The following is a 57,671-nucleotide window of genomic DNA, read 5'->3' as shown; positions in this document are numbered from 1 at the left end:
GGAAATCCCAACAATAAAGAATTTGCGGGCAGAGCCTATGTAGTCTTTTGTAAAGAAGGCAACATAAGTGACAATTTTAACCTTTCCGATCTTAATGGCAGTAATGGGTTTACTATCAACGGTATTGCTGCCTTTGACAACGCTGGCTGGTCTGTCAGTAATTTAGGGGATATTAACGATGATGGAATTGATGACATCATTATTGGGGCGAATAATGCTAATAATAGTTATGGACAAAGCTATGTCATCTATGGTAATAGGGACGGCTTTAGTTCTACCTTTGAACTCTCCAATCTCGACGGTACAAATGGCTTTATCATTAGTGGTATTGCTGTAAATGGTAACTTAGGTCACTCAGTTAGCGGTGCAGGAGATGTCAACGGTGACGGTGTTAACGATTTCATTATTAGCGCTCCCTTTGCTAATTCTGGTGCTGGAGCAGCTTATGTCGTGTTTGGAACTCCTGTGAACGAAGCACCTACAGGTTTAAGTCTCAGTAATGACAGAGTGAATGAAAATGTCCCAGACAATACAGTTGTTGGTTCATTGATAACCACAGATCCAGATACGGAGGATAGTTTTACATATAGCCTAGTTACTGGTGAAGGTGATGATGATAATTCTGCTTTTACTATTGACGGAGATCAACTTAAAATTAATTTATCTCCAGACTTTGAAACTAAGTCCAGTTACAAGATTCGCGTCAAGACACAAGACGCGGCTGGGCTGACTTATGAAAAAGCTTTGACTGTGAATATTAATGATATCAATGAAACGGATTCAAACAGTTTCCTGACACTAATTAGTGGTGATGTCTTTAAGATTGAAGATAATAATAGTAATGGTAATGCGACACTAGAATTCACATTGACGGGAAGTAATTCTGATGGTGTCAATGAAATAGGAGTATTTACCGTTGATGATGCTAGTGGTAAAATAGATGGTATTGCGACCGGGGAACAGGGTTATACAGAAAAAGCCTTGGCCAGAGGTCAGGTAATTTTCTCTACCCTGACTAATTCTCCTTCTGGGTTTGATGATAATAGCCTGAAAAGATTATTATTATTTAACACTAATGACAATTTGAGATTTTATTTAGTAAAAGATGGTTCAACGGACTCTGTACTAAATAAAACCACTCCCATGGAAAATGTTCTCATTGCCAACTCTTCTAACCTCAAAATTACAGACTTAGGATCTAATAGTTTTTCCCTGGAGTGGGAAGATGGTTCTGGTGATCCGACTGGGTTTGAGGATTTGCGTGTGAATATTCAAGTAACTAATCAAGCGATCCCTCTAGGTACAAACCTGCAAAGCCAACCACAAGGGGAATCATTATATCTGCGGAATATCACAGGTGATGTAAAAGCTGATTTTACGGTTTACCGAGAAGCAAATTACAACAACTTCGTTGGTTTCTATCAAGTCACTGGTGAGAATGGCGGTATTGACACTAATGGTGATGGTCAGGCTGATATCCTACCAGGAGAAGCTGGTTATATTCAAGCAGCCATTAATAAACGGATTTCCGATATTAATTTATCGGTGAACGACGGTGGTACAGCCTCTTCTAGCGCAACTCTTCCCAGTGGTTCTATCGTGGTGCCATTTTTAATTGTTAATGGTACACCTGATGCCTTACTTGATAGTAATTCTAATAATGATCCAGATATTTACTTCACCTTCTTGGGTGCTAACTCAGATGGTGTTGACCACGTGCGGATGTTAGGTGATAATACCTTTGGTTTTGAAGATATGCGTGGTGGCGGTGACAAGGACTTTAATGATACAATTGTTAAAGTGAATTTGACACCCCTAGTTTAGCAGAAATTTCTCAGCCCCAGAAATTGTTTAATTTAATTCGGCTGAGATATTCAGATCCCCGACTTTTTAGAGAATTCAGGGATCTGGCGTAAATAATAATTGAGTCACTGCTGTTAAAGCCTTGAGTCCTTTCAATGAACCAGTAATTAATCGCCTAGCTGACTGTGGTTGACGGATTAATTCCCAAGCTAAGGGGAAAGGTCGCAAAGAACCGTTTTCACTAATCGCGGATGTGATATTGGGGATATCATGGTGAGAATCATCGCTGACTACTCGCAATATAGCCACTTGTTTGTCTGGGAATTGGCGGAAAAATTCTAGGCAGGGATATCCTTCCATATCCACAACATCAGCACCGTATTGTTGATGTAAGTGGTGTTTTTCTGCGGCTGTACATACAATGCGATCGCTTGTGAACCCCCTGACTAAAGATACATGATCACCCAGTCGGGTATATATATCTGTGGTAAAATAATTATTACATTCTTGTAGATTTCCTTGATAAAGGCAGTTTTGATATAAAACAATATCTCCAACCTGGTATTTTCCGCTTAAGCTACCACATAAACCCATCATCAAGATAGAATTTTCACGGATGTGGGTTAATTTTTGTAAATATTCCTGCATCTGTGCGATTCCCATGGGGGTGGTTAATACCTGGGGTGGAGGACTGGGGATACAACTTAATCCACGACAGACGGCTTGATATTCTGCCCCCTGGGGGACTAAAATCAGAGTTGGCATTTTGTGGGGTAATGGGTAAAAACTATTCCCGATTGCGAATGACTAATGAATAATGATTAAGATAATAATTTTATCAGATGGTACAGACCAAAACAACCCAAACATCCGCCCGTGAAAGCTTTAATATTTCCAAATTAGCAATTAAGTTTTCTTGGTTGACGGTGTGTTTTTGGATAGGTGTAACGGTAGCTGGGGTTCTGGCATTCAGTTCTCTCAAATATGCTTTATTTCCAGATATCACTTTTCCAGTGGTGGTGGTAACTGTCCAAGCGCCCCTAAGCAGTACCCTAGATACAGAGGAAAAACTGACTAAACCCATAGAGGAAGGTCTAAAATCATTGGTAGGACTTGAGGATATTCGTTCATCAACTTATCCGGGTCAAACTGCGGTGGTTTCCTCTTTTGTTGTCGGTACAAGTTTAGAAACTGCGACTAACAAAATTTCCCAAATAGTTAATCAGTTAAATCTACCCAAGGATACAAATAAAAAAATCATCCCTTTGAATCTGAACGAATCAGCGACTGTTAGCTATGCCGTTGAAAGTTCCGTCCGGGATATTGATAATTTACGACAACTGGCAAAAGATAAAATTGTTCCGGCGATCGCTAAATTACCAGGGGTGCTGAAAGTGTCTCTGTTAGGGGGTGGAACATTAAAACCCCAACTGACTACAGTAACCAATGGACTCCAGCCACCCACTGGAACTTTAGTTAGGTTTAATGGTCAAGATGCTTTGGCTTTTCAGGTGATTAAAAAAGGTGATGCTAATACCCTAGAAGTGGTCAGTGGAGTAGAAAAGGAAGTACAACAACTAAAGGCTACTTTAAAAGATGTCACTTTGACTTTAGCTGCTACCCAAGCGGAATATATCCGTAATGCTACCCATTCTACTATAGATGCCCTGATAGAAGCTATCATTCTCTCGGTGGTTGTAATTTTTCCTTTTTTATGGAATTGGCAAGCTACCCTGATTTCTGCTTTAGCTATTCCCATATCTTTGTTAGGGACATTTATCGTCATGGCGATATATGGCTTTAATTTAGAAACCATTACCCTGTTAGCATTAGCTTTGGTAATTGGCTCAATAGTGGATGATGCCATAGTTGATGTCGAAAACATCATGCGGCATATTGAAAACGGAAAAACCCCACGGGAAGCCGCCCTGATAGCTACTAATGAAATCGGTTTAACTGTCACCGCAGCCACTTTAACAGCGGTGGCGGTATTTTTACCTATCGGTTTGATGGGTGGAGTCATTGGGCAGTTTTTTAAACCCTTTGGGATTACTGTTTCTGCGGCTATGCTGACATCTTTATTAGTAGCCCGGACTTTATCACCAGTCTTAGCTATTTACTGGCTCAAGCCTAAATCATCTAGTTCTCCCCAGAAGCAAGGTAGGATTTGGCTGGGATTTGAGCAAGCTTACCGCAATTTGTTAGCTTGGTCTTTACAGCACCGTTTGATAGTTGTGGGGTTAGCTGTAGTTAGTTTAATTGCTGGCATTGCCCTAATTCCCCTAATTCCCAAAGGCTTTATTCCCAAACTTGACCGAGGAGAATTTAATATTGTCTATACTTCCCTAGTACCTAGTCTTCCTGCGGCTCTTGGACAAGAGGTGCCAGGAGGAGGAGGACAACCAGGAGGACGGGAAACACAAAGGGGACGAAAAGATAAATTAGGAAGTTCGTCTTTGTCTGTTGCTGTGGATTTATCTGCTGACCCATCTCCTATTTCCATTTCTAATCTTTTAAACGATTCCTTGGATGTTGCTAAGAAACTGGAAAAAGTGGTGAGAAATTCCCCGGCAGTGGCCACGGTTTTTACTACTGTCGGTTCTCGTGAAGGTGAACCAAACAAAGGGACGCTGTACGTTAAGCTAAAAGCAGAACGAAAAGTGAAAACGGCTCAAGTCCAAGACCAACTCCGTGCTACTTTGCCAAAATTGGCGGGTGTCACCACAAGTGTAGAAGATATTCAATTTGTAGACACCGGTGGACAAAAACCTCTACAAGTAGCTTTACAAGGTAAAGACCTCCAGGCTTTGACTACAGCAGCTAAAGCGGTGAAAGCACGAATTGAGAAAATATCTGGTTTTGCTGATGTAACTATTACAGGTGAATCTCATCAACAAGATACAATTTTGCAAATTGAAAGGTTAAATCATCAGCGAGTGGTTTATATTGGCGCTAACCTGGGACAAAATCTAACTTTAGGTAATGCAACGGATATTGTGGTATCTGAGGCTCAGGCTGTCATACCTGCGGGTGTTTCTTTAAATTTAGGTGGGGATTCTGCCCGTCAAAATCAGGTTTTTGGCAGTTTTGGCACAACTTTAGGATTATCGGCGCTTTGTATTATTGTGGTGCTGATTTGGCTGTTTAAAAGTTGGGTAGACCCCATAGTTATTGGTCTTTCTTTACCTTTAGCAATTGTGGGAGCGTTGTTGGCGCTACTTTTTACCAAAAGTGATTTTGGCATGATATCTCTGATTGGTTTTGTGTTTTTGCTGGGAATTACTAATAAAAATGCGATTTTAATTGTAGATTACATTAACCAATTACGAGATTCTGGAATAGAAAAAACTGAGGCAATTCTCAAAGCAGGTCCTGTACGTTTACGCCCCATTATGATGACTACGGCAGCGACTATTTTGGGGATGGTTCCCATTGCTTTGGGTTTGGGTGCGGGTTCAGAATTGCGGTCTCCCATGGCTGTATCTATTGCCGGTGGTTTGGTCAGTTCTACTATTCTGAGTTTATTTGTTGTGCCAGTATTCTACGCGATTTTAGATGATTGGTTTCCCAGAAGGAAGGTAAATTAATAAGTTAATAAACTAGAATTAGATCTGCGACTTCTCTGAGAAGTCGCGGATTTTGTTGTTGATAATTTTTTTTTTGAATATTGACTTATAGCCATGTAGGTTGGGTCAGGAACTAAACCCAAGCTACAGAATTTCCTAAATTAAATCGTTAATAGAAAATTGTCGCTGTTTCTCTAAGTCTTGTAAATGGATTTTTTCTATATACATGGCTTCAGCATAATATTTAGATTTTTCTGGTTCGGTTTGAGGATCTATTTTTTCCCATTGTTCCCTAAAGTAATAATAGCGTTTTTCTCGGAATACTCTTTCCATGCAAGCTAATGCTGCTTGGATAACGTGAGGAGTTCGTAATATTTCTGTTTTATTTTTTTCATTGAGATGAAATATATGGGAAACTATGTCTAATTCTTCTGATAATTCTAAATATCTATTTTGCACACTAGAAATTAAATCAAGTTCATCTAATGAAAATTCTAACATTTGTTGCCATAAAAAACGATGATGAGAAAGACTAAATTCTAAGTTGCGGGTTTCTAAATCTTCAATAATTATTTGTCTTTGTTCGCAAGAATGAAGATAAATGATTAATAATAATGCCTCAGCCCGTTCTAGTAAAGTGCGTTCTGTATTAACTAAAGATAATTTTGGTTTTTGAGGTTGCGGTTTATTTATACGCGGACTTAGAGATTTTAGACTATTAGGTTTAATCTGAGTTAGGAGATTTTCAACTCTTAAAGGTTTAAGTCTACTATCTCCTAAACTGAGAATTTCTGCACAGTAAGAGACATAATAATTTAGTGTATCACTATTAACGATATTTTGCAATAATTTAATAATTTGTTGGGTAACTTGTTGAAAGTCGGTAGCTTGTTTTAAATCTCGATTTTTAATAATATTTTGAATTTGCCAATCTAGCCAAAGTGGCGCATTTGTTAATAATTGTTGATAATCGGATGCTGTATGATCATGTAAATATTCATCAGCATCTTTACCATGAGGTAAATTGAGAATTTTTAATTGTACTTCTCCTGTATAAACTAAATTAGCAATCTCACCAATTGCTTTTTCCGTAGCATTTATTCCAGCTTTATCTGCATCAAAATTGAGAGTTAATTGCTTAGATTCTGTATAACGTAATAATAGCCGTACTTGTTCTATACTTAATGCTGTACCCAAGGAAGCAACAGCGTTATTAATTCCGGCTGCATGGAGAGAAATCACATCAAAATATCCCTCTACAACTACCGCTTGATCAACTTTAGAAATAGCGTCTTTTGCTTCATCTAAAGCAAATAAAGTTTTCCCTTTACTAAATAATTCTGTTTCCGGAGAATTGAGATATTTTGGTTGTTCTTCCGTTAAAGTTCTGCCTCCAAAAGCAATTACTCTCCCTTGAAGATCACGAATAGGAATCATTAACCTATCACGAAATACATCATAATATCCTCCTCCTTCTTTTCGGGGTTTAATTAATCCTGCTTGTTCTACCAATTGTAGGGGATAATGTTTACTTTCCACCAAATAACGGTAAAGAGTTTCCCAACCAGCAGGAGCATAACCTAAACCAAATTGTTGAATAGTTTCCTCTTTAAATTGACGAATTTTTGTTAAATATTCCCGTGCTTTTTGTCCTTGAGATTGTCTTAAAGTGTGTTGATAAAATTGAGCAGCGGAAGCGAGAACAGTATATAATTGGTCACGTAAAGATATTTGACGTTGTAATTCTTGTCTTTGTTCAGGTTCTAAAGTTTTAACCGGGACTTGATAACGTTTTGCTAAATCTAGTACCACTTCCGCAAATTGACGTTTTCCCAAATCCATAACAAACTTAATTGCATTTCCCGCAGCTTGACAGCCAAAACAATAATACATTTGTTTATAAGGACTAACCGTAAAGCTGGGAGTTCTTTCATCATGAAAAGGACACAAACCCACAAAATCTTTACCCCGTTTTCGCAAAACTACATACTCTGATATGACATCAACAATATCAGCGCGGAGTTTAACTTCTTCAATAGTATCTGGATGTAAGCGAGGAATTTGCATGAGGAATCAACGATCGTAATCTAGATTTATTATACTATAATATATTTTAATTGTGTTAGTGGCTAGTAGGGTGTGTTAGCGACAGTGTAACGCACCAAACCCTGAAACACAGCATACTATAATACCCTGTTATAAATATGTAAAAAAACTATTAGCTAAAATAGCAGCTTGAGTTCGGTCTCTGAGATTTAGACGATTTAAAATATTTGTAATATGATTTTTGACTGTTCCTTCGGAAAGGTACAATTTTTCGGCAATTTCTCGATTATTATCACCAATAGCAATTAATCGCAGAACTTCTTTTTCTCTAGGTGTGAGTTCTGCTAAACTTGCTGGTACAGATGTTAAGTTTTGGGGTGAATTTGCAGGAAATTGAGTTAAAATTTTTTTGACTATTCCTGGTCATAATTGGGAATATCCCTTATTAACCGCGCGAATGGCAACTGCTAACTCTTCTGAAGGTGTATCTTTGAGTAAATAACCCATTGCTCCATTTTTTATTCCTGCTTTTACATATTCATCATCATCAAAAGCTGTGAGAATTAAAACTTTACTATGAGGGAATTGATGATTAATTTCTTTAGTCGCAGCAACTCCATCTATAATGGGCATTCTGATATCCGTTAAAATTACATTTGGTTGCAGTTCTCTGACTAAATTAATGGCAATTTGACCATTTTCTACTTCTTTGACAATTTTTATATCTGATTCTAGTTATAATAACGCTCGTAAACCTTGACGAATTAAACCTTGGTCATCTACAATTAAAATTGTGATCATGGTAATTGGTAATTGGTAATTGGATTCCCGACTTTTCTAATAATTCGGGAATCTGAATCTTGGGGTATTTATATAATAGGAAACTGAGGGATTATATCATCTATCTCTGTCATTAATTTAATTGTTTCTATGACGACAATAATGATTTGTTGATAATGAGTAATTTCCGCATCAGATAAATCTATGTTAGCATTTTTTCGGTCTTTTAACCATTTATCTAATACTTGATAACCACCAATTTTAAATTCCCACACTATTGGAGAAACTCCCGAAAAATAACAGTTCTGATTAATCAAAATTTGCTGTTTATTTGTATTATATTTAACTTGATTTATTTCATTTTTACCATCACCTTGATAATGAATAGCGCCTCTTTCTTCTCCATTAAATAAAGGTAAATTAGCAGTAGTAGAAGTTTCTGATTTAGTAATGGGAGTTGGGGGCAGATTTTTCATCAAATGTAAATTAACTAACTTTTCTCCTTTGATAACTAATTGATTAAATAATTCATTATTGCTAGTTAAAGGAAGACGCGGAAAATCAATCTTTAAAAACTGGGAGTATCGTTGACGATATTGAGGAGAATGAAACACAGCATAAATATAATAAAAGATATTTTCTGCTGTGGGAATATAACCTAATTTGGACTTAATTACAGTCAGAAATTCTGGAGAGAAATTAGGTTTTCTGTCTTGGGTTGTTTCGTTCTCTGGATAAATATAAAGAGGGAATAAATAATTAATTTCCTTGGTCTTATTAGAAATAGCACAAGATTCTATCATATCTTGAGTAGTACCAACTAAAGACCATTCCCCAGACTGAGATTGTTGTCTAACGGTAATTAATCCTAAATTATCACCTAATAACATATTTTTCATCACATCATTTCGAGGCATACAAATAAATCCCCTTGATTTACCTGTATAGTAGGTGTATTTGATATCAAAAGGACGATATAAAATCCGTTTAATCGAATTTCTATTTATTGTATTATTTTTATTTTGTTTAACTCTGCTTTTTTTAATATCATCTTGCGCTAAAGCAACTTGCCAATCTCTTGTATCCTTTCCTAAATTATACTTTTCTCTTGCCTCTTCTGGTGGTAAAAATGCAAAATCATTAACAATTTTTTCCACGTCTTCACGAGTTTTCTGAATTGTTAAAGAATCTCGTGCTGTGACAATTCCCACAGAATTAACAAGCATGATATCAGTTATTTTCCAACCTCGATTATATTCTGCTAAAGCATAAACATCTTGAGGAGTCAACAAATAAAAAGGAGAAATAGGATTGATTTTTTCCCATGCTACGGTTTTCATCGTTAATTCTTTCAATAACTCATATTTATGTTCACGAGTTCCCCATAAATCAGCATAAAAAACGCCATTATCTAGTGCATTTTGTTGATTAAATATAAGCTGATTTTTAGGAATATCCTTAACAGCAATTAAAATCGCTACTCCCTGTTGAATATCAAAGACATTTTGATCTATACTTCCATCTGGAGAAACTTCTTTTTTCTTAGCATTACCATGTAAATTCAGAATATAAATCCGATTAAAACTTTGTAATAAACTTTGACGCATTCCTCTAAATGTCGGGTTATCTAAATAACCATGATTGGTAACAAAAGCTAAAATTCCTACTCCTGTTTTATCAATTCTCCATTGTCCAAAGCGAATAAATTTTACATAATCATCTTGTAACCATTTGGGATTTTTTTCATCTAAAGATAATCCATCTATGTGATAATAATCTTTAACTAATCCTTCTATCCATTCATTTTTATTTTCTGAATGTCCCGAATAGGGAGGATTTCCTAAAACTACATGACTAGGGATTTCTGTTTTAATTGCTGCTGCTTGGTTTGCTTCTGCTGAGATATACTGGCCTAAAATTAATTCTGATTTTTTCACTCCTTCATTTAAAGCATTAGTTAAAAAGATATTTAATCTTTCTTTTTCTTGAAATTCATAACCTAAGTTTTCTAATAATAATCCCAGTTTTAAATGTGCAATTGTATAAGGAGTCATTAATAACTCAAAACCATATAAACGTTTGAGAACTTGTTTATCTCTAAATAATTGATTCCAACGGTTAACTCCATATTTTTCAAAGTTAAAATAAATTTGTTTAATGACTTCATATAAAAAAGTTCCTGTTCCCGTAGCTGGGTCTAAAATTGTGACGTTTTTACTACCCAAACCATCATCTAAATTAAAATCATTTTCTAAAATATGATTAACTGCTTTAACAATGAAAGATACTACAGGTTCAGGAGTATAATAAACTCCTCTACTTTTTCTTAATGATGCTTCATAAGCTGCTAAAAATGTTTCATAAAAGTGGACTATGGGATCTTGTTTTCGCGTTTCTTGTCCAAAGTTTTCTAGAATATTATTCATATCAACTTTAGCTAAAAGTTCCACTAAACTATCAATTGTCCAATTAATTTTACTGATGATATCTGTGGAAATGACTGTACTAAATAATCCTTGTAAAAAGGGAATTTTGTCACTAATATAAATACCCGCATTTTGACGATTAAATTGATATGTTGTTTGTCCATGACAATGGCCTACCCTAGCGGTAAATAAACCATAAGCTATGGTTTGAGCATACATATCAGCAAAATTATAATTATCTAAATCTGGTAATAGTAACTCTTGGAATAATAATTTTAATTGAGTTAATTCTCCTGTTTGTTCTTCGGTTTTCAAGGCTTCATTAATACTATAACGAATAGCTTTAGTTGCTGCGGCCATTTCCTTAGCTAAATCATAGTAGTTATTAATAGTTTTTTCTTGTTTGCTGAGAAATGATCTAATTAATTGTTCTGTTTCTAATATATTAGAAACAGGAATTATTTGATTGTTTTCAATTGTAGCTAAGGTGGTTTTTAATTGCAGTTTACCATCAAGATACCAATGAAACTGAAGATAATTAGTCAGGATAAGATTTTCACCAATGGATGATTCTAAATAACGTTGTAATTGTTCAGTTTTTTGAATTTTATCTAAGTTTTCTCCGATTTTTTTGGCTTCAATATAACCGAGTAATTGATTATTCTTTCTCACCGTAAAATCAGGAATACCTGCTTGATTTCCCAATTCTTCAACGGTGGATTTTATTCCTAAAATAACACTATTAATCAGATTTTATAATGTGGAGTATTGAGTGCGTTCACTGCCTTTTTCTAGTTTTGATTGCAGTTGTTGTAAGTAGTGTCTAAAGTCCATATATTTTCTGTGTTTTTCAAATAAATATGTGATGTTATCAATGATAAGTTACTATTGAAATACATCGTCATAATCAGGATATCCAGGAATTATATTACCAATTACCAATTAGTAAGCTCTACTAAATAACTGGTCACTTTATGATTATAATTCATTTTAAAGATGAAGGTGGTGAAATTCATGAATTTTTAATATTTCTTTACTTTATTTTCCGAGATAAATTTTCTAAAAACTATGATTTTGAGAGTAAAACAGTTTAATAGTTCAGTAAAGGAACTTGCACAATAATTTGATAACCTGCACCTAGATGAGTGTTAATTTCAAATTCCCCTCCTAATGCTAAAATGCGATCGCGCATACTTTGTAAACCAAATCCAGTCGGATTTTCACCTAAATCAAAACCTTTACCATTATCCTGAATTATCAACTTTAAAGTTGCTAAAGTTGTTGTTAATTCTAGATTAATTTCTGGATAGAAGTTAATATCATAGGAACATAAAAAACCGAAATAACGACAAATAACTACAAATAACCAAAGGGTAAATATGAAACTGAAGACATTATCACTGCTTGCTGGTACTCTGGCCTTAACTTTAATCGCAACTCCCTTTGCAGTGCAAGCGCAGAACAACCCACCCTTACCCCAACCTGGTCAAGAATTACAAAAAAGAGGTTTATTTAAACACTTGAATTTGACCAGTGAACAAAAAGCGAAAATGAAGGAAATTCACACCAATACCCGCGCTCAAGTTGACGCTATCTTGACCACAGAACAAAAAAATCAGTTAAAAACTGCAATGGAAAAACGTAAAGCTGAACGTCAACAAAGACAAGGACAACATCACAGTGGACATGAGAAAAAAGGTGATATTTTTAATTCTTTGAATCTAACGGACAAACAGAAAGATCAAATTAAACAAATCCATGATTCGGAAAGACAAAAAATGCAAGCTATATTAACTCCCCAACAGCAAGCACAAATGAAGAAATTCCGGGGAGAAATGCGTTTTCATCATCAACAACGCAACCCCCAATAATTCTGAGTCATTTAAATAAGAAAAATTAACTAAGGGTGGGTATAAAAGCCCAGCCTATTTTTGTATGACTGACTATAAAAGCTGGCATAATCAATAAACCCAGTTACTTAAAAACTCCACTTGTCCCTGCATATCTTCTGCTGATTTGGTGTTAATAAGTCGCAAAACTCCACGCATTAACTCGCCAATGCTGTATCTTTGCTGAGGTGCTAAAATTATTCCAGCGTGAGATGACTCTTCTTCGAGTAAAGTAGTATGGATATAATAGAAGTCCCTGGCATTAAAGCTAAATATAACTCGGTTATTTTCTTTAGCCCAACTTAGCTGTTCTCGATCTGATTTGTACAACATTCCCACATCTGCAACTGTTAACACATCTACATTGCGCGAACGTAGGGCTTGAACAAAATCTTCATCCATAGAGTCTTCGTCAATATAAAGCCGGATTTTATTCATCTGTATTTTTATCTTTCTGGCTGTGTAACTCTGCTAAATTCCAGTATTCTGCTTCTGCTTGGGCTAACTCAGTTTCAATCTGATGACGATTAACGTGGTAGTAAGCTAAAGCTGCATAAACTTGGGCAAGGTTGAGGTGACTTATCCGACGGGCAATTTCTTCAGCATTTGCACCTTGTTTGTAAAGAACAACCACCCGACTCACAGAAGTTTTAGTCCCTGTAATCACGGGACGACCATTATTGATATCTGGAGAACAGGTTACTAGCGTACCAATGTTAGTAGCAGTTGCCATGGTTGAGAGAATTTTTAGCTAGGGTTATTTAATTCTAGTTTATTATTGGCGCATCGCACCACAGGCGATCGCTTACAATGAATACTTGTCGGCATGATTTCCACTTTGTCATACATAGGAAAATACTTTAAATCCTTTCAGGTTTAACAAGTGTAGTTTCTGGTTTGGCTACATTACGAAATACAATGAGTGACTCTCATGTAATTTCCACTTAAACCATCAGAACATCATGCAAGATTAGCAGTAAACTCAGCTAAAACACTTTGCAATTTTCTTTTTGATACAAAAGAATATCAAATGAAAAAAAGATAAACTCTTACTACTCTCACTCTCTGCGCCTGGAGTGCTTCTGCGTGAGCTAAATTATCTGAATCAGCAACAGCGAAAATATAACAAAAAAAGAGGTCTTTTTAGACCCCTAAGAAAATCGAAATAAAATAAGCTCGCTATGTATAGAAATTAAGACAAACCAGCATTAGTACCTTGTTTACCAGTTGCTAATTCCACTTTAACAATCTTGCCACCCATTTTTTGAATCCGTTGTTGTTCACGGAACCAATTTTCATAGGGAACTAACTTAGTAAAGTAAGTGTTTTGTAATTCGCGTTGGGTGCGAGTACGAGATAGACTAGGAACACAAGCAGTTACTTTAAATAAACGAGCCATTTTTTTCAAATCTCCTCTATTTGTTTGTGGAAACTTTTTTATCTCAAAAATTTTGAGTGCAAATCTTTAATTAATCTTTCGCAGACTGGAAATCAACCATCAACACTAGACTGATAACACTTACAATCAAATTAGCAAGAGAACCTTCTAGCAATCATGATTGATTTCCAGACCAAAATACCAGTTTCGCACCTATATTACTAAGTGCAAACCTAACTCCTAGCTCAAGCCAGAGGAGATATAGTCGAAGTAAACGCCCATTTCTTTACCAGCGTCAGGACCTACCAAACTAGCGGTTACTTCCTTCATAGCTTGGATAGCTTGAACGGTAGAGCCTACGGGTACTCCCAAGGAATTGTAGGTTTCTTTCAAACCATTTAATACGCGCTCATCCAAAATGGAAGCATCACCAGCGAGCATAGCATAGGTAGCATAACGCAAGTAGTAATCCAAGTCACGGATACAAGCTGCGTAACGACGGGTAGTGTACATATTACCACCGGGGCGGGTAACATCAGAGTACAACAAGGACTTAGCTACAGCTTCTTTAACGATCGCAGCAGCATTAGCACTGATAGTACCTGCGGCACGAACGCGCAGTTCACCAGTAGCGAAGTAGCCTTTTAATTTTTCGAGAGCAGAGGTATCAAGGTATTTACCTTGAACGTCTGAAGAATTGATAACGGAGGTAATTGCGTCTTGCATTGTTGTTTTTTCCTTATTTCCAACCTTATTGTCACAGTATCAGTTTTAGCCGAGAATAGAGCTAAAACCTACTGCATTGCACCAACAACGTAGTCGAAGTAAGAACCAGCTTCACCTGCGTCTTCAGCAGACAACAAGGTAGCAGCAACGTTCTTCATAGCGGCAACGCCACCAGCAACTGCATCAATGGGAGTACCCAAAGACTTGTACATTTCCCGAACACCAACGATACCGATTTCTTCGATGGCTGTAACATCACCAGAAACGATTCCGTAGGTAACCAGGCGGAGGTAGTAGTCTAAGTCACGCAAGCAAGTAGCTGTCATTTCTTGACCGTAAGCGTTACCACCGGGGGAAACAACATCAGGACGTTTTTGGAACAGTTGGTCACCAGCTTGCTTAACAATGCGCTCGCGGTTTTCGGTCAATACTTGCGCGATGCGAAGGCGTTGTGCGCCACCAGCAACAAAACCTTTGATTCTATCTAATTCACCGGGGCTGAGGTAGCGAGCTTCTGCATCAGCATTCACGATAGCTTTCGTGACGATACTCATTAATGGATTCCTCCAAAACTAATGTAACCAGAGTTTGATTAAACTGGTACGACTTTATATGGTTGATAGTCAAGCCCGACATCTTGATTTACATTTCTAACCAGATTGACTGGATTTGGTGTAAACCAGATGGAAAACTCAAATACCTTCCGCAAAATATTGTCCAGTATTATGTTGAGCATTTATTACTGCTCTTAATATTTTGTAACATTAATTTTCAGATTTGCTCATTTTGAGGCAACAGGTAACAGGTAACAGGTAACAGGTAACAGGTAACAGGTAACAGGTAACAGGTAACAGGTAACAGGTAACAGGCAAGGAGGTAGAGTTATTACCAATTACCCATTACCCATTACCCATTACCCATTACCCATTACCCATTACCCATTACCCATTACCCATTACCCATTAACCTACCTATTGCTAGGACGACCTGTTAAAACAGCAGGAGACAAGCTAGACCAAGATTGTTTCACCAAATCAGCCTCAGCTTGTACACTACCCAAGTAGTTACCCGCTGGTAAAGAGGGATAGCGTTTGTAAGGTACTACGTCTTCACCAAAATAACGAGCATATTCAGGACTATTGACAATTCCCTCTACAGCAGCCCTTAAACCGCTATCAGCCAATAATTTGTTATATTGGCGGATTTCGCTCTGGGTAGCCGGTGCGCGTCCCAACAGGTGACGGAATAAAAATTCAATTACCTTGGTATTGGGATAAGGAGTATAGAACCGTTTGCGATAGATTTCGGAACTAGCTAATTCCAGGACAAACTCACGCACGGTAATTTCACCATTCCGTAATTTGCTATCTAAGTCAGAACGGCGGAAATAACCAGGAACTTGACCACTAAATACATCCATTACCTGACAGTAAATAGCATTAATTACCTGATTGGTTTCCGGGGAATTTGTGCCAGTAGTAGCGCGATAAATCCGAATTGGCTTGCGTCTGCTCGTGCCTACACCTACCTCTACAGACTGTCCACGTCCATCATTGAAAGAACGACCCAACTCAATAAACAAGGGTTTAGTCTTGTCCATTTTCTTACTTTGGGCTGCTAAATCAGCGATCGCCTTCGCCAAAATTGGTGTATTCTCAGTTTTAATCCGAGGCTTAACTGTTTTAAAGCTGGGAACAACCAAATCATCATTTTGCTTAGTTAGCTGGTTGTAAAGCTTTTCAGTATTGGGGAAGTTAGCAGCAGGTAAAGTGGGGAAGCGACGGTAAGGAACAGTATCTTCACCGAAGACTTGACGATATTCCACACTCTCCACCATAGAGCTAATAAAGGCACGAATACCTTGAGTAGCGAGAATTTGGTTATATTTGCGGATTTCTGCTTGATCAATCGGTGCGCGACCCAAGAAATGCTTAGTACCCAACTCAATTACTTTCGTGTTGGGATAAGGTGTATAAAACTCCTTCAAGTACAGGTTAGAGTAACCCAAACTTTGAATAAATTCCTTCACCGTAATTTCACCATTCACCAACTTACTTTCTAGACTCGTGAACTCGTTGAGAGAAATGTAAGGAGCAATATCTCGCTCGAAAATCTGGCGATAAGCACCGCTAATTACAGTATCAACAGCAACCTTATCATTACCGACTGCTGTTAATTTAAAGACCTTGGTTTGCTCACGTTGCTTAGTAACACCTTGATTAATGCGGAAATCAATATCTGGTTCAGTCCGCATTTCTGTAACTGCACCCAATTCCACAAAGCGCGGGGTTTCTTGTTTTTCAACATTGGCCAAATCTTCGCGGATAGTACTTACGCGCAACTGACGTAAAGATACACCAGCAGGAGTTAAATAGCGTTCGTAAGGAACAGTATCTTCACTGAATGCTTGGCTGTATTCATCACTGTCAATGATAGCATCAACAACAGCATAGAAACCCTTCTTAGCCGCCAGGTCAAAATACTTATTGTTCTCTTCCCGACCATAGGTAGGACGACCTAATAAGCGACGGTGAATATACTCAATCGCTTTACACACATAGAGAGAAGTCCAATACATCTTGCGGAATAAATCCGACTTAGCCAATATCCGTACAAACTCACGGACAGTGATTTCGCCGTTTTCCAGCTTAATTTCTGCAACTTTCAGCCGTTGACCTTCATAAACATCACGACCGAAAATTTGTAAGTATGTAGCCTTAATTACCGCTTGGGTAGAACTTTCAGAGAACTTAACACTTGCTCCCTTAGCCGCTTTTTTGCCAATAGTTCCTGGTAATTGGTCTAATTTGAAGACTTTAGCCCCTAGAGTCCCTGGAGCTACACCACGGGCTTTAGGGTTACTAAGTTGATTATTGATACCAGGTCCTTGGTGAATCAAAATCCGGCGGGTATCCTTACTAAAAGGTGCAGGGCTGCTGCTGGGGTTGCGAGTTTCTTTCGGGAAAATCGCCCCAAATTGAATTTCCAAGGGATCATTACCAGAACCATAAGGATGTTGATCAGGTAATGGCTGTTCATAAGCCGCAAAAGTTGTAATAAATTGAGGTACTTTACGGAAAGGCGCACTGTATTTAAACAGGTCTTGCTGTGGTCCCCAGTTGCGACACTCTTGAGCTTCTTGACCCAGACCCCGAATATAGGGTACTGTTTCTTCGCCAAAGTAATCGCTGTATTCGGTAGAATCTACCAAAGCATTCACCAAGGCCGCTAAACCGCCTTTAGAAACAATAGCAAAGTATTTTTGCACTTCTTCGCGGCTGGAAGGTCCCCGTCCTAAAATATGACGGAAAGCCAATTCAATTACCCGACTGTTAATAAAAGGCTGGTAAAATTGCTTTTGGTAAAGGGGAGACTTAGCAAGACGACGAATAAACTCCCGCATGGAGATTTCGCCATTTTTAACTTTTGATTCCAAATCAGAAATAGACAAGCTATAAGCACGGGTAATATCGCGCTCAAATACTTGACGATAAGCCGCTTTGATCACTTCTGTCTTTTCGCTAGAAGACAGACCCGGCTTCATAGCGTATTTGGGACGATTCTCAGCCGCGTTAGCGTAAATTTGGGGTAGTTGTAACCCTTGTTGATCACCAGTAGGACGTTGGCGAACTTTTGTGGAAGGTGTAGGCGCTTGAAATTCTGTGAGCAATACATCCATGTACTGAGTCACAATTTCTGTAGCTGCCGCGTCTTTGCGGAAATAGGATAAAGAAGCCACCTTGATCTCCTGTAAAGCCACTATAGTCGCTTCAGAAGAACAGGCATTTTCAATAATTTCCCGTAAACCTCTGGTATTCACAGAGATGATATTAGGGTCACCAGCGACAATGGCATAAGTAGCATAGCGCAAGAACCAGGATAAATCCCGTAAGCTCTTGGCCATGTTACCCGGACCATAACGAGCGACGTTAATGGGTCTAAAGCCCGGAGGTGTCGGTCCGCCAGCAGAAGTATTGAAAATAGAACGCAGGTTTTCCAAGAAACCACCACGACTTTCAACGTAGGTGACTGTTCCTAATTTCATGCCCTCTTGCAGACTAGCACCAGCACCGACCATTGCCAATTCTCGTTCTTGAGGCTTTTCTAAGAAAGCCATAGGTGAACCACCGACGAAAATCCGGTTAGCAGCGCGAGAAACGATGATTTCCGAATTTTCTGTGAGAATTTGGGCGATTTCTAAACGTTTTGCCCCAGAGGCAAAATAACTGACCAGTTCACTTAGTTCACCTCTTCCTAAAAAGCGGTCTTGTTGTTCCGCTTGGGAAATAGTGGACACAGGTAGGGTTTGATATAGTTGCGGACGCGCAACTGAGCTTCCACCGCTTGCCTTAACACTCATTAGCTTTTTAAAACTCCTATCATAATCGTTTATGTGTTAAGCCTGAGTTATTTATTTTTAAGGCTTGACATTTTTGCGTATTTGTGAATATGACGCTGGCAAAACCCAGTAAATTAACCCAGTTCAATTTTTAGATTAGAACGTTTTGTGTTGACGCTGTTGGTTTATTAAGAAGTATGTCGAATCTGTAATCTAAATTTGATATTCCAGAAGATACATACTTCTATTTTCTGGGATGAACATAGATTTTATCCCATATTTTGCACCAATTTAATGATTAAGCTGACTCATAAAGGCAAAGGACAGACGGTAGGCAAAAATGATCAAGGCTATATTGATACCAGGTTGGTAAACCGCTATCTTATTTTTGTGGTTATTGATAAGTTAAAGCGTCACTAAATTAAATATGTATAAATATTCAAAGGTATGCCCACCTATAAGATTTTACATCACTGATTTTGTCAAACTTAAATGCTAAACAGCTTATTAAATAAAAGATTATCTATAATGGGGCGCTTCCCGTTAACGCAAAGATACGTCCTACCTAGTTTCTTATTTAGTAGCGTATGGGTAAGAGCTAAAGTATTACTAAATATAAACTAACGCATAGTATTTGACGTTGGTAGAAAGAATAAAAAATAATTTTCTCAATACAAGTATAAGCAGAAAGCATATCCCCGACTCCTTCCAGAACAGGAGCGACGCAAGGGTGGCAGTAAAAATTATAATTTTTCCTTTGTAGTCAGGGATTTAGCCTTGATTTTGTTCGCGTAGTATCTAGAAAAGAGGACTCAAGTCCTGACTACGGGGAAAAGGGGAAAAGAGGACTCAAGTCCTCACTACATTAATCAATACTTATCAGTAAATCCTCACTAAACTAAATTTTTACAGTTTCTTGAGACTCTTGATTAATTGTTTGTGAATAGTCTTCTTTTTGGAAGTAGTAATAGCTATGGGGTTCATTTTTAACGATTACACTATTAACCACCTGTCCTAAGACATTTTGTCCGGATTTTGCTAATAGTTCCTTAGCAAAAGTAGCATTAACAGAATCAACAATACCAGGACGAACCACTAATAAAACACCGTCGGCCATTTGTCCTAAAGTAACAGCATCAGCAGCAACATTTAATGCTGGAGTATCAACAATTACATAATCATATTTATCAGAAAAATTCGCCATTAAAGTTGCCATTCTTTGAGAATCTAAAAGAGAAGCCGGACTAGGAGGAACTATGCCAGAAGTTAAGATATCTAAGTTAGGCATGACTTTTTTGATAGTAGCAGAGATTTCCTCTTCTTTAATAATTAAATTACTTAAACCTTGATTATTCATCAAATCCCAAATTTTATGCTGAACTGGACTGTGCAAATCTCCATCTATTAGTAAAACTTGACGGTCCATTTGTGCCATTGCTGTAGCTAAATTGGCTGCTACCGTTGATTTACCTTCTTTGGGTACAGAACTGGTGACAACAATAACTTTTAGCTCTTTATCAGCACTCATGAAATTGAGATTTGCCCTTAACATTCGGTAAGATTCACTAATAGAAGAACGGGGGAAATCTCGAATGATAATACTTTGATTATAGGGATCACTTTCATCCTGATTGCTAGAGGATCTTTTCCACTTACTGGCTGTAGGAATAACTCCCAATAAAGTCAGTTCCAGTAATTCTTTAGCTTCATCAACAGTCTTAATAGATTTATCTTGCCGTTCTAGAATATATATAGTAATCAAGGCCGCCAATATACTAATTAAGGCTGAACTTAGATAAGAACCCATAGCAGAGAAGGTAGATTCATCAGGAATTTGTGCTTCAGATATCTTAGTAGCATTACCTAAATTTTGATTTTCGGCTATTCTGCTTTCCTGTAGCTTTTGAAGTAACAGGGAATAGGTAGATTGTGCTGCTTGTAGTTTACGTTCTAACTGACGCTGTTGTTCTTCCAATTTCGGTAAGTTATTTAATCTTTGTTTATAAGCAAATTGTAAATCTAATAAAGAATTGACTTGACTTGCTAAACCTAGACGGTTAGATTCTAATTCTACGAGTCTAGTAGAGAGTTGTTGTTGTAATGCACTCAATTGTAAGTTACCTTGTGCTTGTAGTTTATTTTTACCTAATGCTTGGGCTATCCTCTGATCAATAACTCTGTTTAAAGAGATTATTTTGTCTCGTATGTCTATAATTTCTGGATGACTATTCTCCAAAATAGTTTGCCTATTTGCCAATTTTGATTGTAGCTGTTGGATTTCTTTAAGAATATCTTGTATTCCAGTGATTTGACTGATAGAAGTCATTAATAATGCCTGTTCGGGACTCATTCCCAATTGTTGACTTATTACCTGAGACTGGGATTTAACATTAGCCAATTGAGATTGAGTATCGTTCATTCTTAATTGCAAATTAGCCATGATTTCCACTGCCTGAGTTGCTTCCTCCTGTAAAGAAACAATCTTATTTCTCTCTTTAAAACCTGCTAATTCAGATTCAGAGCGACGCACAACTAATTCGGCTTTTGGTAGTTGTCTTTCTATGAATTTGCGAGCTGCGGCTGCTTCGGCTCTGCGTGAAGATAAATTCTGCTCCAAATAAACTTTCATTAGCTCATTTACAACTTGAGCAGCAGTTTTTGGGTTACTATCTGTGTAGGTAATTTGGAGAACATCAGCACCTTTAACTTCTTTGATAGTGAGGTTTTTGAGAAATAGCCTAGTTTTTAAAGCCAGTCCTTTATCATCTTTGAGTTCTAAACGGTTAATAGTTTTCTCTATTACCGGAAAAGAACGTATTATTTCTACTTCTGTGTTCATGGGATTACTTTGTTCCATGAGAGGAACTAATTTGCCTATTTCTGTTCCTAATCCCGTCATAGAAGAAGTAGAATTATTTCTTTGAAAACGTAACTTACCTTCTGCCACATAAAGAGGTCTTTTCAAAGATGTTGCTAACTGTGATATCCCAAAAACAACAATACTAATAGATAAAGTTGCCAACCAACGACGTTTGAGAATTGTCCAATATTTTGTCGGTGATATAGAAGATTCTTGTAGTTCCATAATCATTAAAGTTGGATATTTTTAAGTTGTTGAGTAAATAGCTGTAATAACAGAAATTACTCTTTCTAAATCTTCGTCTGTTAGATTAGAGCCAGAGGGTAAACAAAGACCGCGTACAAATAAATCTTCCCCGACTTCACCACCAATACATTCACATTCAGAAAACACAGGTTGGAGGTGTAATGGTTTCCATACAGGACGAGCTTCAATTTGTTCTTTAGCAAGTTGAAGACGAATATATTCTCGATCTGCACCAAAAGCCTCGGTCGCGACTGTTAAAGCCGTTAACCACCGCGTAGAATGTCCAAAATTAGCTTCGGGCATAAATTCGATTCCTGGTAAATCTCCCAAAGCAGATTGATAAATTTCAAAATTGCGTCGTCTCGCTGCTACTCTTTCATTTAAAACCTGTAACTGACCACGACCGATACCTGCTAAAACATTACTCAGACGATAGTTATAACCGATTTCTGAATGTTGATAATGGGGTGCAGGATCGCGGGCTTGAGTTGCTAAAAATTTGGCTTTCATAACTAATTTATCATCATCAGAAACTAACATTCCCCCACCGGAAGTAGTGATGATTTTATTACCATTGAAGGAGTAAATACCAACTCGCCCAAAAGTTCCAGGACAAAGCCCTTTATAAGTAGCACCTAAAGCCTCGGCTGCATCTTCAATTAGGGGAATATTGTATTGATTACAAACTTGGAGAATAGGTTCAATATCTGCACTTTGACCATACAAATGTACAAGGATAACTGCTTTTGGTAATTTACCAAAATAGGCGCGTTTTTGTAAAGCTTCTTGCAACAATTCTGGGTTCATATTCCAGGAAATGCGATCGCTATCAATAAAAACTGGTTTTGCACCTAAGTAAATGATAGGATTAGCAGTAGCAGCAAAGGTTAAAGTAGAACAAAAAACCTCATCCCCTGACCCTACGCCAACTAATTGTAAAGCTAAATGTAAAGCCGCAGTTCCCGAACTGACGGCAGCCGCATAACTAGCGCCAGTCCCAAGGCAAAATTCTTGTTCAAAAGCATCAACATGAGGACCTACTGGGGCGATCCAATTAGTATCAAATGCTTCTTTTACGAATGCTAATTCTTGAGATCCTATATGGGGAGTTGAGAGCAGAATTGGTTTATTCATAATTCACCTAAATAGTGCGTTTGCTGCTGAGTAATTTAGATTTGCCATTCAGGCATTTTCCGGTATTTAAATCAAACTCGTAGTGATGACCTAGACAGCGCAGAATCCCTCCAGGTAAAACCTCTCCTACCTCCTGTAAGTCAAAACCTGCATGGGGGCAATGGCGCTGTACCAAGTAATTACTTCCGTCGCAATGGATTGTAATTTGCTCTTGGAAATCCACTGAGTTTTCATAATCTTCTACAGCTTGTAGGGACTGAGAACAAGCAAATTTCAAGAGTCCTAAAAGATGGTCATTGTAGATATCTGGATTTCGCCATACCTGAAATCGTAAGGACAAAAAGAAGTCTTCCCAAGACAAGGAACCATCTAACAAAGAAGGAAGCCATCTTGAGGCAAAACGGTAACCATAACTACATTCACCCATCTCTTCATATACCCCCTCTAAACCGGGTCGAAAATCAACCGCCCATTTCCCCCCTCCAGGTCCTGTGATATCAAAGCCAACTCGCATCTTGATTTTGCTGTTGAAGTAAGGACTCATTCCTAAAAGACGCTGGAAATAGTCGCAAAATGGTAAGTAAAGAGATGCGGTAGGTTGAGGGTAACGAGCCTTTAAAGCCAGAAGATTACCAGTTCTCAATTCAGCATAGTCTTGTACATAAGAGGTGCGATTGCTAAAGTGAAAATCATCCCAGATAGGATCAGCTGCTTTTTGATTTGTAGTCACATCAAAAGCATCACCTGGGAGCAAAATCATAGTATTTTTAATTCCCTCCTGCCCTAGCCAGTCTACTACCTGCTGTTGATCTGGGAAAATTCCGGCTTCGATCTGTGCATTTGCCCAAGTCAGTTCTGAATCAAGGAAACAGGGAGGACCAGCACAGGGCATAACTGTTACTGGTTCAACAATAGTAATCGCCCGTTCCATGTACTTAAATTTAGCTAGGCGCTTATTCTGGGAAAGTTCTCTTTTACGCTCTTCGGGGTACTCGTAACAGATGGGATACCAAGAAGCTCCTGCTCCTTGCAGTGCTAACACATCAATTACTCCACCCACTTTGTTACGGATGCTGCTAAGTTGAGATCCAGACAAGCGAGCATCATTGAGATTAAGTAGAGTCTGCCCATCACCAACAATAACCACTGCGGAGTCATGGTTCATTGGTGACTGTTCTGATACAAAGAAAATACTAATGCTCTCAGCTATTTCTATTGGTTGCCACTGAGGCAATTCTATAATTTCCTTTAAACCGGCAGCAGCAATTTTTCTCTTTAAGACTGGTGAGGGATAGCGAGGAATAATAATAGATGTATTTGCTGGTATTTGGGACAGAAACCAAGGGTCAAGGTGATCTAAATGCTCATGAGAAATAGCGATGGCCGTTGGTTGCAGCAGTGCAGAAGTGATCAAATGTTGGTTATCTGGGTACTGAAACCATGAACCCAGAAACGCCCCTTCTGGTGAAAACCAAGGATCAATCAGCACTTTAGCATTTCGAGTTTCTACTTGGAGGCCTGCATGACCGAGAGAAATAATTTTCATAGGGAATAGGGAATGTGTAGGGATAATTATCAGTATTTATGTTAATCTTCTTTTGCCTCTTGCGTTAATTAAGATTAGCTTCTTTAATCAATCGAGCCGGCACACCTGCGACTATGCTGTTTGGCATCACATCCTTCATTGCTACTGAACCAGCACTGACAGTAGCCCAAGCACCAATTGTAACCTTTGGAAATACAATGCTTCCCAGGGCTATAAATGCTCCCTCATTAGCTGTTGCACCACCTGCAAGGTGGGAGAGTGCTAGATGTACATAATCTCCAACGCAGCAGTCATGATCAACGCTAGATTTAGTATTAATAATTACGTGCGAGCCAATTCTAGAATAGGGCTGGACTATAGCACCAGCACAAACTACAGTACCTACGCCTAAATAAACTTCGGGGTGAACATAAGCTAATGGATGAATCACAGTTATCCAATTAAGATTCAGTTTTTCTACTAAATGCTTTCTTACCTCATTTTCACCTATACCAATGATTGCATGAGAAAAATCGTTATATTTAAGCTCGCCCAGTGGACCAACAACGGGAATACCAAAAATATGCTTTCCCCTCTTTTGCAGATCATCATCGTAAAAACCTACTACTTGGTGTCCTGCGTCCATGAGCGTACTTGCTACTACTTTGGCATGACCTCCTGCTCCAATTACGACTACTCTTTGTTTCTTCATAACATTGTGAAATTATAGGGAAGTGACAATTAAATCTTCTACTTCAATAATGACGCTACTCAAAGATAAACCTACTCCAAACCCAGTTAAACACAGCCGACCACTAATTTTATTTATGCCTTGATTTAAGGCATAACGACTAATAGCAATGGGGATAGATGCACTACTAGTATTACCTATTCCTTCTACACAAATAGGAACTTTTTCTTCAGCAATCTTTAATTTCTTACGGATATAATCAACCATAAATTTATTAGCTTGGTGAAACACAAATAAGTCAATATCTTCATCGCTTAAATTACAATTTTTTAAAGCTAAGTTAACAACTTCAGGAACTTCTTTAATTGAAAATGAGAAAACGGCAGCACCATCCATAATTAAATCATTTTCACTTCTATAGCTACCATCTTCTTGGATTTTGACAATTTTCGTATGTTCTGTAGTTGGTGTTTTCATACCACCAGCAGGAACTATTAACTTATTATAATCACTAGCAATAGTTCTCCAGCAAGCTGTTAGTCCTTTGCCTTTTTCATCAAATTCTAAAAGACAGGCAGCCGCTCCATCACCAAATAACAACCTTTCAGTTTTATCTTGAGGATTGACTAGCTTTGTAAGTGTATCTCCAACTACAAGTAATCCACATTTAATATCACCATTACTAATTAATTTTCCCAGGACAATTAGACCATGGGTAAATCCGGCACAACCAGCATTTATATCTAGTGTTAAGACACTTGTTTTTAGTCCTAATTGATGAGATAATAGAAAAGAATTTCCCGGAATCAAATAATCTGGAGTTTGGGTAATACACACCAAACAATCTATATTTTTTATGCTAATATTTGTAGTTTTTAAAAGGTTTTCTATAGCTTGGGACATCAGATTAAAAGCTGTAATTCCCTCACCAGCAACCTTTCTACTGTGAATACCAATTGTTTGACTAACTCTTTCTATGTCTTCATCATCTAACACATCGGATAATTGATGATTAAATTCAATTTTTTCAGGTAAAGCGATCGCAATACCTCGCATACTGATAAGAGGAATACTTGTTTGATTCATAGCATTTCCTTAACTTGAGAACGAATTTTTTTGTACCGATGATTGTGATGTTCACTAGAGTGTAAATAAACCTTAACTGGAATTTTATAACTTTGTAACTTTTCTTGACAATAGGATTGAATCAGTTGTCTCATTTTCCGTTCGTCAATTGATAAATCTGTGGGTTTAACTACAGCAACAACTATATTTCCCGTAATTGCATTCGCTTCACCAAAAACTGTTACTTGATCAATTTCCGGCATTTGGATTAAAATATTCTCTATTTCTTGGGGAAAGACTTTTAAACCACCGACAATAATCATTTCTGATTGACGACCAAGTATTTTAAAATAATCCCCTTTTGTTTCTACCACGTCTCCTGTATTTAACCAACCTTGATCATCATAAGGATAGGGAGCATTCAAATAACTAACCATAGCTGAATTAGTTTTTATCCAGAGGATATTATCTACTATTTTCACTTGGTAATCTTCCCCACCTAACTTAACCCATTTACTTTCAGAACTTTCACTTTTAGTGGGTAATATTCCCAATTCTGATAGTCCATAAGTCTGTTTTAAACTTACCCCAGGAAAAGCATTAGCTAAAGCCAATAATGTATTTTCTGGCATTACTTCTGTACCATAACTAATAATTTTTAAAGAACTTAAATCATAATTTTTATAAGACTCTGACATCAAAAGTAAATTCAGAAAAGTAGGAGAGACTGGCAATAACTCTATATGACAACTTTCAATTAATTGGCAGATATTTTCAGGTCTTCTATTATCCGTTAATACTGTTATTCCCCCATTAGATAATTGATATAATAGAGTGTTGATTCCCCCAATATGATCCAGGGATAAAAATGCTAAAGTATTAAGAGTTTTTCTGCCATGATTGTATTTTGATAATAATTTATCACAATCATGAAGCATTCCTTTGGGTGTGCCAGTAGAACCAGAAGAAAATAAGATAATTCCCGCAGTTTCCCCTTTGATGAATTGAGATAAAGTAGTATTATCTACAATAGTTTTCAAATCTTGAATTACTAACTTTTCTTCTTTATCAATTGACAGAATATACCTAAGATTAGCGATATCAAAATATCTCTTTTGTTCTTGCTGATTAATTACACCTAAAGGGACTAAGATATTTTTTAGCCGCATGAGTGCGAAGAATAAGGCTATAATTTCCGGGGAATAATCTCCTTGAAAACCAACAACAGATTTTTGTATACCTTCCTCTGACAAAATATAAGACCAGTATTCTATTCGTTCTAAAATCCAATTATAACTATAATTTCGATTATTCAAGATTAAAGCAGTTTTATGATCATAATCTGCGAAATAGGATAAAAATCTCTCAAGATTATTCATGAAACACCTCCAAGATAAATAACTTGTCCTGTAATGTATTGACTAGCTTCACTAGCAAAAAAATCAATCACATTTTCCACATCTTTAAATTCTCCTAAACGACTTAAAGGCATTTTATTAACAAGATTTTGGATTTTTTCTGGAGATACTTTGGCAATCAAATCTGTCATAATTGGTGAAGGTCCAATGACGTTAACTGTGATGCCAAATCTGGCAACTTCTCTCGCAAAAACCCGAGAAAATTCTTCAATAGCTGCTTTACTAGATGCGTAAATTGCCTCTCCTTCAATGTGCATAGGAACAGCAACAGAACTAAAGTTGATAATTCTACCATAGTTTTTTTTCATCATCAACTTAGTGCTTTCCCGCGACATATTAAAAACACCAATTATATTGATATCAAGTATCTCTTTAGCAGTAGTTTCTGGCATCAACATAGAAGGATTCATTGACGCTATACCTGCATTATTAATCAGTATATCTAAATGATTAAACTTTTTTCTGATTTCCTGTATAACTCCTTTAACATCATTAACGTTAGTAACATCTCCTCGATAATGATAGTATTGATTGTGTTGCAAAGATGATTCAGAACGAGCGAAACCACAAACAATAGCTTCTTGTTCTAAAAAATGTTTTGCTAAATGCAGTCCAATACCTTTAGTTGTGCCAGTAATTAAAACAATACGGTCTTGATAAAGACTATTCTGAAGATTTTTCATGTTTGAAGATTAGATTAGATTACCTACTATATAATCTGTCAATGTCCTAATAGATAAAAATGGACTTTTACCCTGAGACATAGTATGCTCATTAGCTAAGGTAATATTCAGGTTAAATGTATCTGCAATATAATCTTCAATCAGAACAATAATATTGACAACGTGCATAGAATCAAAAGGCGAATTTCCTCCTAAAATTCTCGTTTCTTCATCTAATTTTTTTGGCAAGTTAATATTTGACTTATCTCCAACTTCTGCAAATGCCTTTTTGATGATTTTGACAACTTCTTCTCTCTTCATCTCTAACATCTTATTCTCCTTGATTATTAAAATTACTGATAACTAATTACTTGATTGTCATTTTTATAGACAAGATCAATGAGGTCTTTAATTGTTTTGCTCTCGACTATAACATTAACAGGAATAGATTTCTGAGCATAACTATCAATGATTGATATTACCGATAATATAGCCACTGAGTCCCAGGCATCTCCTAAGTTTTTTAGTACTGTTTCTTCTGTAATATCTGCACTATTTATTTCCATCGCTTCACCTAAGATTTCTAGTATTTCTTGGCGATTTGGCATATTTATACATCCTAAATTATTAAATTATAACGTAAGTTGCTAGTTAAAGAAAATATCTGATAGCGTAGTCAGATCAGAGTCATATCAGGATTTCCAAGATTAAAGGATTTACAGGATTAAAACAGAAAATTACTCACCAATGACCAATTACCCATTACCAGCCGATAACTAACAACTTGAGTTACTTAATAAACGCAAATGAGCAGTTATTAATAACTATACTAAATCCGTTCAAATATTCTCGCCACTTTGGCACTATGTTGATAAATGAATATTCAGGAATATCGAGAATCAAAAAAAATAAGTTTGTCAATTCAGAAATTCGGATTTTAGATTTTAGATTGAATAGGAGTCAACCCAAAATCTAAAATATCAAATGATCAGCCTATATTAATGGCAATAATTTATCTGGATATTCCCACCATCTCCACTTTTTCATGACGGGATTTATTGGCACAGATTTGACCCCAATGTTGTGAACTGGATTGATTCGCGGACTTAGCCATAATCTGCCCAGAAATGTCGATTATAGTTGGAGCTTGAAACAAAGTAATCAAGGGTAAATCTACATTAAATACCGAACGAATTTCCCCAATTAATCTCACAGCAACTAGGGAATTACCTCCCAAATCAAAGAAGTTATCTTGAGTTCCCACGGTGGAAATCTGAAGCACTTTTTGCCAGATTTCTATCAGAGTTTGTTCAAGATGATTTTGGGGTATTATGGTACTTACAGTATCTCCAGTCACAGACGCTAACATGGGAGCAGGTAAGGCCTTGCGGTCAACTTTATGGTTGGGAGTCAGGGGAAACGTCTCCAGAACAACAAAGTTAGAAGGAACCATATACTCAGGTAAGTGGGAAAGTAAGTATTCTCGAATAGTTGTATGAGATGGTTTTTGTCCTGGTTGGGGACGGATATAGGCTACAAGTCGCTTATCTCCTGGGATATCTTCACGAACAATAATTACAGCTTCTTGTACTGCTTCATGTCGGCTTAAAATTGTCTCAATTTCTCCCAATTCAATCCGATGTCCGCGTATTTTTACTTGAAAATCTATACGTCCTAAAAAGTCTAGATTACCATTTTTGCGGTAGCGAACTAAATCCCCAGTTCGGTATAAACGCGCCTTAGTAGGGGCAATCCCTCCATGGTTGCCCGTAATAAAGGGATGGGGGATAAATCTTGACTGAGTTAATTCTGGTCTGTTTAAATATCCGCGCGTCACCCCTTGACCGCCAATATATAGCTCACCAGCCATACCAACAGGCACAGGTTGTTGATTATTGTCCAGAACGTATAACTCAGTATTGGCAATGGGACGACCCAGGGGAACAACTCCATTGACTTGAGCTAAAGTATGGGTTGCAGACCAAACAGTGGTTTCTGTTGGACCATACATATTATGAATCTGTCCCGGAATTATCTGTTGAAGTTCTTTTGCTAAAGCTTCGGTAAAAGCCTCACCACCTATCATTAAGTTAGATAACTGTGATAAAGCTTGGCGGTTCGGGGTGTCTGCAATCAGTAAACTAGCCATAGAAGGAGTACATTGCAGATGTGTCACCTGATGACTCTTAATCAAATCGGCTACGGATTCAGTGGTAGGTTGAGAGGCGATTCGTGCTTTCAATTCATTCAGTAGCGGTAATTGAGATAGTACCGTATCCGTATCCACACCATAATCAATCAGACAGGCAATTTCGTTAACACCAATCGCTTTAATTCGATCTACCATCTGTACACAGGTATCCACTGTTCCAAATAAACTACTAGTTTCAAAGTAGCGTTCAAAGGAGAAATCTAGTACCTCACTCATATCTGGGTCAGACAAATGGGACACCGAAAACTGTCCCTTCTCATTCGTGGTTTTCTGCTTGAATGTGGGGAAAGACCAGGCCGCAAGCTTGATTAAATCCAAAGAACTGGCCAAGTATTGCCGCATTGGCTGCCGCACAAGTTCCTTCACTTCTTCCTTACTTTCCCCTACATAAGTATGTATCATCAAGCTGACAATTCCCTCGCCAGTATGTCCATTCTCTGTATAAGCTTGACGATAAATGGCAATTTTGGCCGCTAATTCCTCTAAACTTTGTCCCAGTAAGTGAGTTAAAATATTAAAGCCCTTAGCTCCCGCCTCACGAAAGGTCTCTGGGTTACCTGCGGCCGTGATCCAGATTGGCAGTGTCGGTTGAACGGGACGTGGTAGGGTTTGCACAAAAAACCTTTCTCCCTTTCCGTTCGTAAGCTCAAGGCTTTCTCCCCGCCAAAGTGCCTGTACCTCCTCTATTTGCTCAAACATGATTTCCTTGCGGTTGGCAAATCTATCGGGATACAGCGCGAAATCGTTGGGTTGCCAACCAGCCGCAAAAGATATGCCTACTCGACCATTGGAGAGATTATCTACTAAAGACCAATCTTCCGCCAGACGAATTGTGTTATGTAGTGGAGAAACACAGCTACCAGCCCGGATTTGGATATCTTTAGTGATGGTAGCGATCGCGGCACTACTGACCACCGGATTGGGGAATAAACCACCAAAAGCGTGAAAATGACGTTCGGGAGTCCAAACTGCTTTAAACCCATGAGCATCGGCAAATTTAGCCCCTTCTAGTAATAAGCGATATTTCTCCCCCGCATCTTGATTTCTTTCATGGCTAGAAAAATAGAAAAGACTAAAATCTATGGTTTGAGGGCGATTTTGCCGTTTTAAACTTGCCGGAGTAGCCGGTTTTCGCTCTGCTTTGGGGTTATAAATTACTACTTTAAATCCCCGTGCCAGAGTCCAAAAGAGTTCTAGGACTGAAATATCAAAAGACAAACTGGTTACAGCTAACCATACTCCTGGTGGTTCATGGTTAATTACCCCATCCATTCCCGTGAAAAAATTAAGCACATTTCTATGTTCTACCATCACACCCTTGGGTTTTCCCGTGGAGCCAGAGGTGTAGATGACATAACTGAGGTTTTCTGGTTTAACTTCTGTATGGGGATTCGTCGTCGGTTGTTGGCTAAATTCTTCCCTGATTCCATCAATGGGAATAATCCTGCAGGAGCAACCCCCCGTAGTTGCCCTTTCCGCCGTAGTTGCTACTAAGTTGGTTAAGATGATGGGTGCTTGGGAATCTTCTACCATGAAAGCCAAACGCTCTTGAGGAAAATCAGGGTCTAGGGGAAGATAAGCCCCTCCAGCCTTATGAATTGCTAATAACCCGATCATCATTTCTAGCGATCGCTCCATCAGCAAACCCACCAACACATCAGGTCCAACTCCCTGTAAAATTAAGTAATGCGCTAGTTGGTTAGCTTGTGTGTTTAATTCCCGATAAGTTAATTGTTGTTCTTGAAAAACCACAGCAATAGCATCAGGAGTCCGCTCTACTTGTTGAGCAAATAAATCATGAATACATTTATCTGCGGGGAAAGGTTGTGCAGTCTGATTCCATTCTTCTAAAATCTGCTGTTGTTGGCTGAGGTTAAGAATTGGTAAATTATCTAAAGATTGTTCGGGATGTTCTAAACAAGCAGAGATAAAAACCTCAAGTTGTTGGACAATTTGCCTAGAGTCCGCATCACTCAATTCCCCCTTATGTACCAACTCACTGTAACTCCCATCTTCATAAGCCACAAAGGCCATAGAAGCATTCATAAAATCCCAGTCAGCCAAATCTTTTAAAGCATCGGGAGCAGGAACAGATGCGATCGCCACAGGAAAGATTTTCGGCAACCACGGGTAGGGGCAAACGGCTGTTCGCCCCCTAGAAAAAAGATTCCGCCCGTATTCCGTATCCTGTAATTCAGGATAACGTCCTAATAGTGTATGTCTAAAACTACCTAAGTGATTTATGTAATCTAAATCCGCTGATAATCGCCCTTGAAAATCACTAAAAGACTCTTCCTTTTCAAATTTCACACGCAAAGGAACTATTTGCGAAAACAATTCAGGAGCAATACCGCGCTGAGATTCCGTTTGTAGTCCTAAATCAAATTCCCCACTTGATTCTGTCGCTAATCGCACACAATAAGCTGCAAACATCACCAGTAGATTTTTTGGTTCTACAGGTGCATTGGACAAAATATGATAACGTTGAAGCTGGGGTGATGAAAACTCTGGTAATTGATGGGATATTTCTCGCCCTAAATAGGGATGTTGAAAAGGCGTAAACCTTGTCAACCTTTCAACCCAAAATTGTTCATAACGAGATAAAGCAATATTCCGCTGACTAATTGCCTTTTTGGTTTCCGTGTCAATTACAGGTAAAACATCACCAACCCGCACACCATAATATTGTTGCAACTCTTGAAAAGAAATGTCCTTTCCATTTAATGTTTTTAAATTACCAAATTGCACTGCCCCGTCTATAGTAGCAATACTAATTCCTTCCGCATTTAAAATCAGAACTTGTCCAGGCGTTCCATGTTCAGATATGATTGGCCGGGCAGAACTGACGACGACAACCCCTCCTGGTAGCCAGATTTTAGGTTGACCTAATTCATTGCGATAACCTGCCTGGCCTAGCCATACTGGACCAAAATCCAGGGCCCTAACTAAATTGCAAATATCTTTACTGCTGACATCATAAGATATTAGGGAAACCGGACGATGTTCATAACCAAAATAAGTTCGTTGGGATAAATCCTGGGGTATTGGTTCAACATTACCAGCGATTAATTCTGCTGTGAGTTCATCAAAAGAAGCGATCGCAGCATCAAAGCAACTAATATTTAAAGTAAAGGCGGTATCATCTGGACGAATTGGCACTATTTTTTGTTTAAAAATAGGACCAGCATCAACTTGGGTAACGACTTGATGCCAAGTGACAGCGTGTTGGGTTTCACCGTTTAGTAATGCCCAGGAAGTTGCGTATAAACCAGCGTATTTTGGTAGTGGGGCATCATGATAATTGATAGTCGCTTTTTTTGCTCTAGCAATTACATTTTTGGGAATAATCCATTGAACATTATTAATACTAAAAAGATAGTCATATTCAACATTCATAAGTCTTTTGTGAAAAATATTGCGAGAACTTATGTAGTCAATTCCATGACTTTCACACCATGCTTGTAATGAATTATCTGGCGAATATACTCCTAATAATTGGCAATTTTTGAGCAATAAAAGTTCTAAACAATTGATAGATAGAGTCCCATTACCAACAACAAAACAGGAAAACCCGGTCATAAATTATTCTCTCCCTTAAATATGGATAAGATTGCTAGGAACTTGAAATTTTGGAGTTTCTCCTGGGGAGTAAACTGCTTGATCTTCGGTATTGGTAAGAATTATTGACCCTGCACCAATAATATTTTCTTTGCCAATATTTATGGCATTTCTGATAGTAGCATTCATGCCAATAAAACTGTACTCTCCTACCATTACTCTTCCACCAAGGACAACATGAGAAGCAAGAAAACAATGATTATTAATTATCGAATGATGTCCAATATGATTACCACCAGCGAGAATACAATTATCACCAATAATAACTTGAGGTTCTATGATACTATTCTCTAAAATCAAGCAGTTTTCACCTACAGATATATTATGATGATTCCTAGGTCGCGCTTCGCTATCAGCTTTAAAACTGATATAAGAAATAAAACCATATCCTCTCTTTTTAGCATCATAGTATTTTTCTGCCCGCAACTTATTTAATCTTTCATAACCGAGAGGAATAAACAACTTATATTCAGTCGGTGGATAATATTTTTCAAGTTTTTCATAAGCCACAACTGGTAAATCATGGAAACTTTCTGATGTAATGTGAGATTCATCAACCGTAAACGCGATTAATTGATGATCTGAATCATGCTTGAGATAAAAGTAAATACTTTCTGCAAAAAAACCGTTTCCAAAAATAACAACTTTGTCCATAAAATTACCATCCTTGATTTGCCAAAAAAACTTAATACTTATTTATTGCTGACCTTTAAAATCCGGCGCAGTTGCATATCCTTCCTGACTGATATTTTCACGCTTCAGGACTTTCCAAAATGTTAATAGAAGAATTTTCAAATCTAGCCAAAGATTCCAATTGTCAATATACCAAATATCCAAGTTAAACTTTGTTTCCCAGCTAATAGCATTACGACCATTAATTTGGGCTAGTCCTGTGATTCCTGGTAAAACATCGTGACGACGAGCTTGTTCAGGAGTATAAAGTTCAAGATATTGCACACGCAAAGGACGTGGACCCACAAAACTCATATCACCCTTAAAAACATTCCACAATTGAGGAAGTTCATCTAAGCTGGTTTTGCGGATAAAATCACCAAAGGATGTTAAGCGTTTTTCGTCAGATAATAAATTACCTTTTTCGTCCTTTTCATTAGTCATGGTGCGGAATTTATAGAAGTTAAAAATCCGCGCATTTTTACCTGGACGGGGTTGGATAAATAAAACTGGACTCCCCATACGCAAATAAATAGCACCTGCTACAATTATCAGAATAGGAAAAAGAAAAATTATGCCGATAAAAGCGACAAATCTATCTAATACTAATTTGATAAATCTGCTAATCCATCTTAGGTAAGATTGATTATAATTCCTAGTTTGTGATTCGCTATTTCCCATGTTTTTCTACTCTGTTAATCTTATAAATCCTGATTCAGACATTTATATTCTTCTTTGCGTCTTTGCACATTTGCGCGAAACAAAACCCTTATTAAAAATATAGCGAAAATACAAAAGATAATATAGCCATATTGTCAATACCTTTAATCATTATCCTTAATTGTATAAGTATATAAATTTTTATTCCCTAATTTGGCATTAACTGTCTGATAAAGCTTAATTTTGATAGTCTCATTATTTTCTTTTTGATCATCATTAATAATTGGTATTGGTAAATATTTGTACTGTTCTCCAGCTTTAAATGTCAACTGACCATTTCCTAATTTATAATCTATACCATCATTCTTGGCTGTACCCCCTACAACTGAATAATTAACAGTTACCGTTTTCCCACTCATGTAATTTAGTTTTACTAGGGGATAATCCATATTTAAAAATTCACTTCCACTTGCTGCACTTACATGAAATTCCACTTGCGGTAATTTATTGGTCATACTATAATAAGTACTTGATATCAAACTTGTAGACCCATTTGGAGTAAACACTTTAGCTTTTACCATAGCACTTTTAGTTAGTTTAATCGGACTAATATAAATTCGAGAATTTTGATTTGGTTCGCTATTATCAAGAGTATATCTAATAGTTGCATTGGGTATTTTACTCTCGATATTAACAAGAACTTCACCCGTGATCATCCCTTCTTGAACTGGACTAATCACAGGTTTCTCGGCTCTGACTTGTGGACTAAAAACTACATATTTTGCTGTTTTATCTTGAATGACAATGCTTGTTACTGGACGATGATCTTCGTCAAAATATTTCTTCCCTGATTTTAATTTTATGGTTTGCGTTTTTCCCGTGAGATTAAAATATATAATTCCTCCTTCATAACTTCTTGAATAAAGACGATATCCTTGACTTTTATTTATTTCCTGTTGGTCTGTTGCTGGAGAAGTTGGATTACCCAAAGCATTTTTAATTTCTATATATCGTTTTGGATCAATCTCTTGACTTTGATCATTATCCATACTTAAAAATCGATTTTCTCCACCAAAAATTAAATACCCAAGGTACATATCATGAATAAGTTCATCTCGGTCGTGTGTATGAGGTTGATAAATTTGTACTTTGTTGGTCGCAAAATTTTTCATTCGCAAATAAATTTGATAAATTTTATCTCTAGCATAATTTCCATCTTGATTATATATCTCACCAAGAAAATCTTCTAAAATAACTCCATCTGTATTCGCAAATATTTGATTATACTGAGTTTCATCAGCAATACTCCCTTCATTACAAATAATTTTAATATCGGGTGCTAATTCTTTAACTCGTTTGAAAAAATACTTGACAGATTGTAAAAAATCCTGATTATTTTGGGGAAATGGTTTCTCCCATTTAACGTTATTTATAAAATTATTTTTTTCGTCAAATACACCATATAAACTGTAATTAAAAGCGCAGTTATCCAGTCCTAACCAAATATTTTGATAGGAATTTTTTTGTAGTTTATTACGGACATATTTTTTAATAAAGAAATTTATATAACGCTCATCAGCAAAATTCACACCTTGAGCTTTTTCTTTTGACAACCATTCAAAAATTACAGGTTTTCTTTGATTTTTATACCTAGCAGTAATCCATAATGGTGGATGATTTTGATTTAATTCGTCAGTTTCATATTCCTTTAATTCAGCATAGGGAAAATAAGCATATTTATTTTCATCTTGAGAATGAAAGTGTTGAAAACGACCCTGAATTCCTCTAATAGCTTCTTGATTCATGGCTTCAAAACTATCATAATGAGCTAATCCTATATAAGCTCCAACTTTTGACCAATCATCATTATAAGGAAATACATAGTAAAATCCTCTTTCGTTATTAATAACTTTTCTTGTTGCTAACGCAGATAAGTTTTGTGGAAATACTCCATTTTGGAAAACTATAAAAATGCAGATAACAATAGCTAATAATACCGGATATTTCTTCATAATTATTGCAGATTTTCTAATCTTCGTGAATCACTATAAGTTTGGTGTCTGAACTTGGGTGTATAAGGTTGTGTGCATTTTAATAATTTGGTTTATGTCATAATTAGCTATTATTTCTCGTCCTTTTTTACTGATAATTATCGCTTTTTCTGGATGATCTAATATCCATGTCATTGCTTTTGTTATTCCTGCTATATCACCCACTTCTACAAGTAAACCACATCCATTTTCTAATAAGTCTCTCGTTCCGCGAATATTTGTACCAATTACTGGAGTTTCTAAGGACATAGCTTCCATTACACATCTGGGTAAACCTTCTTGTTCGGAAACTAAAATGGTGGCTGCTGCGGTACGCATTAAAATGGGAATATCTCGACGTATTCCTAAAAATCGGACTTGATTTTGAATATTTAATTTCATTGCTAACTGCTGCATTTCCTCCATTAATATTCCATCTCCAGCAAAAACTAAACAGGTTTCAGGTCTGTTTAAATTAGAGTATGCTTTTAAAATATCTGACAATCTTTTTCGGGGAATAAATTCAGCTACTGATAACAGCAATTTAGTGTTTGCTGTTAGTCCTAATTCTTGACGTAATTTCTCAATATCTTCTAAAGAAATAGAATCAGCTTTATAATATTGCAAATTTACGCCAATTCCTGGCATATAATTAAGCCGTTCTGATGAGACAAGTTTGTATTTTTGAGCCGCTGCTTGATCTTCACGATTAATCACTACTAAATAGTCCGTCCAATACCCAGCTAATTTTTCTAAAGCTAGAAAGAAAGCATTTTTTAAAGCTTTACCTCCTTGGTAGAAATGAAAACCATGAGCTGTATAAATGACTTTTGTATTAAGTCGCTTTTTCAGTTTTTTTAAAGCATAGCGAGTCACGAAAGCTGCTACTGGTGTGTGAACATGAACTATATCATATTTCTCTTTTTCAACTATTTTCTGAATAATCTGAGGAGCAGCTATTAAATTCAATGGATTTAGGGGATTTCTTGACCATTCTATATCCCACACTTGATCAAATGCTGCTAAACATTGAGCATTTGCACTGATTCCCCGTGCCATTGCATCTACTTTCCAACCATGAGCGCGGAAATGTTCAACAAAAGGTAAAAGAAAAGCATTAATAGTGCTAGGAATTGTTGTTACTATTAAAATTTTATTCATTTTTATTTAGAGTTTGTTTAGAGGTTGATAGATAATTTAGAAGGATTTTGTCTGGCTTGATAACCATGTCTGCGTTTGTTCTCTGACATGACTGTAGAATTTAATTCGGCGTTTTTGCAAAATATCTTCTCTGTAATTTTTGGCTTTTTCTAAATTGGAAATTGACATATTTCCTAAACGGTATGGGTTGGTGACAACTTCCCGGATTTTATGTGCCAGTGCTATGTGACAACCAGGGTTAACCATATCCTCCTCTGGTAATAATTCGGGAATACCCCCTACATTTGAGCCAATACAAGGTAGCCCCCGCGCCATGGCTTCGATCATGGCTTTTGGTAAGCCTTCCTGGTATGATGGGAGAACGAAAAGATCCCCTTTATCCAATTGCTCAATTACTTGCTCTCTGGTTGATAAATATCCGCAAAATGTGACTCGCTTATTTATACATTTTTCCGCTGCTAATGTTTGCAATTCTCTTTTGTATTTACCATCTCCTACCCAAATTAGTTGTAGATCTAACCCTTCTTGTACACAAACTGCAATGGCTTTAATTAAGATATCTGGTGCTTTATACAGTTGAGCCAATGTACCTACGCTAACCAGCGTAAATGATTTTATACCTGTTCTTGGTTCTCGCGGTGCAGCCGCAAAGGCTGAATTGGGTAAATCAATACTGGAAAAATAAGTGGAAAATGCGCCATTTTTCGGCGGATATCGCTTTTGTAATGAGTATTCTGTTACATAAGCAGCAGCCGTAGCATTGGCGGTATGACGTTGTAATTGCCACGTTGACCATCTCCGAAAAACTGCTCTTAAAGGATGCTTATAAGCACCAGGGGCAAAAACATCATAAGGATCATTAACTACTTCTATCCCATAAGGTCTTGAAGATGCTAAACACCGCCAGACAATTCCACCAATATCACAGGATAAACGCATTTGTACGGCTTTCGTATTTGCTAACGCAGCGATCGCAGTTTTTTTGATGTAAGTATAGTTTTTTACTAATCCTGATCCGCCTTGATAGTCGGGTAAGGGTATCGCTTTGATTCCTTGTCCTGAAGCTTGATTCCAGCCGGATGGTGGTAATTGATACGGTTTTGCTCGTGCCAAGATTTTAACTTCATCGTATACGTCTAAATATCGAGACCAGAAGTGATAATCTAATGATTGATTTGGAGTCCACAGCATACCATCACTTGTTATCGCAAAGCGGGCGCTGGCTGTTACTAATACATCCATTTTTTTGGGCTTAATTTTTATATTTTGATTGGGCAATTATGGTAAATTTCTATTAGTTTTTTGGTACTATTTTCCGTGGAATATTTACTTTTTATCCAGGTTCTTCCAGCCTGAGCAAGTTCCTGAGCATATTGGCGATTATTGATGATTTCAATTGTTGATTTAGCCATGCCTTCTAGGTCTTCTACTTCATGTAAAATCCCTGTTTCTCGATCTTTGACCGCTTCTATTAAACCGGGTATTTTTGAACCAACAATTGGCAATCCCGCTGCATTGGCTTCAAGAGAAACTACTGGTAATCCTTCATGAAAAGAGGGAAATAAAAAAACGTTAGTACAAGTCATTAATGCCGGAATATCGTCACGCAGTCCGAGTAGCTTAACTGCATTTATAAGTCCAAGTTTGGTGATATTTTCTGTAATTAATCCTCGTAATGGACCTTCTCCTACTAACAAAAGTTTGGCTGTAGGAATCTTTTCTACAACTTTTTGGAATATAGAAAGTAATCCTAAATGATTTTTTTGTTCTATTAATCTTCCTACATGAAGAATAATCGGGGTATCTTCAGTCCAACCAAAAGAATTACGCAACTCTTTGCATTTTTCAGGTGTTGCTAAATCGGGAATATTCACACCATAATTTAAAACAAGACCAGAATTTTTTATGTTTTGATCAAAACTCGTCAAACTATCAATTACTCCTTGAGAACAACCTGTGACTAAATGAGAATTTTCCAATGCGTAGCGAATACTAAATTTTGCGTAAATTGACCGTAATTGTCGAATGACAAAACGACGAGTTAATGGTGTTTGGGGAGTAAAAAATTTCGTATTATGAAAGGAGGTAATCACGGGGATTCCTAATTCATTACCTAGCCAAGTGCCAAGACCACTATAAGTTTCTAAATGGTTATGGAGAATCTGGTAATTTCCCTCTATGATAATCCGTTTTAAGTTGTCAATAAAGCCAAAATGAGCAAAATTTAATTGACAATGAAATACTTTTGCACCTAATTCTTCTGCAATATTTGCTAATGCACCTACATTTTGTCCTTTACAACAGAAATCCATCTCATATTGGTTTCTGGGAATTTCTCGCAGCATAGAAAGTAGCCACATTTCAATTCCACCTCTATTTAAACTGCTAATTAAATGAAGAATCTTTAACATAGGTAATTGCTAATGGGTAATTGGTCATTTAGTTGTAAAGGGGAGTTTGTTCCCTTTCGTTGATCAGAGGAGAGTGAGGGAGGAGTATTTTTCTTTCAGAACTGCTAAAAATTACTAGAGAAGGAACACCACCGACAGTGATTAAAAAATATATAAGATTATCCAAGTCACCTATCAAAATTGTAAAACTGAAATTGATTAACATTGGTAGCAACAGTAAGCGAGTATCTCCTTTTAAATACCCCGCCAAAGAACGTTGAATAGATCCTACAACTACCCCCAGAAAAATATAAGAAAAAGGTACAGCAAAAGGTCCAAAATTTAGCATTATTTCTCCAGCAATTCCGTAAACTTTGGAGGATACCCACACACCAGGAACATAAGAACCCATACCATAAAGCAGGTCTGTTCCTTCTTTGGATTTATTCGGCGGTTTTTCGGGGAAAGGCCAAAGTTGTTGGGGAATTAAAATAGTAAATGCTGAATAATAAGTTCTCCCCCAACCATATTGGTAATCACTATCATCGTCCATTAATCTATATAGCATATAAGCATGAACGTCGGTTCTGCCTAAATCTCCTAATAATAAGTTCTCCCAAGTTCTCCCATTTTCTGCTGTGTATTCTTCCCTGGCTTCTGCTCCCTCTAAGGCAGTTTGAAATCCTTCAGTTCCCCCTGATTTTAAAAATCCATAAAAGTACATGAAAAATATGAAGAATATCATGCCCATGAGGATTTGTTTTTTATTAATTTTCTTCAGCCAAAAATGAATCATTCCCGCTGCCCAAAATAATGCCCATATTGTATTACTACGACTACCCCGCAAGCCACCAAATAGTAATTTAATTACAAAAAATATGACCAGAACTGTAATCAATACAGGCCATGTTTGTAATCTTTTTTTGTCTTTAGCATAGACTGCAAATGCCATCATTGCTAAATTGGGAAAACTTTCACAAATCATTAATAACCAACCTTGTCCTACTCCGGCTTCGGTTTGTTTATCTGCAAAAGCATTGATATAACCAATTAACCCTCCATACTGGCTATAAACTAATATTTGTAAAACTAAACAAACAATTAGTCCTATCCCCACAATTAAAGGAAAACGTTGTTTATTAATCATCCAAACTGTTTTTTGATTTCTCTTTTGATTAATTGATTTTTCCTGGAAAAACCCAGAGAAATCTATATTTCTAGAAATGCGATAAAGTAAAATACCTAATAAGTTCAGAATTGCCATTCCACCTACCCAGGGTCGCCAGTCTGGGGGTGGTATTAAATCACTACTTAACCAATTATTCCAACTAACATGAAGTAGGGGTGCTAAAAAGAAAAAATGAACACCTAATAAACCCATAACGCCTACGGGAGAAAAGATATTCAAGCGCCCCCGAAACCATTGCACAGCGTCAATACCAATCACAATTCCACTCAATGTTACTGGAATAATAAACCAGTGTAAAAATTGATTTGTAGTTGGCAGAAATCCTAGCAATACGATGAGACAAAGGAAAACGGAAATTATTAAACTATCAGGATAAATTGTTTTCCTGTGAAGGGGCTGTTGATTCATAAAACTATGTTGTTGGATATTTAATTTTGATAAATCTGTTCTAATTGTTTGACGGCTTTGTCAATGTTGAAATTACTATCTTTCATGATTTTTAAAGCGTCAGTTTGATTAATCGCTGGTGCTTTATTTTTCCAAGTTAAAATTGCTTCTGCCCAAGTATCCGCTGATTCACTTAGAGAAAGTCGCTGCACTAGGGGTTTGATTACATCACCTTCCTCGGGAACAACGTCGGAAATTACGGCAGGTAATCCCGCACACTGTGCTTCTAACCGTACATTTCCTAATCCTTCAAAAAGGGATGGAAACAGGAATACATCCATAGCACCTCGCATTAATCGGGGAACATCAGCACGAACACCTGCAAAGATCACATGATCCGTTAAGCCTAATTGGGAAGCTTTTTGTTCTATTTGCGATCGCAGTGAACCCTCTCCTACTAACAAAAGACGTATTTTCGGTTCTCTTTTGACTACTGCTGCGGCAATATCAAGAATAAAGGTATGGTTTTTTACTTCCACAAATCTACCTATGTGACCAATTACAAAAGTATCCGTAGGGATACCAAGTTCAGCCCGGAGAGCGGCTGCATCAATTTTATCTGCATAAGGGGTGATATCCAGACCATAATTAATAGCTTGCCAACGGGGGTTAGATTTGTCACTCGAACCAAATAAGGCTGCTACCGCTTGGTTGTTGATTCCTAAACCCATAGTTGCATAGCGGTTAATCCAAGATTTCATCCAGGTATAATATAAGCGGCGGTAAAGTCCCCCTTTAGTGGCTATGGCTGATGTGTCTGTGTGACAGTGAGCAATACGACAGGGTATACCTGCTTGAGCAGCCAGACGCAAAATATTGCCACTGAAGAGATGTACGTGACTATGAATAATATCATAGGGTTCATGTTCACGCAAAATCTGGCGAAATTTGGGAACGTAAATCCAGGGTCGAGAGGGATAGGGACAGGTAATAATTTGACTGTTGAGAGCGCGTGCTTCTTGGTCATAAGCACCGGGTTCTGTGCTATGGACTAAAAAATCCATTTGGAAGCGATCGCGGTCTATATGCTGTAAAATTTGCATGAGCCAAGTTTCAATTCCCCCCCGATTCATACCCCCTAAAACATGAAGAATGCGTCGAGGTTTTTGAGTAATTTCTCTATCTGTGTGTTTGATATCTTTGGATGCGATGTACGGCATGAAATATGACTCCTAATGTAAAAATTATGCGAACTATTTCGGCTATCATCAGTGCTATTGCTGCTCCTTTGAGTCCATTTTTAGGAATAAACCAGAAGGAAGCGATCGCAGATGTACTGGTGACTATAATGAACAATGGAATTTGCGTACGAAAATATCTAGCAGCGGTCATTCCTTCACCGAGAAAAGAGGAAACATACCCAATTCCCGCTGTCACCATTAACCAAATCAGAAGCTCAGTATATTTGGCGTATTCTGGTTGGTAAACAATAGTTAAGATTTGCCCACCAGCAACCCAAGCGACTAAAATACCGGACAACCCCAACAGACAAGCAATAGCAACAAGTTGGAGGAGAAGTTTTTGGTACGCGCTAACGTTCCCCCCTGCGTAGTATTTTGCCAGTCTAGGACGGGCTGCGCTACCTAATGCACTGACTACCATGTTTCCTGCCACTATCAGGTACGCAAGGGCAGCAAATACACCGAGTTCTTTTTTTCCTAAAGACTGCTCTAGAAAATAGCGAGGAATATTAGCATTCAGGGAAATCAACATCATTACCAAACCCAAAGGTAAGGATAACCAAATTAACTTCCTGATAGTTCCTAATTGCCACCGAGGTTTTGCTGTCTTTCCCTCCAGAGAATCAGGAATTTCACCTTCTAATGTAAATTTATTAATCAACCACCGATAACTAGGGATATCCCAGATCAATAAAATACAAGCCCAAGCTATGACTAACCCAACGACTCCCCAAACAATACTACCTGATATATAAGTACCTATACTTAACATCAGTAAAGATAAAGGACCTTTCATGATTACAGATACGGCCATGCGATCCATTTTTTCATGTTTCTGAAGCAGTCCATAAAAAACATCGCTAATTGATTCTAATCCTTTAGCAAAACCAATTAAAATTATGACTATTGCTGTCTCACCTTTATATCCTGTAGCTAAGGTAATCCATAAGATTATTGGTAATGCTAACCCTGTCGTGATCAATCTTAAACCTAAATAATCATTGAAAAGATAATGATTTTTAGCATCTGTTGTTTGAATATCTCGTAATTGGAGATTACTAAACATCATTACTGGGGCTGTTACTGCTAATCCTAAAGTAAATGTCCCTACCATTTCTGGATTACCAAGTTTAGCTAAAACTACTAACATTCCCCATTGGCAACCTGAATAAATTAGATTACCAATGAAAGTCCAAGAAAAATTACGACGTAGGGTTATGTCTTTATTTTTTGGCATTGGCTTTCGTCATGATCTTAATTCTTTTTCTTTCTGCCATGCCAAATACAAAAACTATTTGATAACCATCCACACAAGCTATCCATTTACCATTATCAAGTTGATGTGGATCAATATTGTGCATACCAATTTTATTCCAACCTTCACCACTTCCTTTAATCACTGGATTATGGATGATCTCTTTTTCTTCATAGTTAGTAGTTGTCAAATTTGTAATTTCATAAGCCCTAACTTGATTACCATAAAAACCCACCACATCCTGTGTATATCGGAAAATCTTGCCATCAGATACTATTACCCTTCCTCCCGGTCTGGATATATGAAAATTTCCTTCTATTAAAGGACTTTGAGGATGCTTGACCCAATTTCCCATTAATTCATCAGCATAGTAAAGATGCAGTATATTCCCCTGGGGAGATGTCGTAAACATCCACCATTGATCATGGAAATTGAAAATTGAAGAATCTACATAATCGCTGCCTTCTAGTAAGGTTTTAACTAATGTCCATCTAGTAGGAAATTCAACTGCTTTATATAGCCTAATTGCATTAGCTTTATAGCTTTCTGGAATCATATAGTATTCATTTTGGAACTTGAATACATAAGGATAAGATAAATGAAAATCCTCCCTAATTATGATTTGTTCATAACGCCAACTCAAGCCATTTTTGCTAGTTGCAAGTCCTATCTCTCCTTTAAAATTCAAACTATTTAGTACCTCGAAAAACATATACCAAACTCCATTCTCACGAACCATAAATGGATCAGCAACGAAGTCTGCTGGTATATCTGTAACATCTTTAGCCGTCAAAACCGGATTTTTGATATTCTCTGGAGAACTTAATTGAAAAGGTGATTCACCTGTATAAATTCCTATTGACCAATCACATTTTCTTCTCACAAAAGTTCTCACTGTTTTTTTGAGGGAAGATAAATAGTTTGATTTAGGAAAATCTTTGATCTGAACTCTATTACTTAATTCCATAATTTTCATTGAGATTGATTTAAACTATCAAGAATGCTTATGCACTTGTTGGCTCGATATTTGCTAAAATATTTACCTGCCTATGGGAGGTCTGATTGGCATATTTAGCGGTATCTAATAAACTGCTTTCTTCCGGGAATTTCGGTTTGTAACCTGCTACCAATTGCGATAGCAATAAGATAATAGAATTGGTATCATTTCTGGCAGCTACTCCTAGCAATTTTTCTACAGTAATATTCAAAGAATTAGGAATAATCCGACTCGCATTTTTCACAACTAATAGTTTTTCATGTTCAGTATTTTCATACTCTTCCCCCTCAATAAACAATTCCTCAAATAGCTTTTCCCCCGGTCTTAAACCTGTAAATACTATGTCAATATCTTTGTTAACTTCATATCCTGAAAGATGAATTAATTCTTTTGCTAAATCTACAATTTTCACAGGTTCACCCATATTTAACATTAAAACTTCACCACTACGACCCAGAATAGATGCTTGCAAAACTAGTTGAACTGCTTCCGGTATGGTCATGAAATATCGGCAAATATCGGGATGAGTAACTGTAATTGGTCCCCCTGCTAAAATCTGTTTTTGGAACGTAGGAACTACGCTACCACGACTTCCTAAAACATTGCCAAAACGCACCGCTACATAGGATTTACCACTTTCTTTTGCAGCTTGTAAAACTAACATTTCCGCTACTCTTTTACTAGCACCCATGACATTAGTAGGATTAACTGCTTTATCTGTGGAAATCATCACAAAATGTTCAACATTATATTGCAATGCTACTTGTAGTAAATTTCTCGTTCCCATTACATTATTAGTAATTGCTTCTGCGGGATTTAATTCCATCAGAGGAACGTGTTTATGAGCCGCAGCATGAAAAATTACATCCGGTTTAAATCTCTCAAAAGCGTGTTCTAATCTCGACTGCACTCTAATATCAGCAATGAAGGTATAAATCTGCGGTATATTAACATCCGTCGCTGATTTATGATTATTTTTCAGTATTTGGATCAGTTTTTCTAGTTCTTGTTGGATATTAAAAACAGAATTTTCTCCATGGCCAATTAGGATAATTTTAGCTGGGTAACAACGTAAAATTTGTCGGCATAGTTCACTACCAATCGATCCTCCTGAACCTGTGATTAATACTGTCTTATTATTGATAAATTGGGCTACTCTTTCCAGTTCTGTCTGAATGGGTTCACGTCTGAGCAAATCCTCAATTTTGATGTCTCTAACACTATCTACTCTTACACGACCATTCAGGATTTCATAGATTCCTGGTAAGGTACTAGGTTGCACTCCATTGTTTTGACAAATATCTACAATTTCTCTAATAGTTTGTCCAGGAACTGTAGGCATAGCAATGATAACTTTATGGATTTTTAGTGTTTTGATAACTTCAGAAATTTTCTGACGATTTCCTAATACGGGAATTCCCCTTAAATGTATATTCTGTTTTTTGATGTCGTCATCAATAAATCCTACGGGATAAGCTCCAAATTGGGGATTTCTTTGCATATCTTCTACAAGGGAAACCCCCGCACTACCAGCACCAATTATCAACACTCTTTCTCTATTTTTAGATATTTTTTGTCTGTGGCTTATCCTTTCTACAACTCGAACACTAAACCGCAGTAAAATCACAAATATGCAAGATAGTATTCCCTCCAAAATTGGCAGTGATTGCGGAAGTTCACTTAATAGCATCTCCAATAAATTAAATAGGGTCGTTTGGATGACTACCACACCCATCATCAATGTGACTATATAAATCCCTTCTTCGATGCTTGCATACTTCCAATAGCGTCTATAAAAACCAACCCCCCAAAAGATAATTAGTTTGACTACTAAAAACAAAATTGTCGCAATTCCCAACTGGAAAATATCTTGTTGCAAGTTTAGATTACCATCTAAACGCAATCCTAATGCTAACAATGGTGTCATTGCAAAAACCGTGATATCACAAATAAACCAATGTCTATTCCTGATTTTACTTAATTGACTCGATAATTTTCTAATTGTTCTCTGAATAGTAACGTGAGAAACAAAAAATAGGATATTCATATCAGTATCTCCAGGAAAATCTACAGAATTTTTTCACTGGATAAACACCTGAAATTCTCATTAATAACCTCAAAAAACTACTTATGGAAATAACCCTATTCAATTATCAATCATAGGGATTACCTGCCCAGTTCTAAATTGGTTATTAATACAAACAAATCTTAATGGTAAAATGGTGGAAATTTAATAATCAATGAATCTACTCAATATCTTCATCATTTTTTGAGAATTTATCCCAAATCACATAGCATCAATAGCTGATTAATGAAAATATATTCTTGCGGTTTGTGTCTTCTGCCTCTGGGGTGATAATTTACAAGAATAAATTTTCACTAGTCATGTTTGAGTGCTATATAATTTATATTTACTAACCAAATATGAACATAATCTATGGGTTATTATTTTTTGCTTTGAACTATAAACTTTTTATCAAGTTTTCACTCATTAAGTCACGCCAGGTTGACATAATTCCTGATTAAATCAAAATAATAGCAAAATAATAGCAGCAGACATAGTAGTTACACCATATCTGCTGCTTAATTGGACGGGAAACTTCGATTGTTAACTATAAGTTTAATCCGCGTTTAATCACCCTAGACTTTTACCTGTAAAGACTTCAGTAATTCAGTATTTACACCTGATTCACGAGTTAAAGAAATTTTACCTGTACGGGCAATTTCCCTCAGTCCAAATTTTTGTAGCACTTGAACTATCGCTACCATTTTACCAGGATCACCCACAACTTCTAAAGTCAAAGAATCTTCAGCCACATCAACAATTCGCGCCCGGAAAATCTGAGATAATTCAATTATTTCTGAACGATTACTGCTATTAGCATTTACCTTCAAAAGCATCAATTCTCTTTCTACGCAAGGTATTTCTGTAATATCTTGCACTTTGAGAACATTAACTAACTTATACAGTTGCTTGGTAAGTTGTTCGATGATGCGATCATCACCAGGCACAACCATTGTAATCCGCGATACTCCTCCCTGCTCCGCAGGACCGACAGCAAGGCTTTCAATATTAAAACCCCGACGTGCAAATAAACTAGCAATGCGGGATAGAACTCCTGCTTCATCTTCAACTATAACTGACAGCGTATGTTTCATCGGCAACTAAAAAAGCATGGCATGAACGCAGACCGGCACTCATGACTGCGAAGCGAATTTCTACCACGCTGAATTGTCGGTCTTAATTCTTATTTTATACTTAATAGTTCCAATCATTCAGTTCTTCTGGAAAAGTTATCTAGAAATCTAACTACTAGTGGATTTTGTCCAAAATTTTCTTGGTTAGATATATCTACTTTTAAGGACTTATATTATAATCAGAAGTGAATTATGATAGGAGATCAGTATTTATGGGTTGGTTACAAAGACTTTTTGGTTTAGAACAATCGGAAAGCACTCAAGTTAATCCCACGACTGATGCTAATAGACAAACAACTCCCCCAGAACGGATAGGATTAAACGGAGAATATGACCAAAGTGGTTTAGCAAAACGCGTAGCATTAGCATTTGATCAAGATCCTGACCTTGATGATATTGACACTCTCTGGGTTGCTCAAACGGGTAGCACTGTGGTATTAAAAGGTAAAGTCCCTAGTCAGCATATTCTCACGAAAATGGTTTCTATCGCTCATGGTGTTGACGGAAGTACGGATATTGATACTACAGAAGTCAATATTGAATAACTTCCCACCGTTACTCAAGAACTTAATCATCTCCTTATCTATTACCAGTTACCCATTCTACCTATCCAATCTAAAATTGCTTCGTTAACCTGTTCTGGTGATTCATCATGGGGACAATGACCCACATTTTCTAAATATACTAGTTCTAGTTTCTCATTGTAGCGCAGAAATTGATCCGCTAGTTTTGGGGGAACAAATCGATCTTTTTTCCCCCAAATTAATAACATGGGAATTGTTAAGTTTGGTAAAATTTTCTTGACACTAGGACTAAAATTAGCCCCTGTTGTTGCCTTAAATAAGGCTCTAAAAGCACGGGCAGATCCTCTGTCCTGGGGAGGTCCTGCTAAAATGTCTATCAGTTCATCACTAATCGCTTCAGGATGAGCATAGGCTAAACCCGCCCAACGCCGCAGCACGCTAGGACGACGCACAAAATAGAATATCGGTTTTAATATTAATCTGGAGGTAAATATACTTTTAATACCCCTAACCACGGGTTTGAAAGCAGTCGGGATCATTTCTTGTTCTAGGCTGGGATCTGGTAAACTGATCATCACAATACCCTTTACCATGTCAGCATGGGTAGCCGCTGCCACTAAAGAAATCAGTGAACCTATGGAATTACCCACTAAAACAACTGGTTGACCGATAAAGGTTTTCCAAAAGTCGTAAACTTGTTCTACCCATAATTCTACATTGTAATTAGTTGCAGCTTTTTCAGATGCGCCAAATCCAATCATGTCTATAGCATAAACTGTATTGTGTTTACCTAATACCTCTAAATTATGCCGCCAATGACCAATGGAAGCACCAAAGCCATGTAGTAAAATCAATGGTGTTTGTCCTGGATAATCTTTGACAGGACGAATATAAGTATAACGAGTCTGCCAGCCCCGCCATACCCAGTCTCTTTGATTACCAACCCGTTGCCGCCAATGTATTGCAGTCGTCACTTTTCCCTCTTTTGTGATTAAGCAATTATTAACCTTGTTTCTTTTTCCCTAATATGTTAAATTATATTTGATTATCTCCACTGTATACCTAATTTTGTTATCCTAGAAGCATCCCCTAGATATCTTAGATTTCTAAGTATTCATGAGGATAAATTGCAACCATAGTTATTGGTGTTAAATATCATGTAATTTACATTAATTAATTTTTTGAACCGGTTTTTGTCAAGTTCTGTATAGCAATAGCATAACAAATATGTTGAGACTGCCAACTAGTGTATGAATTAGCTACACTGGAGATGGATATTCATTTTTCAATTCTGAGTTACTCTTGTATTTTGCCTTAATCGGCATATTCAACCAAGCTAACTAAATCAAGACCAACCCAAATTCTTAACTAAAGAGCTGCCACTAATCATAATGCCTGTGATTGAGAAAAAAAGAACTCGTGATCTTCCCCAAATTAACGAACGCATTCGCTTCCCGAAAATTCGGGTAATTGACACTGATGGCGCACAACTGGGAATTATAACCCCCCAAGAAGCCATACAATTAGCCGAAGAGAAGGAATTGGACTTGGTGCTAATCAGTGACAAAGCTGACCCGCCGGTATGTCGAATTATGGACTATGGGAAATATAAGTTTGAGCAAGAAAAGAAGGCGCGGGAAGCCCGGAAGAAGCAGCACACGGCTGATGTGAAAGAAGTAAAAATGCGCTACAAAATAGAAGAACACGACTATAATGTGCGCGTCAAGCAAGCCGAACGCTTCCTCAAAGATGGCGATAAAGTTAAGGCTACTGTAATGTTCCGAGGTCGGGAAATTCAACACAGTGACTTGGCAGAAACCTTGCTTAAGCGGATGGCTACAGATTTAGAGCCTTTTGGTGAACTACAGCAAGCACCAAAGAAAGAAGGGCGAAATATGATGATGCTGATTTCACCCAAAAAATAATCTTGTCAACAAACTGCTTTACCAGGTGATGAATATTGCATAAGTTCGGTAATAATAGTACCAAAGATTGACACCGGGGGCATTTTTTCCCATTCTGTCAACTTTCATCACTGTTAGATTCTTGTAAATTTATCTCAAAATCATCGTCCTGACGATTGAGTGTAAAATATAATACTCATTTGTTCAGGACTTTTACTATTGACAAAATGCTATGTATAAGTTAATAACAAGCTAATTTACATATTACTTATTTTCACCTGACTAGCTGCTTTTGTGGCCTTTTCTCTCGCTTCCTGAATATCTCCACCTTTGGCTAAGGCCACTCCCATGCGACGATAGGGATGAGCAATAGGTTTACCAAATAATTTAATATCTACATCTTTTTCTGCTAAAGCTTCAGCTACACCAGTAAAAGCAATAGAATCAGATTTTTCTGAAGCTAAAATTACCGCACTTGCAGAAAATCCTAACTGTTGAATATGGGGAATTGGTAAACCTAAAATCGCTCGCAGATGTAATTCAAATTCATTCAAATTCTGGGAAATTAATGTCACCATTCCTGTATCATGGGGTCTGGGAGAAAGTTCGGAAAAAATCACTTCGTCTTTAGTGATGAAAAATTCAACCCCAAAAATTCCCGCACCACCCAAAGCATCAGTAACTTTTTTGGCAATTTCTTGAGATGCTAATATTTTAGCTTCAGAAATAGCTGCGGGTTGCCAAGATTCTTGATAATCTCCTCTTTCTTGACGGTGGCCAATGGGAGAACAGAAAATTGTGGGTGCATCCCATTGTTTAATTGTTAATAAGGTAATCTCAACTTCAAAATTAATAAATTCTTCGACAATTACCTTTTGACTATCTCCACGAGAATTAGAAATAGCATAATTCCAAGCTTTTTCTACTTCAGTTCTATCATTAACTACAGATTGACCTTTTCCAGAAGAGGACATCACAGGTTTAACAACATTAGGAAAACCAATTTCTTCAGCAACAGTAATTAATTCTTCTAAGGTGATAGCATAACCATATTTAGCAGTTCTAATTCCTAGTTCCTTGTGGGCTAATTCCCTAATTCTGTCGCGGTTCATGGTGTAGTTAGTGGCCGCTGCTGTGGGAATAACTGTAATTCCCCTTTGTTCAAATTCCTGTAACTTTTCAGTTCTAATAGCTTCAATTTCGGGAATGATAAAATCAGGCTGATGTTTATTTACTACTGCTTCTAAATCATCAGCACTCAGCATAGAAATAACTTCAGCACAATCCGCTACTTGCATAGCAGGAGCATTAGCATATCTGTCAACAGCAATCACATAATTACCTAAACGTTGAGCAGCGATTACAAATTCCTTTCCTAGTTCTCCTGAACCAAGCAGCATTAATTTCTGGGGTAGTTTTAGTGCCTTAATCATCAATTTATGGGAATAGTTTTGGATCTAATTTGTTTGATTGATTATTTACAGATAGTGATCATATTGTCAAGCTTTAAATTAATACAAATTAATACATATAAATAAATATGATTCATCCCTAATCACTTGCATTTATCTACGGTTAATTATTATATTATAGCATATAATACTCGTGTCTCCTTCTCCCTCCCTAACTCAAACCCCCACAAATCAGTTAAATTAGCCGTATTAGGTTTATGCTGCAATTGAGTAACCAAAAAGGTTTATATGCCAAGAACACAGAAAAACGATAACTTTGTTGACAAATCCTTTACCGTTATGGCAGATATCATCCTCAAGATATTGCCAACCAACAAAAAAGCTAAAGAGGCATTTGTTTATTACCGAGATGGAATGTCCGCACAAGCAGAAGGTGAGTATGCTGAAGCATTAGACTATTATACAGAAGCCTTGGAAATGGAAGATGACCCCAATGATCGCGGTTATATTCTCTATAATATGGGGTTGATTTATGCCAGTAACGGTGATCATAATAAGGCTTTAGAGTTTTATCATCAGGCTATTGAGTTAAATCCACAATTACCCCAAGCTTTAAATAATATCGCCGTCATTTATCATTTTCAAGGTGAAAGAGCTAAGGAAAGCGGGGATCATGACGGTGGTGAGGCATTGTTTGATCAAGCAGCGGATTATTGGATTCGAGCAATTCGCATGGCTCCCAATAATTACATTGAAGCTCAAAACTGGCTAAAAACTACCGGGCGATCGCAAATTGACGTATTCTTTTAAGTTAGCCATGAGTCGGTTGTTAGTTTTATGACAACTGACAACTGACAACTCACAACTGATAACTGATAACTGATAACTGATAACTGACAACTGACCACTGACAACTGATAACTGATAAATTATGATTGATAGTCAACTAGTTCGTAAAGTTGCTAATCTCGCTCGTTTAGAATTGACAGCAGATGAAGAAACACAATTTACCACTCAATTGGGTAGTATTCTGGATTATATTCAACAACTAAATCAACTGGATGTTACTAATGTCGCACCAACAACCAGAGCTATTGATGTCAGTAATGTCACCAGAGAGGACATTCTCCAACCTTATCCTGACAGAGAAGCAATCCTCAACAGCGCTCCTCAACAGGAAGGTGATTTTTTCCGAGTTCCCAAAATTCTTAATGCTGATTAGATAGGGCCTAACTGGATTTTGGATTTTGGATTTTGGGTTTTAGGTTAAAGATTCAATATCTAAAATTTCAGAAACCTGCAATCTCAATATAAAAGAGTAGAGACGATCCGAGGAACGTCTCTACATCCCCGTAGGGACAGGGGATTAGGGGATTAGGTTTTTGGGTATGAAACTAATATAGCAGATGATCTTTTATTTGCCAAGTATTTTGACAACTTTTTTTTTGCATACTGATGTCAAAACTCTCAGTTACCATTTGGTTATTATTCCTCTTGATTCACTAAAAAAGCAGGATCAAGAATTTGAGAAATACTATAAGGATTTTCACTAGGAAAAGTGGTATCAGGTAAATTAGTTTCCTGAATTGCTAAATCTACACCATCTTGATAAGCAGAAATAACTACTTCTGATAGATAGGATTTTAAACTAGGGTTTTCTTCTAAATGTTCTTTAATCCGACGACGTTGTTCTCTAATTTTGGATCTTATTTATTCAAAAAGTAATCAGAATCAGGATTTTCTAGATGAGAATCTTAACAAGATTAAATATCACTTAACTATTATTTAATCCTGTACATCCTCAAATCCTGTACATCCTGATTCAGAATGTTACTTCCCAAATACAGTAGTTAGAGAACGGGCAATATTTTTCGGCTGCATTGCGTCCATTGCTGCTGTGGGTTCATAACCACAATGTACCATACAATCAGCACATTTGGGATTACCACTAGCGCGTCCGTATTGACTCCAATCAGTTTTATCTAACAATTCTTGGAATGTTTGATAATAGCCTTCATTCAACAAATAACAGGGTTTTTGCCAACCTAAAACACTGTAACTAGGACTACCCCAAGGAGTGCATTCATAGTCTTTTTCACCAATGAGAAAATCTAAGAATAAAGGATTATGATTAAAGTTCCAGTTTTTCTTTCCAGAGGTGTAGGGTATGAGAATTTCCCGGAATAAAGCGCGGGTTTGTTCTCTTTGTAAAAAATGATCTTGATCTGGAGCCCATTCATAACTATAACCAGGAGAAATCATCATCCCGTCAGTTCCCAATGTTTCCAGAAAATCGAAAAACTCCTGCATTTCTTCAACATTACAACCTTCAAAAATGGTCGTGTTGGTAGCGACACGAAAACCCTTCGCTTTAGCGGCGCGAATTGCTTGGACAGCAGTATCAAAAACCCCTTTTCTGTCTACACATTTATCATGCCATTCTCGCATTCCATCTAAATGTACACTAAAGGTGAGATAGGGAGAAGGCTGAAATTTATCGAGACTCTTTTCTAGTAATAAACCATTTGTACACAAGTAAATATATTTCTTGCGTTTAATTAAACCTTCAACAATTTCCCTGATTTGGGGATGTAATAATGGTTCTCCTCCGGGAATGGAAACAACTGGTGCGCCACATTCTTCCACCGCTGCAAAACACTGTTCTGGGGTGAGATTTTGCTTGAGTATCTCCACTGGATGCTGGATTTTACCGCAACCTGTACAGGCTAAATTACACCGGAACAGCGGTTCTAGCATTAATACCAGGGGAAACCGTTTCCGCCCTAATAAGCGTTGTGTAACTAAATACTTACCTATATCTATTGCTTGTTGTAGATTAATCGCCATGAAACTAACACTCCTCAATTTGTTTGGTAATTGGTAATTGGTAATGGGTAATGGGTAATTGGTAATTGGTAATTGGTAATTGGTAATTGGTAATTGGTAGTTAATTTCTGTCACCTGTCACCTATCACCTATCACCTATCACCTGTTCCCTATCACCTGTTCCCTATCACCTATCACCTATCACCTATCACCTGTTCCCTGTCACCTGTCACCTATCACCTGTCACCTATTCACATAACCATTAGACACGAACCAATCTACAGCATCCTTGAGCGCTACACTCAGGGGGGACTGAGGTAAACCTAATTCGCGGATAGCCTTAAAAGTATCATAATACATTGGTTGTTGTGCCATGCGAACACCATCTATGGGAACTGTTGGGGTTTTCCCTAGAGGTGCGAGGATTTTTTCTTCTACCCAGCCGACTGTTAGAGGTATCCAAGCTGGTATAGACGTTTGTGGTGCAGGTAAATCGGTGATTTGGGCAAGTTGTTCTAGAAGTTGTTTGAAGCTAAGATTCTCATGACCTAGTATATAGCGATCGCCTTTTTTCCCTCTTTCTAATGCTAATAAATGTCCCTTAGCTACATCCCGCACATCAATAAAATTTAACCCTGTGTCTACATAAGCGGGCATTTGTCGCCGCAGAAACCGTAAAATAATATCCCCGGTTGGTGTAGGTTTAATATCTAATGGACCAATGGGACTACTAGGATTTACTATCACAATATCCTGACCTTGATTAGCTGCTGATATTGCTATTTGTTCGGCTAAAAACTTCGATTTTTTGTAATCTCCCACCAATTTTTCTACCGGACTTTGATGGGTTTCATTCACAATTTCCCCAGCTTTTCCCACACCAATAGCCGCAACGGAACTAGTATAAACTGTACGTTCAATTCCCGCTTTTTGCGCTGCTGCTAAAATATTGCGCGTCCCTTGTACATTATTCAAATATAGCAAATCCCGGTCTTTTTGCCACAATGAATAATGGGCAGCAACATGAAATAAGTAATTACACCCCTGCATCTGTTCCCAAATATTCGCGTCGTTTACATCACCTTTAACAATATCTACAGCCAAACCCTGTAAATTGTTCAGGTTACTATGAGGACGGACTAAAGCTGTAACTTGGTATTTTGATTGTAACAGCGATCGCACCACATGAGAACCAATAAACCCCGTACCACCAGTCACAAAAGCCCGCATTTATTTACCTCTTCATTTTCAATATGTGATTAATTATTCATGTATTTGGGTAATTTACCACGTTTACATTTTTTCTTTTTCTTGTAATCAGTTAATAATACAGCAGTTTCCGAAGTTATGAGGTACAGTTAGTAATAATAAAGATAATACTGTCATGAAAGCATATTCAGTGGATCTCCGAGAAAAAATAGTTGCAGCCCATATTGAGGAA

Annotated in this window: 44 protein-coding genes and 3 pseudogenes (1 of these 47 running past the window's edge); 9 read left to right on the top strand and 38 right to left on the bottom strand. The window is 37.2% G+C overall.

Translation table 11 applies throughout. The features are described 5' to 3' along the window. Positions 1-1,824, top strand: the 3' portion of a protein-coding gene (locus tag H6F39_RS03970; RefSeq protein WP_190396276.1) for a DUF4114 domain-containing protein. Its footprint begins 1,041 nt before the window's first position; 1,824 of the gene's 2,865 nt are visible here — the last part of the coding sequence; its start codon lies beyond the left edge, outside the window; its stop codon occupies positions 1,822-1,824. A 75-nt stretch (positions 1,825-1,899) separates the two neighbouring features. On the opposite strand, the gene H6F39_RS03965 is transcribed toward H6F39_RS03970, so the two are convergent. Then, on the bottom strand, positions 1,900-2,568 hold the full coding sequence (locus H6F39_RS03965; RefSeq protein ID WP_190371285.1) for a phosphorylase: 669 nt from the start codon (positions 2,566-2,568) through the stop codon (positions 1,900-1,902). A gap of 77 nt (positions 2,569-2,645) precedes the next feature. On the opposite strand from H6F39_RS03965, the gene H6F39_RS03960 reads away from it, so the two are divergent. Beyond that, positions 2,646-5,390: an efflux RND transporter permease subunit gene (locus H6F39_RS03960; protein WP_190396275.1), complete on the top strand. Its 2,745-nt coding sequence runs from the start codon at positions 2,646-2,648 to the stop codon at positions 5,388-5,390. 135 nt (positions 5,391-5,525) lie between these two features. Here H6F39_RS03960 and dnaG read toward each other — a convergent pair whose 3' ends face one another. The 4 genes and pseudogenes from dnaG to H6F39_RS03940 all read right to left on the bottom strand — a co-directional run. Continuing rightward, entirely contained in the window at positions 5,526-7,436 is a 1,911-nt protein-coding gene (gene dnaG, locus H6F39_RS03955) for a DNA primase (RefSeq protein WP_190371283.1), read from the bottom strand. Between the two features lie 129 nt (positions 7,437-7,565). Beyond that, positions 7,566-8,216 (bottom strand): annotated as a pseudogene (locus H6F39_RS03950) (response regulator). Between the two features lie 68 nt (positions 8,217-8,284). Continuing rightward, complete coding sequence (locus tag H6F39_RS03945; RefSeq protein WP_242028607.1) at positions 8,285-11,326, bottom strand: type ISP restriction/modification enzyme; 3,042 nt, start codon at positions 11,324-11,326, stop codon at positions 8,285-8,287. Positions 11,327-11,711: 385 nt separating this feature from the next. Continuing rightward, positions 11,712-11,924 (bottom strand): annotated as a pseudogene (locus tag H6F39_RS03940) (sensor histidine kinase); the annotation flags it as partial. Between the two features lie 76 nt (positions 11,925-12,000). Between H6F39_RS03940 and H6F39_RS03935 the strand changes: the two are divergent. Continuing rightward, a complete protein-coding gene (locus H6F39_RS03935; protein ID WP_137907068.1) occupies positions 12,001-12,492 on the top strand; it encodes a Spy/CpxP family protein refolding chaperone in 492 nt (163 codons plus the stop codon). A 90-nt stretch (positions 12,493-12,582) separates the two neighbouring features. On the opposite strand, the gene H6F39_RS03930 is transcribed toward H6F39_RS03935, so the two are convergent. Beyond that, a complete protein-coding gene (locus tag H6F39_RS03930; RefSeq protein ID WP_137907069.1) occupies positions 12,583-12,948 on the bottom strand; it encodes a DUF5615 family PIN-like protein in 366 nt (121 codons plus the stop codon). Further along, positions 12,941-13,243 (bottom strand): DUF433 domain-containing protein, encoded by a 303-nt coding sequence (locus tag H6F39_RS03925; protein WP_137907070.1) that lies wholly within the window; start codon positions 13,241-13,243, stop codon positions 12,941-12,943. Before H6F39_RS03925 ends, H6F39_RS03930 begins: the two co-directional genes overlap by 8 nt. Before the next feature lie 131 nt (positions 13,244-13,374). On the opposite strand from H6F39_RS03925, the gene H6F39_RS21090 reads away from it, so the two are divergent. Both H6F39_RS21090 and H6F39_RS21085 read left to right on the top strand, forming a co-directional pair. Then, entirely contained in the window at positions 13,375-13,458 is an 84-nt protein-coding gene (locus H6F39_RS21090; protein WP_370539363.1) for an abortive infection family protein, read from the top strand. A 4-nt stretch (positions 13,459-13,462) separates the two neighbouring features. Beyond that, a pseudogene (locus H6F39_RS21085) lies at positions 13,463-13,555 on the top strand (abortive infection family protein); the annotation flags it as partial. Between the two features lie 147 nt (positions 13,556-13,702). Here the strand turns inward: H6F39_RS21085 and H6F39_RS03915 are convergent. The 26 genes from H6F39_RS03915 to ilvN form a co-directional block, all read right to left on the bottom strand. Then, the gene (locus tag H6F39_RS03915; RefSeq protein ID WP_027402734.1) at positions 13,703-13,909 is read right to left on the bottom strand and encodes a phycobilisome linker polypeptide; all 207 of its coding nucleotides are present in this window, start codon (positions 13,907-13,909) and stop codon (positions 13,703-13,705) included. 219 nt (positions 13,910-14,128) lie between these two features. Next, the gene (gene apcB, locus H6F39_RS03910; RefSeq protein ID WP_028084652.1) at positions 14,129-14,614 is read right to left on the bottom strand and encodes an allophycocyanin subunit beta; all 486 of its coding nucleotides are present in this window, start codon (positions 14,612-14,614) and stop codon (positions 14,129-14,131) included. A gap of 68 nt (positions 14,615-14,682) precedes the next feature. Further along, positions 14,683-15,168 (bottom strand): allophycocyanin subunit alpha, encoded by a 486-nt coding sequence (apcA, locus tag H6F39_RS03905; RefSeq protein WP_028084653.1) that lies wholly within the window; start codon positions 15,166-15,168, stop codon positions 14,683-14,685. A 413-nt stretch (positions 15,169-15,581) separates the two neighbouring features. Continuing rightward, positions 15,582-18,974 carry a phycobilisome rod-core linker polypeptide gene (locus tag H6F39_RS03900; RefSeq protein WP_137907071.1) on the bottom strand — a complete coding sequence of 1,131 codons (3,393 nt, stop codon included), beginning with the start codon at positions 18,972-18,974 and terminating at the stop codon, positions 15,582-15,584. A gap of 877 nt (positions 18,975-19,851) precedes the next feature. Further along, positions 19,852-22,038: a polysaccharide biosynthesis tyrosine autokinase gene (locus tag H6F39_RS03895; RefSeq protein ID WP_190396274.1), complete on the bottom strand. Its 2,187-nt coding sequence runs from the start codon at positions 22,036-22,038 to the stop codon at positions 19,852-19,854. 21 nt (positions 22,039-22,059) lie between these two features. Next, positions 22,060-23,193: a DegT/DnrJ/EryC1/StrS family aminotransferase gene (locus H6F39_RS03890; protein WP_137907072.1), complete on the bottom strand. Its 1,134-nt coding sequence runs from the start codon at positions 23,191-23,193 to the stop codon at positions 22,060-22,062. Positions 23,194-23,200: 7 nt separating this feature from the next. Further along, positions 23,201-24,739: a Rieske 2Fe-2S domain-containing protein gene (locus H6F39_RS03885; RefSeq protein ID WP_190396273.1), complete on the bottom strand. Its 1,539-nt coding sequence runs from the start codon at positions 24,737-24,739 to the stop codon at positions 23,201-23,203. A 64-nt stretch (positions 24,740-24,803) separates the two neighbouring features. Next, positions 24,804-25,430, bottom strand: a complete 627-nt coding sequence (locus tag H6F39_RS03880; protein WP_137907074.1) for an acetyltransferase — start codon at positions 25,428-25,430, stop codon at positions 24,804-24,806. A 12-nt stretch (positions 25,431-25,442) separates the two neighbouring features. Beyond that, complete coding sequence (locus H6F39_RS03875; RefSeq protein WP_190396272.1) at positions 25,443-26,495, bottom strand: 3-oxoacyl-ACP synthase III family protein; 1,053 nt, start codon at positions 26,493-26,495, stop codon at positions 25,443-25,445. Continuing rightward, positions 26,492-27,853 (bottom strand): fatty acid--CoA ligase family protein, encoded by a 1,362-nt coding sequence (locus H6F39_RS03870; protein WP_190372005.1) that lies wholly within the window; start codon positions 27,851-27,853, stop codon positions 26,492-26,494. Before H6F39_RS03870 ends, H6F39_RS03875 begins: the two co-directional genes overlap by 4 nt. Continuing rightward, the gene (locus H6F39_RS03865; RefSeq protein ID WP_190372006.1) at positions 27,850-28,575 is read right to left on the bottom strand and encodes an SDR family NAD(P)-dependent oxidoreductase; all 726 of its coding nucleotides are present in this window, start codon (positions 28,573-28,575) and stop codon (positions 27,850-27,852) included. The genes H6F39_RS03870 and H6F39_RS03865 overlap by 4 nt, the downstream gene beginning before the upstream one ends. Before the next feature lie 9 nt (positions 28,576-28,584). Next, positions 28,585-28,875 carry a hypothetical protein gene (locus H6F39_RS03860; protein ID WP_190396271.1) on the bottom strand — a complete coding sequence of 97 codons (291 nt, stop codon included), beginning with the start codon at positions 28,873-28,875 and terminating at the stop codon, positions 28,585-28,587. 32 nt (positions 28,876-28,907) lie between these two features. Then, a complete protein-coding gene (locus H6F39_RS03855; protein WP_190372007.1) occupies positions 28,908-29,162 on the bottom strand; it encodes an acyl carrier protein in 255 nt (84 codons plus the stop codon). Positions 29,163-29,566: 404 nt separating this feature from the next. Further along, positions 29,567-34,345 (bottom strand): MupA/Atu3671 family FMN-dependent luciferase-like monooxygenase, encoded by a 4,779-nt coding sequence (locus H6F39_RS03850; protein WP_190396270.1) that lies wholly within the window; start codon positions 34,343-34,345, stop codon positions 29,567-29,569. 15 nt (positions 34,346-34,360) lie between these two features. Further along, positions 34,361-35,038, bottom strand: a complete 678-nt coding sequence (locus H6F39_RS03845; RefSeq protein ID WP_190396269.1) for an acetyltransferase — start codon at positions 35,036-35,038, stop codon at positions 34,361-34,363. A gap of 42 nt (positions 35,039-35,080) precedes the next feature. Next, positions 35,081-35,737, bottom strand: coding sequence for a sugar transferase (locus tag H6F39_RS03840; RefSeq protein ID WP_137907082.1), 657 nt, complete (start codon positions 35,735-35,737; stop codon positions 35,081-35,083). A 143-nt stretch (positions 35,738-35,880) separates the two neighbouring features. Further along, positions 35,881-37,728, bottom strand: a complete 1,848-nt coding sequence (locus tag H6F39_RS03835; RefSeq protein ID WP_190396268.1) for an FN3 associated domain-containing protein — start codon at positions 37,726-37,728, stop codon at positions 35,881-35,883. A 33-nt stretch (positions 37,729-37,761) separates the two neighbouring features. Beyond that, a complete protein-coding gene (locus H6F39_RS03830) occupies positions 37,762-38,907 on the bottom strand; it encodes a glycosyltransferase family 4 protein (RefSeq protein WP_190396267.1) in 1,146 nt (381 codons plus the stop codon). A gap of 36 nt (positions 38,908-38,943) precedes the next feature. Further along, positions 38,944-40,149, bottom strand: coding sequence for a glycosyltransferase family 4 protein (locus H6F39_RS03825; protein WP_190396266.1), 1,206 nt, complete (start codon positions 40,147-40,149; stop codon positions 38,944-38,946). A 17-nt stretch (positions 40,150-40,166) separates the two neighbouring features. Further along, positions 40,167-41,318 carry a glycosyltransferase gene (locus tag H6F39_RS03820; protein ID WP_137907086.1) on the bottom strand — a complete coding sequence of 384 codons (1,152 nt, stop codon included), beginning with the start codon at positions 41,316-41,318 and terminating at the stop codon, positions 40,167-40,169. 28 nt (positions 41,319-41,346) lie between these two features. Beyond that, entirely contained in the window at positions 41,347-42,894 is a 1,548-nt protein-coding gene (locus tag H6F39_RS03815; protein ID WP_190396265.1) for a hypothetical protein, read from the bottom strand. 20 nt (positions 42,895-42,914) lie between these two features. Then, positions 42,915-44,093: a glycosyltransferase family 1 protein gene (locus tag H6F39_RS03810; RefSeq protein ID WP_190396264.1), complete on the bottom strand. Its 1,179-nt coding sequence runs from the start codon at positions 44,091-44,093 to the stop codon at positions 42,915-42,917. Further along, positions 44,053-45,351: a lipopolysaccharide biosynthesis protein gene (locus tag H6F39_RS03805; protein WP_137907089.1), complete on the bottom strand. Its 1,299-nt coding sequence runs from the start codon at positions 45,349-45,351 to the stop codon at positions 44,053-44,055. The genes H6F39_RS03810 and H6F39_RS03805 overlap by 41 nt, the downstream gene beginning before the upstream one ends. Beyond that, the gene (locus H6F39_RS03800) at positions 45,338-46,336 is read right to left on the bottom strand and encodes a hypothetical protein (RefSeq protein WP_190396263.1); all 999 of its coding nucleotides are present in this window, start codon (positions 46,334-46,336) and stop codon (positions 45,338-45,340) included. Before H6F39_RS03800 ends, H6F39_RS03805 begins: the two co-directional genes overlap by 14 nt. Positions 46,337-46,373: 37 nt before the next feature. Continuing rightward, positions 46,374-48,413, bottom strand: coding sequence for a nucleoside-diphosphate sugar epimerase/dehydratase (locus H6F39_RS03795; protein ID WP_137907091.1), 2,040 nt, complete (start codon positions 48,411-48,413; stop codon positions 46,374-46,376). A 593-nt stretch (positions 48,414-49,006) separates the two neighbouring features. After that, positions 49,007-49,525: an acetolactate synthase small subunit gene (ilvN, locus tag H6F39_RS03790; RefSeq protein WP_028084672.1), complete on the bottom strand. Its 519-nt coding sequence runs from the start codon at positions 49,523-49,525 to the stop codon at positions 49,007-49,009. A 251-nt stretch (positions 49,526-49,776) separates the two neighbouring features. Between ilvN and H6F39_RS03785 the strand changes: the two genes are divergently transcribed. Further along, entirely contained in the window at positions 49,777-50,109 is a 333-nt protein-coding gene (locus tag H6F39_RS03785; protein WP_137907092.1) for a BON domain-containing protein, read from the top strand. A 41-nt stretch (positions 50,110-50,150) separates the two neighbouring features. Here the strand turns inward: H6F39_RS03785 and H6F39_RS03780 are convergent, their stop codons facing one another. Further along, positions 50,151-51,062: an alpha/beta fold hydrolase gene (locus tag H6F39_RS03780; protein WP_137907093.1), complete on the bottom strand. Its 912-nt coding sequence runs from the start codon at positions 51,060-51,062 to the stop codon at positions 50,151-50,153. Positions 51,063-51,479: 417 nt separating this feature from the next. On the opposite strand from H6F39_RS03780, the gene infC reads away from it, so the two are divergent. After that, on the top strand, positions 51,480-52,013 hold the full coding sequence (gene infC, locus H6F39_RS03775) for a translation initiation factor IF-3 (RefSeq protein ID WP_015083285.1): 534 nt from the start codon (positions 51,480-51,482) through the stop codon (positions 52,011-52,013). Between the two features lie 236 nt (positions 52,014-52,249). Here the strand turns inward: infC and purT are convergent, their stop codons facing one another. After that, complete coding sequence (purT, locus tag H6F39_RS03770) at positions 52,250-53,425, bottom strand: formate-dependent phosphoribosylglycinamide formyltransferase (RefSeq protein WP_137907094.1); 1,176 nt, start codon at positions 53,423-53,425, stop codon at positions 52,250-52,252. Positions 53,426-53,692: 267 nt separating this feature from the next. Between purT and H6F39_RS03765 the strand changes: the two genes are divergently transcribed. Further along, a complete protein-coding gene (locus H6F39_RS03765) occupies positions 53,693-54,214 on the top strand; it encodes a photosystem I assembly protein Ycf3 (protein WP_137907095.1) in 522 nt (173 codons plus the stop codon). A 121-nt stretch (positions 54,215-54,335) separates the two neighbouring features. Further along, entirely contained in the window at positions 54,336-54,626 is a 291-nt protein-coding gene (gene gatC, locus H6F39_RS03760) for an Asp-tRNA(Asn)/Glu-tRNA(Gln) amidotransferase subunit GatC (protein WP_137907096.1), read from the top strand. A 263-nt stretch (positions 54,627-54,889) separates the two neighbouring features. On the opposite strand, the gene H6F39_RS03755 is transcribed toward gatC, so the two are convergent. The 3 genes from H6F39_RS03755 to hpnA all read right to left on the bottom strand — a co-directional run bounded on the left by H6F39_RS03755 (position 54,890) and on the right by hpnA (position 57,460). Further along, positions 54,890-55,102 carry a DUF29 domain-containing protein gene (locus tag H6F39_RS03755; protein WP_268904586.1) on the bottom strand — a complete coding sequence of 71 codons (213 nt, stop codon included), beginning with the start codon at positions 55,100-55,102 and terminating at the stop codon, positions 54,890-54,892. Positions 55,103-55,234: 132 nt separating this feature from the next. Further along, positions 55,235-56,251, bottom strand: a complete 1,017-nt coding sequence (gene hpnH, locus H6F39_RS03750; protein WP_137907097.1) for an adenosyl-hopene transferase HpnH — start codon at positions 56,249-56,251, stop codon at positions 55,235-55,237. A gap of 222 nt (positions 56,252-56,473) precedes the next feature. Next, positions 56,474-57,460, bottom strand: a complete 987-nt coding sequence (gene hpnA / locus H6F39_RS03745; RefSeq protein WP_190396262.1) for a hopanoid-associated sugar epimerase — start codon at positions 57,458-57,460, stop codon at positions 56,474-56,476. Between the last annotated feature and the right edge of the window lie 211 nt (positions 57,461-57,671).

It is taken from the genome of Dolichospermum sp. FACHB-1250, assembly GCF_014696335.1.
GTDB lineage: Bacteria > Cyanobacteriota > Cyanobacteriia > Cyanobacteriales > Nostocaceae > Dolichospermum > Dolichospermum planctonicum.
Note: the sequence above shows the minus strand (reverse complement) of the source record. Positions and strands in the feature narration are given on the sequence as shown.

Bases quoted from the DNA above. Each gene is read 5' to 3' on its own strand.
- dnaG (WP_190371283.1), bottom strand. From the start codon at position 7,436: ATGCAAATTCCTCGCTTACATCCAGATACTATTGAAGAAGTTAAACTC.
- H6F39_RS03855 (WP_190372007.1), bottom strand. From the start codon at position 29,162: ATGCCAAATCGCCAAGAAATACTAGAAATCTTAGGTGAAGCGATGGAA.
- H6F39_RS03865 (WP_190372006.1), bottom strand. From the start codon at position 28,575: ATGAAAAATCTTCAGAATAGTCTTTATCAAGACCGTATTGTTTTAATT.
- H6F39_RS03785 (WP_137907092.1), top strand. From the start codon at position 49,777: ATGGGTTGGTTACAAAGACTTTTTGGTTTAGAACAATCGGAAAGCACT.
- H6F39_RS03925 (WP_137907070.1), bottom strand. From the start codon at position 13,243: ATGGCAACTGCTACTAACATTGGTACGCTAGTAACCTGTTCTCCAGAT.
- H6F39_RS03815 (WP_190396265.1), bottom strand. From the start codon at position 42,894: ATGAATCAACAGCCCCTTCACAGGAAAACAATTTATCCTGATAGTTTA.
- H6F39_RS03930 (WP_137907069.1), bottom strand. From the start codon at position 12,948: ATGAATAAAATCCGGCTTTATATTGACGAAGACTCTATGGATGAAGAT.
- gatC (WP_137907096.1), top strand. From the start codon at position 54,336: ATGATTGATAGTCAACTAGTTCGTAAAGTTGCTAATCTCGCTCGTTTA.
- apcA (WP_028084653.1), bottom strand. From the start codon at position 15,168: ATGAGTATCGTCACGAAAGCTATCGTGAATGCTGATGCAGAAGCTCGC.
- apcB (WP_028084652.1), bottom strand. From the start codon at position 14,614: ATGCAAGACGCAATTACCTCCGTTATCAATTCTTCAGACGTTCAAGGT.
- hpnH (WP_137907097.1), bottom strand. From the start codon at position 56,251: ATGGCGATTAATCTACAACAAGCAATAGATATAGGTAAGTATTTAGTT.
- ilvN (WP_028084672.1), bottom strand. From the start codon at position 49,525: ATGAAACATACGCTGTCAGTTATAGTTGAAGATGAAGCAGGAGTTCTA.
- hpnA (WP_190396262.1), bottom strand. From the start codon at position 57,460: ATGCGGGCTTTTGTGACTGGTGGTACGGGGTTTATTGGTTCTCATGTG.
- H6F39_RS03835 (WP_190396268.1), bottom strand. From the start codon at position 37,728: ATGAAGAAATATCCGGTATTATTAGCTATTGTTATCTGCATTTTTATA.
- H6F39_RS03875 (WP_190396272.1), bottom strand. From the start codon at position 26,495: ATGAATCAAACAAGTATTCCTCTTATCAGTATGCGAGGTATTGCGATC.
- H6F39_RS03845 (WP_190396269.1), bottom strand. From the start codon at position 35,038: ATGGACAAAGTTGTTATTTTTGGAAACGGTTTTTTTGCAGAAAGTATT.
- H6F39_RS03860 (WP_190396271.1), bottom strand. From the start codon at position 28,875: ATGAAGAGAGAAGAAGTTGTCAAAATCATCAAAAAGGCATTTGCAGAA.
- H6F39_RS03810 (WP_190396264.1), bottom strand. From the start codon at position 44,093: ATGCCGTACATCGCATCCAAAGATATCAAACACACAGATAGAGAAATT.
- H6F39_RS03895 (WP_190396274.1), bottom strand. From the start codon at position 22,038: ATGGAACTACAAGAATCTTCTATATCACCGACAAAATATTGGACAATT.
- H6F39_RS03800 (WP_190396263.1), bottom strand. From the start codon at position 46,336: ATGGAATTAAGTAATAGAGTTCAGATCAAAGATTTTCCTAAATCAAAC.
- H6F39_RS03935 (WP_137907068.1), top strand. From the start codon at position 12,001: ATGAAACTGAAGACATTATCACTGCTTGCTGGTACTCTGGCCTTAACT.
- H6F39_RS03805 (WP_137907089.1), bottom strand. From the start codon at position 45,351: ATGCCAAAAAATAAAGACATAACCCTACGTCGTAATTTTTCTTGGACT.
- H6F39_RS03765 (WP_137907095.1), top strand. From the start codon at position 53,693: ATGCCAAGAACACAGAAAAACGATAACTTTGTTGACAAATCCTTTACC.
- H6F39_RS03900 (WP_137907071.1), bottom strand. From the start codon at position 18,974: ATGAGTGTTAAGGCAAGCGGTGGAAGCTCAGTTGCGCGTCCGCAACTA.
- H6F39_RS03830 (WP_190396267.1), bottom strand. From the start codon at position 38,907: ATGAATAAAATTTTAATAGTAACAACAATTCCTAGCACTATTAATGCT.
- H6F39_RS03820 (WP_137907086.1), bottom strand. From the start codon at position 41,318: ATGTTAAAGATTCTTCATTTAATTAGCAGTTTAAATAGAGGTGGAATT.
- H6F39_RS03965 (WP_190371285.1), bottom strand. From the start codon at position 2,568: ATGCCAACTCTGATTTTAGTCCCCCAGGGGGCAGAATATCAAGCCGTC.
- H6F39_RS03850 (WP_190396270.1), bottom strand. From the start codon at position 34,345: ATGACCGGGTTTTCCTGTTTTGTTGTTGGTAATGGGACTCTATCTATC.
- H6F39_RS03960 (WP_190396275.1), top strand. From the start codon at position 2,646: ATGGTACAGACCAAAACAACCCAAACATCCGCCCGTGAAAGCTTTAAT.
- H6F39_RS03795 (WP_137907091.1), bottom strand. From the start codon at position 48,413: ATGAATATCCTATTTTTTGTTTCTCACGTTACTATTCAGAGAACAATT.
- H6F39_RS03880 (WP_137907074.1), bottom strand. From the start codon at position 25,430: ATGAAGAAACAAAGAGTAGTCGTAATTGGAGCAGGAGGTCATGCCAAA.
- purT (WP_137907094.1), bottom strand. From the start codon at position 53,425: ATGATTAAGGCACTAAAACTACCCCAGAAATTAATGCTGCTTGGTTCA.
- H6F39_RS03890 (WP_137907072.1), bottom strand. From the start codon at position 23,193: ATGAATAAACCAATTCTGCTCTCAACTCCCCATATAGGATCTCAAGAA.
- H6F39_RS03840 (WP_137907082.1), bottom strand. From the start codon at position 35,737: ATGGGAAATAGCGAATCACAAACTAGGAATTATAATCAATCTTACCTA.
- H6F39_RS03870 (WP_190372005.1), bottom strand. From the start codon at position 27,853: ATGAATAATCTTGAGAGATTTTTATCCTATTTCGCAGATTATGATCAT.
- H6F39_RS03915 (WP_027402734.1), bottom strand. From the start codon at position 13,909: ATGGCTCGTTTATTTAAAGTAACTGCTTGTGTTCCTAGTCTATCTCGT.
- H6F39_RS03825 (WP_190396266.1), bottom strand. From the start codon at position 40,149: ATGGATGTATTAGTAACAGCCAGCGCCCGCTTTGCGATAACAAGTGAT.
- infC (WP_015083285.1), top strand. From the start codon at position 51,480: ATGCCTGTGATTGAGAAAAAAAGAACTCGTGATCTTCCCCAAATTAAC.
- H6F39_RS03885 (WP_190396273.1), bottom strand. From the start codon at position 24,739: ATGAAAATTATTTCTCTCGGTCATGCAGGCCTCCAAGTAGAAACTCGA.